The sequence below is a fragment of the Priestia sp. JV24 genome, from assembly GCF_025910025.1.
Taxonomy (GTDB): domain Bacteria; phylum Bacillota; class Bacilli; order Bacillales; family Bacillaceae_H; genus Priestia; species Priestia megaterium.
Genome location: NZ_JAPCIN010000010.1, coordinates 115,343 through 172,189, shown reverse-complemented (window position 1 = coordinate 172,189; position 56,847 = coordinate 115,343). Strand labels below are relative to the sequence as shown.

At 35.7% G+C, this 56,847-nt stretch carries 68 protein-coding genes and 1 tRNA gene (1 of these 69 running past the window's edge); 23 read left to right on the top strand and 46 right to left on the bottom strand.

Going from position 1 to position 56,847, the window contains the following annotated elements:
- The 11 genes from lrgA to OK414_RS03735 all read right to left on the bottom strand — a co-directional run.
- On the bottom strand, window positions 1-147 hold the 5' portion of the coding sequence (gene lrgA, locus OK414_RS03785) for an antiholin-like murein hydrolase modulator LrgA (protein ID WP_034654275.1). The gene continues 288 nt to the left of window position 1, outside the view; 147 of the gene's 435 nt are visible here — the first part of the coding sequence; the start codon lies at window positions 145-147; the stop codon falls past the left edge of the window.
- A gap of 162 nt (window positions 148-309) precedes the next feature.
- Entirely contained in the window at window positions 310-1,050 is a 741-nt protein-coding gene (locus OK414_RS03780; RefSeq protein WP_016763094.1) for a LytR/AlgR family response regulator transcription factor, read from the bottom strand.
- A gap of 1 nt (window position 1,051) precedes the next feature.
- On the bottom strand, window positions 1,052-2,803 hold the full coding sequence (locus tag OK414_RS03775) for a sensor histidine kinase (RefSeq protein ID WP_013081809.1): 1,752 nt from the start codon (window positions 2,801-2,803) through the stop codon (window positions 1,052-1,054).
- 120 nt (window positions 2,804-2,923) lie between these two features.
- Window positions 2,924-4,252 (bottom strand): 6-phospho-beta-glucosidase, encoded by a 1,329-nt coding sequence (locus OK414_RS03770; protein WP_263045708.1) that lies wholly within the window; start codon window positions 4,250-4,252, stop codon window positions 2,924-2,926.
- Window positions 4,249-4,578 (bottom strand): PTS lactose/cellobiose transporter subunit IIA, encoded by a 330-nt coding sequence (locus tag OK414_RS03765; RefSeq protein WP_013081807.1) that lies wholly within the window; start codon window positions 4,576-4,578, stop codon window positions 4,249-4,251. Before OK414_RS03765 ends, OK414_RS03770 begins: the two co-directional genes overlap by 4 nt.
- Window positions 4,579-4,591: 13 nt before the next feature.
- On the bottom strand, window positions 4,592-5,950 hold the full coding sequence (celB, locus tag OK414_RS03760) for a PTS cellobiose transporter subunit IIC (RefSeq protein ID WP_263045709.1): 1,359 nt from the start codon (window positions 5,948-5,950) through the stop codon (window positions 4,592-4,594).
- Between the two features lie 13 nt (window positions 5,951-5,963).
- Window positions 5,964-6,269, bottom strand: a complete 306-nt coding sequence (locus OK414_RS03755) for a PTS sugar transporter subunit IIB (RefSeq protein WP_034654288.1) — start codon at window positions 6,267-6,269, stop codon at window positions 5,964-5,966.
- A gap of 161 nt (window positions 6,270-6,430) precedes the next feature.
- Entirely contained in the window at window positions 6,431-8,380 is a 1,950-nt protein-coding gene (locus OK414_RS03750; protein WP_263045710.1) for a BglG family transcription antiterminator, read from the bottom strand.
- Between the two features lie 255 nt (window positions 8,381-8,635).
- On the bottom strand, window positions 8,636-9,214 hold the full coding sequence (locus OK414_RS03745; protein WP_034654291.1) for a TetR/AcrR family transcriptional regulator: 579 nt from the start codon (window positions 9,212-9,214) through the stop codon (window positions 8,636-8,638).
- Window positions 9,215-9,218: 4 nt separating this feature from the next.
- Window positions 9,219-9,941, bottom strand: a complete 723-nt coding sequence (locus OK414_RS03740) for an MBL fold metallo-hydrolase (RefSeq protein WP_263045711.1) — start codon at window positions 9,939-9,941, stop codon at window positions 9,219-9,221.
- 285 nt (window positions 9,942-10,226) lie between these two features.
- A complete protein-coding gene (locus OK414_RS03735; protein ID WP_013081802.1) occupies window positions 10,227-10,565 on the bottom strand; it encodes a general stress protein in 339 nt (112 codons plus the stop codon).
- A gap of 499 nt (window positions 10,566-11,064) precedes the next feature.
- On the opposite strand from OK414_RS03735, the gene OK414_RS03730 reads away from it, so the two are divergent.
- Window positions 11,065-12,399 carry an amino acid permease gene (locus OK414_RS03730; protein WP_051045938.1) on the top strand — a complete coding sequence of 445 codons (1,335 nt, stop codon included), beginning with the start codon at window positions 11,065-11,067 and terminating at the stop codon, window positions 12,397-12,399.
- A 160-nt stretch (window positions 12,400-12,559) separates the two neighbouring features.
- On the opposite strand, the gene OK414_RS03725 is transcribed toward OK414_RS03730, so the two are convergent.
- The 12 genes from OK414_RS03725 to OK414_RS03670 form a co-directional block, all read right to left on the bottom strand.
- Window positions 12,560-13,189 carry a copper homeostasis protein CutC gene (locus tag OK414_RS03725; protein WP_034654301.1) on the bottom strand — a complete coding sequence of 210 codons (630 nt, stop codon included), beginning with the start codon at window positions 13,187-13,189 and terminating at the stop codon, window positions 12,560-12,562.
- Window positions 13,190-13,253: 64 nt separating this feature from the next.
- Complete coding sequence (locus tag OK414_RS03720) at window positions 13,254-14,699, bottom strand: DEAD/DEAH box helicase (RefSeq protein WP_016763084.1); 1,446 nt, start codon at window positions 14,697-14,699, stop codon at window positions 13,254-13,256.
- Window positions 14,700-14,867: 168 nt separating this feature from the next.
- Window positions 14,868-14,939, bottom strand: a tRNA-Val gene (locus OK414_RS03715).
- 84 nt (window positions 14,940-15,023) lie between these two features.
- A complete protein-coding gene (locus OK414_RS03710; protein ID WP_263045712.1) occupies window positions 15,024-15,494 on the bottom strand; it encodes an NUMOD1 domain-containing DNA-binding protein in 471 nt (156 codons plus the stop codon).
- 301 nt (window positions 15,495-15,795) lie between these two features.
- Complete coding sequence (locus tag OK414_RS03705) at window positions 15,796-16,689, bottom strand: HNH endonuclease (RefSeq protein WP_263045713.1); 894 nt, start codon at window positions 16,687-16,689, stop codon at window positions 15,796-15,798.
- Window positions 16,690-16,691: 2 nt separating this feature from the next.
- A complete protein-coding gene (locus tag OK414_RS03700) occupies window positions 16,692-18,146 on the bottom strand; it encodes an AAA family ATPase (RefSeq protein WP_221814773.1) in 1,455 nt (484 codons plus the stop codon).
- 123 nt (window positions 18,147-18,269) lie between these two features.
- Window positions 18,270-19,034 (bottom strand): hypothetical protein, encoded by a 765-nt coding sequence (locus tag OK414_RS03695; protein ID WP_263045714.1) that lies wholly within the window; start codon window positions 19,032-19,034, stop codon window positions 18,270-18,272.
- A 205-nt stretch (window positions 19,035-19,239) separates the two neighbouring features.
- A complete protein-coding gene (locus OK414_RS03690; RefSeq protein WP_263045715.1) occupies window positions 19,240-19,740 on the bottom strand; it encodes a hypothetical protein in 501 nt (166 codons plus the stop codon).
- Between the two features lie 375 nt (window positions 19,741-20,115).
- A complete protein-coding gene (locus OK414_RS03685) occupies window positions 20,116-20,391 on the bottom strand; it encodes a hypothetical protein (RefSeq protein ID WP_221814776.1) in 276 nt (91 codons plus the stop codon).
- A gap of 5 nt (window positions 20,392-20,396) precedes the next feature.
- Window positions 20,397-21,656, bottom strand: a complete 1,260-nt coding sequence (locus OK414_RS03680) for a hypothetical protein (protein ID WP_263045716.1) — start codon at window positions 21,654-21,656, stop codon at window positions 20,397-20,399.
- A 93-nt stretch (window positions 21,657-21,749) separates the two neighbouring features.
- Window positions 21,750-21,935: a hypothetical protein gene (locus OK414_RS03675; RefSeq protein WP_263045717.1), complete on the bottom strand. Its 186-nt coding sequence runs from the start codon at window positions 21,933-21,935 to the stop codon at window positions 21,750-21,752.
- A gap of 31 nt (window positions 21,936-21,966) precedes the next feature.
- Complete coding sequence (locus OK414_RS03670) at window positions 21,967-22,116, bottom strand: hypothetical protein (protein WP_221814779.1); 150 nt, start codon at window positions 22,114-22,116, stop codon at window positions 21,967-21,969.
- A 257-nt stretch (window positions 22,117-22,373) separates the two neighbouring features.
- Between OK414_RS03670 and OK414_RS03665 the strand changes: the two genes are divergently transcribed.
- Both OK414_RS03665 and OK414_RS03660 read left to right on the top strand, forming a co-directional pair.
- Window positions 22,374-22,619 (top strand): hypothetical protein, encoded by a 246-nt coding sequence (locus OK414_RS03665; RefSeq protein WP_221814780.1) that lies wholly within the window; start codon window positions 22,374-22,376, stop codon window positions 22,617-22,619.
- Window positions 22,620-23,062: 443 nt separating this feature from the next.
- A complete protein-coding gene (locus OK414_RS03660; protein ID WP_252298921.1) occupies window positions 23,063-23,296 on the top strand; it encodes a helix-turn-helix transcriptional regulator in 234 nt (77 codons plus the stop codon).
- A 292-nt stretch (window positions 23,297-23,588) separates the two neighbouring features.
- Here the strand turns inward: OK414_RS03660 and OK414_RS03655 are convergent, their stop codons facing one another.
- Complete coding sequence (locus tag OK414_RS03655) at window positions 23,589-24,455, bottom strand: HNH endonuclease (protein ID WP_263045718.1); 867 nt, start codon at window positions 24,453-24,455, stop codon at window positions 23,589-23,591.
- Between the two features lie 231 nt (window positions 24,456-24,686).
- Here OK414_RS03655 and OK414_RS03650 point away from each other — a divergent pair, with 231 nt between their 5' ends.
- A complete protein-coding gene (locus tag OK414_RS03650; protein WP_263045719.1) occupies window positions 24,687-25,352 on the top strand; it encodes a hypothetical protein in 666 nt (221 codons plus the stop codon).
- Window positions 25,353-25,493: 141 nt separating this feature from the next.
- Here OK414_RS03650 and OK414_RS03645 read toward each other — a convergent pair whose 3' ends face one another.
- Window positions 25,494-26,507: a putative phage abortive infection protein gene (locus tag OK414_RS03645; RefSeq protein WP_263045720.1), complete on the bottom strand. Its 1,014-nt coding sequence runs from the start codon at window positions 26,505-26,507 to the stop codon at window positions 25,494-25,496.
- A 161-nt stretch (window positions 26,508-26,668) separates the two neighbouring features.
- Between OK414_RS03645 and OK414_RS03640 the strand changes: the two genes are divergently transcribed.
- Window positions 26,669-26,983, top strand: a complete 315-nt coding sequence (locus OK414_RS03640; RefSeq protein WP_263045721.1) for a hypothetical protein — start codon at window positions 26,669-26,671, stop codon at window positions 26,981-26,983.
- Window positions 26,984-27,076: 93 nt separating this feature from the next.
- On the opposite strand, the gene OK414_RS03635 is transcribed toward OK414_RS03640, so the two are convergent.
- Both OK414_RS03635 and OK414_RS03630 read right to left on the bottom strand, forming a co-directional pair.
- Window positions 27,077-28,261 carry a helix-turn-helix domain-containing protein gene (locus OK414_RS03635; RefSeq protein WP_252298720.1) on the bottom strand — a complete coding sequence of 395 codons (1,185 nt, stop codon included), beginning with the start codon at window positions 28,259-28,261 and terminating at the stop codon, window positions 27,077-27,079.
- Window positions 28,262-28,293: 32 nt separating this feature from the next.
- Window positions 28,294-29,091, bottom strand: coding sequence for a hypothetical protein (locus OK414_RS03630; RefSeq protein ID WP_263045722.1), 798 nt, complete (start codon window positions 29,089-29,091; stop codon window positions 28,294-28,296).
- 291 nt (window positions 29,092-29,382) lie between these two features.
- On the opposite strand from OK414_RS03630, the gene OK414_RS03625 reads away from it, so the two are divergent.
- Both OK414_RS03625 and OK414_RS03620 read left to right on the top strand, forming a co-directional pair.
- On the top strand, window positions 29,383-29,688 hold the full coding sequence (locus OK414_RS03625; RefSeq protein ID WP_264363519.1) for a YjcQ family protein: 306 nt from the start codon (window positions 29,383-29,385) through the stop codon (window positions 29,686-29,688).
- 17 nt (window positions 29,689-29,705) lie between these two features.
- A complete protein-coding gene (locus OK414_RS03620) occupies window positions 29,706-29,855 on the top strand; it encodes a hypothetical protein (RefSeq protein ID WP_264363518.1) in 150 nt (49 codons plus the stop codon).
- Between the two features lie 38 nt (window positions 29,856-29,893).
- On the opposite strand, the gene OK414_RS03615 is transcribed toward OK414_RS03620, so the two are convergent.
- The 3 genes from OK414_RS03615 to OK414_RS03605 form a co-directional block, all read right to left on the bottom strand.
- Window positions 29,894-30,103: a hypothetical protein gene (locus tag OK414_RS03615; RefSeq protein ID WP_263045723.1), complete on the bottom strand. Its 210-nt coding sequence runs from the start codon at window positions 30,101-30,103 to the stop codon at window positions 29,894-29,896.
- A gap of 126 nt (window positions 30,104-30,229) precedes the next feature.
- A complete protein-coding gene (locus OK414_RS03610) occupies window positions 30,230-30,943 on the bottom strand; it encodes a hypothetical protein (RefSeq protein WP_263045724.1) in 714 nt (237 codons plus the stop codon).
- 170 nt (window positions 30,944-31,113) lie between these two features.
- On the bottom strand, window positions 31,114-32,199 hold the full coding sequence (locus tag OK414_RS03605) for a tyrosine-type recombinase/integrase (RefSeq protein WP_263045725.1): 1,086 nt from the start codon (window positions 32,197-32,199) through the stop codon (window positions 31,114-31,116).
- Between the two features lie 314 nt (window positions 32,200-32,513).
- Here OK414_RS03605 and OK414_RS03600 point away from each other — a divergent pair, with 314 nt between their 5' ends.
- A complete protein-coding gene (locus tag OK414_RS03600) occupies window positions 32,514-33,125 on the top strand; it encodes a DsbA family protein (protein WP_095380139.1) in 612 nt (203 codons plus the stop codon).
- A 20-nt stretch (window positions 33,126-33,145) separates the two neighbouring features.
- Entirely contained in the window at window positions 33,146-33,901 is a 756-nt protein-coding gene (locus OK414_RS03595; protein ID WP_034654307.1) for an arylamine N-acetyltransferase family protein, read from the top strand.
- Between the two features lie 27 nt (window positions 33,902-33,928).
- Here the strand turns inward: OK414_RS03595 and OK414_RS03590 are convergent, their stop codons facing one another.
- A complete protein-coding gene (locus OK414_RS03590) occupies window positions 33,929-34,378 on the bottom strand; it encodes an Lrp/AsnC family transcriptional regulator (protein WP_013081796.1) in 450 nt (149 codons plus the stop codon).
- A gap of 173 nt (window positions 34,379-34,551) precedes the next feature.
- On the opposite strand from OK414_RS03590, the gene OK414_RS03585 reads away from it, so the two are divergent.
- The gene (locus OK414_RS03585) at window positions 34,552-35,172 is read left to right on the top strand and encodes a YitT family protein (protein WP_034654312.1); all 621 of its coding nucleotides are present in this window, start codon (window positions 34,552-34,554) and stop codon (window positions 35,170-35,172) included.
- Window positions 35,173-35,210: 38 nt separating this feature from the next.
- Here the strand turns inward: OK414_RS03585 and OK414_RS03580 are convergent, their stop codons facing one another.
- The 5 genes from OK414_RS03580 to gnd all read right to left on the bottom strand — a co-directional run bounded on the left by OK414_RS03580 (window position 35,211) and on the right by gnd (window position 41,847).
- On the bottom strand, window positions 35,211-35,822 hold the full coding sequence (locus OK414_RS03580) for a DUF1349 domain-containing protein (protein ID WP_034654315.1): 612 nt from the start codon (window positions 35,820-35,822) through the stop codon (window positions 35,211-35,213).
- A gap of 154 nt (window positions 35,823-35,976) precedes the next feature.
- Complete coding sequence (locus OK414_RS03575; RefSeq protein WP_034654318.1) at window positions 35,977-37,305, bottom strand: gluconate:H+ symporter; 1,329 nt, start codon at window positions 37,303-37,305, stop codon at window positions 35,977-35,979.
- A gap of 270 nt (window positions 37,306-37,575) precedes the next feature.
- Window positions 37,576-39,102 (bottom strand): NCS1 family nucleobase:cation symporter-1, encoded by a 1,527-nt coding sequence (locus tag OK414_RS03570; RefSeq protein WP_263045726.1) that lies wholly within the window; start codon window positions 39,100-39,102, stop codon window positions 37,576-37,578.
- A gap of 278 nt (window positions 39,103-39,380) precedes the next feature.
- The gene (gene gntK, locus OK414_RS03565; protein WP_095380142.1) at window positions 39,381-40,922 is read right to left on the bottom strand and encodes a gluconokinase; all 1,542 of its coding nucleotides are present in this window, start codon (window positions 40,920-40,922) and stop codon (window positions 39,381-39,383) included.
- Window positions 40,923-40,947: 25 nt separating this feature from the next.
- A complete protein-coding gene (gene gnd, locus OK414_RS03560; protein WP_034654325.1) occupies window positions 40,948-41,847 on the bottom strand; it encodes a phosphogluconate dehydrogenase (NAD(+)-dependent, decarboxylating) in 900 nt (299 codons plus the stop codon).
- Window positions 41,848-41,997: 150 nt separating this feature from the next.
- On the opposite strand from gnd, the gene OK414_RS03555 reads away from it, so the two are divergent.
- Together OK414_RS03555 and OK414_RS03550 are read left to right on the top strand one after the other, a co-directional pair.
- Window positions 41,998-42,843: a MurR/RpiR family transcriptional regulator gene (locus tag OK414_RS03555; protein ID WP_013055460.1), complete on the top strand. Its 846-nt coding sequence runs from the start codon at window positions 41,998-42,000 to the stop codon at window positions 42,841-42,843.
- A 169-nt stretch (window positions 42,844-43,012) separates the two neighbouring features.
- Window positions 43,013-43,492: a GNAT family N-acetyltransferase gene (locus OK414_RS03550; protein ID WP_013081789.1), complete on the top strand. Its 480-nt coding sequence runs from the start codon at window positions 43,013-43,015 to the stop codon at window positions 43,490-43,492.
- A gap of 124 nt (window positions 43,493-43,616) precedes the next feature.
- Here OK414_RS03550 and OK414_RS03545 read toward each other — a convergent pair whose 3' ends face one another.
- Window positions 43,617-44,153, bottom strand: a complete 537-nt coding sequence (locus OK414_RS03545) for a phosphatidylglycerophosphatase A (RefSeq protein WP_013055458.1) — start codon at window positions 44,151-44,153, stop codon at window positions 43,617-43,619.
- 173 nt (window positions 44,154-44,326) lie between these two features.
- Between OK414_RS03545 and OK414_RS03540 the strand changes: the two genes are divergently transcribed.
- The 6 genes from OK414_RS03540 to OK414_RS03515 all read left to right on the top strand — a co-directional run bounded on the left by OK414_RS03540 (window position 44,327) and on the right by OK414_RS03515 (window position 47,707).
- The gene (locus OK414_RS03540) at window positions 44,327-44,713 is read left to right on the top strand and encodes a hypothetical protein (RefSeq protein WP_034654331.1); all 387 of its coding nucleotides are present in this window, start codon (window positions 44,327-44,329) and stop codon (window positions 44,711-44,713) included.
- A 129-nt stretch (window positions 44,714-44,842) separates the two neighbouring features.
- A complete protein-coding gene (locus OK414_RS03535; RefSeq protein ID WP_080743197.1) occupies window positions 44,843-45,055 on the top strand; it encodes a hypothetical protein in 213 nt (70 codons plus the stop codon).
- Between the two features lie 124 nt (window positions 45,056-45,179).
- On the top strand, window positions 45,180-45,905 hold the full coding sequence (locus tag OK414_RS03530; protein ID WP_013055456.1) for an alpha/beta hydrolase: 726 nt from the start codon (window positions 45,180-45,182) through the stop codon (window positions 45,903-45,905).
- Between the two features lie 82 nt (window positions 45,906-45,987).
- Entirely contained in the window at window positions 45,988-46,500 is a 513-nt protein-coding gene (locus OK414_RS03525) for a YjcG family protein (protein ID WP_013081786.1), read from the top strand.
- A 5-nt stretch (window positions 46,501-46,505) separates the two neighbouring features.
- Window positions 46,506-46,940 carry a GNAT family N-acetyltransferase gene (locus OK414_RS03520; RefSeq protein WP_034654337.1) on the top strand — a complete coding sequence of 145 codons (435 nt, stop codon included), beginning with the start codon at window positions 46,506-46,508 and terminating at the stop codon, window positions 46,938-46,940.
- An 89-nt stretch (window positions 46,941-47,029) separates the two neighbouring features.
- Complete coding sequence (locus OK414_RS03515) at window positions 47,030-47,707, top strand: DUF421 domain-containing protein (protein WP_034654339.1); 678 nt, start codon at window positions 47,030-47,032, stop codon at window positions 47,705-47,707.
- A gap of 76 nt (window positions 47,708-47,783) precedes the next feature.
- Here the strand turns inward: OK414_RS03515 and OK414_RS03510 are convergent, their stop codons facing one another.
- Window positions 47,784-48,035, bottom strand: a complete 252-nt coding sequence (locus OK414_RS03510; protein WP_034654342.1) for a hypothetical protein — start codon at window positions 48,033-48,035, stop codon at window positions 47,784-47,786.
- Between the two features lie 378 nt (window positions 48,036-48,413).
- Here OK414_RS03510 and OK414_RS03505 point away from each other — a divergent pair, with 378 nt between their 5' ends.
- The 3 genes from OK414_RS03505 to OK414_RS03495 all read left to right on the top strand — a co-directional run bounded on the left by OK414_RS03505 (window position 48,414) and on the right by OK414_RS03495 (window position 51,929).
- Window positions 48,414-50,732: an ATP-dependent helicase gene (locus OK414_RS03505; protein WP_034654345.1), complete on the top strand. Its 2,319-nt coding sequence runs from the start codon at window positions 48,414-48,416 to the stop codon at window positions 50,730-50,732.
- 118 nt (window positions 50,733-50,850) lie between these two features.
- Window positions 50,851-51,015 carry a hypothetical protein gene (locus OK414_RS03500; RefSeq protein ID WP_155276313.1) on the top strand — a complete coding sequence of 55 codons (165 nt, stop codon included), beginning with the start codon at window positions 50,851-50,853 and terminating at the stop codon, window positions 51,013-51,015.
- Between the two features lie 125 nt (window positions 51,016-51,140).
- Complete coding sequence (locus OK414_RS03495) at window positions 51,141-51,929, top strand: M48 family metallopeptidase (protein ID WP_252342951.1); 789 nt, start codon at window positions 51,141-51,143, stop codon at window positions 51,927-51,929.
- A 47-nt stretch (window positions 51,930-51,976) separates the two neighbouring features.
- On the opposite strand, the gene OK414_RS03490 is transcribed toward OK414_RS03495, so the two are convergent.
- The 5 genes from OK414_RS03490 to OK414_RS03470 form a co-directional block, all read right to left on the bottom strand.
- Window positions 51,977-52,234, bottom strand: coding sequence for a stage VI sporulation protein F (locus OK414_RS03490; RefSeq protein WP_013055449.1), 258 nt, complete (start codon window positions 52,232-52,234; stop codon window positions 51,977-51,979).
- A gap of 133 nt (window positions 52,235-52,367) precedes the next feature.
- The gene (locus OK414_RS03485; protein WP_013055448.1) at window positions 52,368-52,490 is read right to left on the bottom strand and encodes a YjcZ family sporulation protein; all 123 of its coding nucleotides are present in this window, start codon (window positions 52,488-52,490) and stop codon (window positions 52,368-52,370) included.
- Window positions 52,491-52,577: 87 nt separating this feature from the next.
- Complete coding sequence (locus tag OK414_RS03480) at window positions 52,578-52,757, bottom strand: hypothetical protein (protein WP_034654348.1); 180 nt, start codon at window positions 52,755-52,757, stop codon at window positions 52,578-52,580.
- A gap of 61 nt (window positions 52,758-52,818) precedes the next feature.
- Entirely contained in the window at window positions 52,819-52,983 is a 165-nt protein-coding gene (locus OK414_RS03475) for a hypothetical protein (RefSeq protein ID WP_263045727.1), read from the bottom strand.
- 68 nt (window positions 52,984-53,051) lie between these two features.
- Window positions 53,052-53,438 (bottom strand): hypothetical protein, encoded by a 387-nt coding sequence (locus tag OK414_RS03470; RefSeq protein ID WP_263045728.1) that lies wholly within the window; start codon window positions 53,436-53,438, stop codon window positions 53,052-53,054.
- Window positions 53,439-53,699: 261 nt separating this feature from the next.
- Here OK414_RS03470 and OK414_RS03465 point away from each other — a divergent pair, with 261 nt between their 5' ends.
- Together OK414_RS03465 and OK414_RS03460 are read left to right on the top strand one after the other, a co-directional pair.
- Complete coding sequence (locus tag OK414_RS03465) at window positions 53,700-54,437, top strand: hypothetical protein (RefSeq protein WP_263045729.1); 738 nt, start codon at window positions 53,700-53,702, stop codon at window positions 54,435-54,437.
- Between the two features lie 140 nt (window positions 54,438-54,577).
- Window positions 54,578-55,411 (top strand): hypothetical protein, encoded by an 834-nt coding sequence (locus OK414_RS03460; RefSeq protein WP_263045730.1) that lies wholly within the window; start codon window positions 54,578-54,580, stop codon window positions 55,409-55,411.
- A gap of 47 nt (window positions 55,412-55,458) precedes the next feature.
- On the opposite strand, the gene OK414_RS03455 is transcribed toward OK414_RS03460, so the two are convergent.
- The 3 genes from OK414_RS03455 to OK414_RS03445 form a co-directional block, all read right to left on the bottom strand.
- Entirely contained in the window at window positions 55,459-55,794 is a 336-nt protein-coding gene (locus OK414_RS03455) for a DUF1360 domain-containing protein (protein WP_035334808.1), read from the bottom strand.
- 77 nt (window positions 55,795-55,871) lie between these two features.
- Window positions 55,872-56,384 carry a CotO family spore coat protein gene (locus tag OK414_RS03450; RefSeq protein WP_034654355.1) on the bottom strand — a complete coding sequence of 171 codons (513 nt, stop codon included), beginning with the start codon at window positions 56,382-56,384 and terminating at the stop codon, window positions 55,872-55,874.
- A 217-nt stretch (window positions 56,385-56,601) separates the two neighbouring features.
- Window positions 56,602-56,733, bottom strand: a complete 132-nt coding sequence (locus OK414_RS03445; protein WP_264363525.1) for a hypothetical protein — start codon at window positions 56,731-56,733, stop codon at window positions 56,602-56,604.
- Between the last annotated feature and the right edge of the window lie 114 nt (window positions 56,734-56,847).

Below are 56,847 nucleotides of genomic sequence, written 5' to 3'. Positions count from 1 at the left end.
GCAGAGTGCAAGAAATAGCAGCACAAGTCCAATGACTGAAGCAGGCATTGGAAAAGGCAAATGCTCTGCAATAAAATCTGAAATCAACATAATTACGGAAAAAATAAATGCTTGTGTTAAGAAGCCATACACTTTTTTAGCACTCATTTCTTTCACCTCTCTCTGTTTGTTGACTTCATTATATAAAATGAAAATCGAAAAGAAAGCGTTTTCAAATTAAAGAGTCAAATATTTGTGCTCACTTACAAAAATCGAGCCTTGAAATGCAAAAAAAAGCTTGCCAAAATGCATACGCAAGCTGTTTTTTCTTTAAATTCCTAAACGTTTCTTCAATTCTTTAGCATATGTACGGCTGACAGGAACTCGCTCATCGTTTTTCATTACTAAATTATACGTAGAATTAAACCAAGGCTGTACTTCGGAAATATGATCTACGTTGACGATATACCCCCTGTGGACACGACTAAACGACTGAGAAGGGAGCTTTTTTTCTAGCATAGCCAGCGTATCAGCAGTATGGTAGGATTCTGTTATAGTCTGGATGGTGACTTCTCCTTCTATTAATCCTACAAACAAGATGTCCTTTATATTCACCAACACAATCGAATCGTCTACAGAAATCGCTAACTTTCCAGTTTGAGAAGAAGACTCTCCTATCGATTCTTCTTCTTTCACAGCGGGATGAGGAACACGCATTTTTTTATATTTATGAATGGCCTGCACCACTCTTTCTTCATCAAAAGGCTTCAAAATGTAATCAATTGCATCTACTTCAAAGGCTTGTAAAGCGTACTGATCGTACGCGGTTGCAAATATAATAGCTGGCGGATTTTTCATTTTTTTAAGCCTTTTAGCAATATCAAAACCGCTGTCATCTGACAATTGTATATCTAAAAATAATAAATCCGGCTTTTCATCCATCATTTTATCCAACGCCTCTTCGATACTTTCAGCTTCTTCAATGAAGTCTACTTCTTTCGTTCGATGTAATAAATATTTTAATTCATCTCGCGCTAACATTTCATCATCTACTATTAGTACTCGCAGCATATTACATACCCTCGCTTTTTAATTCAATTGGTATAACAAACGAAACCGCTGTTCCTTCTGTTACGTCAAACTCCAGCGTTGTTTCTTTTCCAAACAATCCGTGCAATCGTTGTTTAATATTGTAAAGAGCCGTCCCCGTTCCTTTTTCTGAAAAAACGGGCTGATTGCCAAGCATTTGCAATCGTTTTGTGTCTATACCTTGTCCATTGTCTTTTACCTTTACGTATACATATTTATCTTTTGTCTCAATATAAACTTCTACTCGACAGTGCTTTTGTTTACGCGGAAACGCGTGCCGAATGGCATTTTCCACAAGCACTTGAAGAATAAATGGCGGAAGCAAGACATCATCTAGCCCTTCTTCAATATACATGTCAATTTCGTATTTATTAGGGAACCTGGCTTGTTCAAGCGATAAGTACGCGTGAACATGATCAAGCTCTTTTGATAACGGAATCAACAGCTGCCTTGCACCTTGCAAATTGGAACGAAAATAAATGCTTAGCTGTAAAAGCAGCTTTCTGGCTTTTTCTACATCCTGTCTGCACAGCGCCGATATCGTATTAATAGCATTAAATAAAAAATGAGGATTCACCTGAGCCTGTAAAGCTTTAATCTCCGCATCTTTTAGCAATTTACTTCGAAGCTCTGCTTCGCCGAGCTCTAGCTGAGTTGAAAAAAGTTTAGCTAATCCTTCTGCCAGCTCTTCCTCCACTCGGCTTAACCCGCTCGCATCTTTAAAGTACATTTTTAGTGTTCCAATGGTAGTACCGTGAGAAGTAAGCGGCATCACAATAGCGGCATGAAGCGGGCAGTCTTTATGCTGACAATCAATTTGTTCTCTCGATTTTGCTTTCATAATTTTTCCTGTCTTCAGCACTTCGTGAGACAGCCCGGTAATTAAACTATGCGAAGGAACGTGATGATCAATTCCTTCCCCTACATGAGCTAAAATTTTGTGCGTATCAGTTAGCGAAACAGCATCCGTACCTGTGAAGCGATGAATAATATTTGCAACATTTTCACATGATTCACTAGTAAGACCCTGACGAAAATGTGGAAGAGTTTGATCCGCGATTAATAATACTTTGTGTGTCTGGAGCGCTCTCATTTGTTCCTCTTGCCGTAAAATGGACTGAATAATAGATAAGAAAATATAGCTTCCCGTGCCATTTACAATAATCATTGGAATAGCAATAATACTCACTAGCGTCCATGCCGAATCAAACGGTTTAGCAAATAATAAAATAATCAGCATCTGAAGCGTTTCCATCGCTATGCCTACAAGTGCAGCAAAGCGCGGTGTAATCGTTCGATGTTTTTTCCGGTAGGCATAGCCGATATATCCAGTTAACACCCCTGCTAAAACGGATGAAACTGCACAGCTAAACGCCGTACTCCCTCCTAACATAAAGCGATGAACGCCAGCAAGTATTCCTACTCCTAAACCAACAAATGGACCGCCAAGCAGACCGCCCATTTCCACACCCATAATTCGTGTATTTGCAATCGAGCTTGATGGATCTACTTTTAATAATAAGTCTTCATTTCGAATAATTGTTCCTTGAATTTCAATTCCCGTGTAGTTACTAATAATGCTAAAAAGAGAAAAAATAAAAATAAGTACAGCTTTTCCTTTATATCCTTGCTGTTTGCGGAGAAATTGCCGAAAAACTTTTGTATGTGCCAGCAAAAAACCTAAGATGACAATAACTCCGACTCGTTCTACCATCATAATTAATAAATGAATCATTTCTAGCCACCCTTTGCTGTCTGTTTCTATTTTATATTGTTACATTGATGGTGGCAGAAATCTAGCTTTACAAATAGAAAAAAACTGTGCGAATACGTACTGTATTCGCACAGCTTGATTTTAAGCTTGAACCGTTTTAAAAAATTGAGGCAAGTAATCTTTATGAGCTTCTAGCATCTCATCGACAATTTGCTTAGCTAGTTTATCAGAAGCCACAAGAGGATTAATGGTTAATGCTAAAATAGCTTTATCATAATCTCCTGTCACTGCTGCTTCAGCTGCAATACGCTCAAATGACTTAATTGTTTGGACAAGACCTCGCACAGGTACAGGAAGGTCGCCGACTGAAATTGGCTTCGGTCCATCTTTTGTAATGATACAGCTTACTTCTACGGCAGAATCAGCAGGAATGCTTGCTATGGCACCATTATTGATAGTATTTACGGGCTGAATATCACCTTTATCCGTGTAAATGGATGTAATCAATCGAACGGCTGCATCACTATAATAGGCTCCGCCGCGCTGTTCTAATTGAGGCGGTTTAATGTCTAGATTAGGATCTTTATACAGTTCGAACAGCTCTTTTTCCAACTGTTTTACGACTTCTGCTCTCGTTTCACCTTTTTCATAATTAACGAGCTCTTTTTCTACCATTTCACGCGTTTTATAATAGTACATGTGATATGGACACGTTAACGCATTTAGGGCTTTTGTAAATTCTGGCTCCCATCCAAGTCCCGCTACATTTTTCACAAAGCTGCTGTTAGTTGGATCACTCAATAAATCAATAACTTGATTTTTAACGCTTACACCATCTACATATACATCCAATCCATAGACCATGTGATTTAAGCCAGCAAAATCAATTCGAATGCGAGAGTGATCTACATCAAGCAGCTTAGCAATCCCCATTTCCATTCCGATTGGTACATTACAAAGTCCTACAATCTTTTTAATGTTACTATAGCGGAGCACAGCTTCTGTTACCATACCTGCAGGATTTGTGAAGTTAATCAGCCAAGCTTCTGGACATAACTCTTCAATGTCACGGCAGATATCTAAAATAACGGGAATCGTGCGAAGTCCTTTAAATAATCCGCCCGGTCCATTTGTTTCTTGACCAAGCACCCCGTATTTAAGCGGTATTCTTTCATCTTTCGCTCGTGCATCTAACAAACCAACTCGGAATTGAGTCGTTACGAAATCCGCATCTTTTAGTGCTTCTCTTCGATCTAACGTTAAATGAACATCAATTGGCAAACCTGATTTTTTCACCATTCGTTTTGCCAAATCACCAACAATCTCTAGCTTTTCTTTTCCTTCTTCAACGTCTACTAGCCACAGTTCTCGAACTGGAAGTTCATCGTATCGTTTAATAAATCCTTCTATTAGTTCAGGCGTATAGCTTGAACCTCCGCCAATCGTTACAATCTTAATACCTTTTTTCATAGTGTAATCCCCCCAGAAATTTTGATTGCTTCATATAAATCTACAAATTCAGTAGCCATTTCTTTTACCGTCATCGCATTCATTAAATGATCTTGAGCATGAATCATGAGCAGAGAAATTTCTGTGCTTTCCCCTCTAATTTCACCTTGAATTAACGACGTTTGGATATGATGAGCAGCATTTAATTCTTCTGCAGCTTGTGTAAGCTTTTCACGTGCTTCTGAAAAATTTCCGCTTTTGGCAGCTGCTATCGCTTCCATTGCTGAACTTCTGCCGTTTCCACCGTGTAAGATTAATTTAAAAATATATTCTTGAATGCTTTCCATCCTTTATCCCTCCTTACACAATATCTTTCTTTGTATCACTTGGTACCCCTTCAGCTGCAGGCTGTATACCATTTTCTTCAGTGAATTTTTGTTTATCCCACATTCTAAAGAAAGGATAATAAATGCAAACAGAAATTCCGATATTAATAGCTTGCATAACTGCACCCGATAATTTCCCTCCTGTTGCCAAATAGCCAGAAATAATCGGAGGCATAGTCCAAGGAACCGCAATACCTGCTGGTTTTGCTACCAGTCCTGTCGACATCGCAATATAGGTTGCTACTACCGTCACAAGAGGGGTAATAATAAACGGAATAAGCATCATTGGATTCATCACCATCGGAAGTCCAAAGATGATTGGCTCATTAATATTAAAAAGAGCTGGCCCTATTCCTAATTTACCAAGCTGCTTCATTTGTTGACTGCGCGCTTTTAAAATCATCGCAACGACTAAAGCTAACGTTGCTCCACTGCCTCCGATATTAATCCAAATATCAAAGAACTGCTGTGTAAAAATATTTGGTAATGCTTCATGATTAGCAAATGCAATTCGGTTTTCATCCATAGCTCCATACCAAATGGGAGCCATAATTCCACCGACAATATTCGCTCCATGAAGTCCACATGACCACATGAGCATAATAACAAGTTCGGCAACTAGCGTACCGCCTAAACTGCCGCCTAACACACCTAAAGGCTTTCCAAGCAATTCTCCAACGATATTATGCAGGCTTCCAAAATGCGTTTGTTCTACTAACAAACGTAAAATCCAAATAAATGCTATTACCGTAAAGCCAGGAATAAGAGCAGCAAACGATTTTCCAACAGCGGGAGGAACTCCATCAGGCATCTTGATGATAATGTCTTTTTGAATAAACCATCTGTAAATTTCCGTAGAGAGAATCGCGACAATCATTGCTACAAAGAGTCCTTTACTTCCCATCAAAGCGGTTGGAATTCCGCCGTCTACTAAAATAGCTTCTTTGGCTCCACTTGGGAGAAAGGACACTTTATACGGAGTAGCAAGTAAAAAAGCAGCAAGTGAAATAGCCCCTGCGGACAAAGCATCTACTCCGTATTTTTCAGCTAACCGATAGGCTATTCCGAAACAAGCAAGCAGCGCCATAATATCGAATGTAGCTCCAACTGGATAGGCCATTTTCGTTGCCCATTCTTTTCCGAAAATCCCTGCCATAAGATCGTTATAACCTGGTATCGGTAAATTCGACAGTATTAAAAATACTGAACCGATAATAATGAGCGGCATTGTCAGAACAATACCGTCTCGAAGTGCTTGTAAATGGCGTTGACCCGCCATTTTTCCAGCGATAGGCATTACTTTGGTTTCAAGCATACTATTAAATTTGCTCATGTAGTCCACACTCCTATTTTGAAACTAGTTGAACTGCAAATTTTAACACTTGTTCTCCATTACACGTTCCGTAGTGAACAGGATTTATAACGTCAACTGGCACTCCTTTTTCTTCACCTAGCTTCTTAAGCTGCGGCAATAGGTAGCGCACTTGAGGTCCTAATAAAAGTACATCCGCTTGATCAATATGGTTGCGAACAGAGTCACCAGGAACCGCCCAAATTTTATAATCCGTGCTTTGCTCCTGAGCGCTTTTTTCCATTTTTGTTACTAGTAAACTTGTAGACATTCCAGCTGCACAACATAATAGAATATTCATTTGTCATTCCCCCGTTTTTTATTTTGCTATCTGTTTTGTTGATAGTTTTATCTTAAAATAAAAGCGCTTACATTTATACACAACCTTTTTCCGTTACTAGCGGAAAAATTATGTTTGAACATTCAGATAAAAAAAGAAGCCCCTCTCTTAGACTTCTTTTTTTATCTAATATTTTTCATAAACACCTCTATAAATTCCTCATAATCCTTGCACTTTACTAAGCGCTGCACGACCTGCTTATCATCCACAACGCGGACTAACAAACTGTACATCTTTTGCAAATCGCCTTGATTATTCGCTTTTACACTTAAAAGGCAAATAAATTGTACGAGGTTTCCTTCCCACATAATCGGTTTTTTTAACGTACAAATGGCCCAAAACGTCGTATCCGTTTGAGGAACCATAGGATGAGGAATAGCAACGAGATTGCCAAAACTTGTTGGTGATGCAGCTTCTCTTTCAAAAACAGATTCTATAAATTGAGAAGGAACTAGTCCTAGATGAGTTAATTTCTCTCCTAAAAAATGAAGCACTTCTTCTCTCGTTTGAAATTCTTGCTGTAAATATACTAATTCTTTTTTGGTGTATTCTAAGGAAGGCTGCTGTTTGTTCTTCATTAAACAGTCAATTTTTTTAAAATCACTGTTTTCTAGAATCGTACTTACTTGTACTACAGGAACAGGAAGATGATCTGGAATTGGAATCGTACTAACAATAAAATCTAAAGAGTGCAGCGACATTTGGTGAAGCTTATAATACTGCGTTGTTCCTAAAATAGTCAGATTTAATCCAAAAGTAGCCTGCAGCTTATATGATAATAGCTTGGCACTCCCTACTCCCGATGCGCATACAATCAAACAGCGCTTAGGCTGGTTGATAATTTTCCGACGTTCAATGGCCCCTCCAATATGTAAAGCTAAATAGCCAATTTCCGTTTCATGCATGTCGATTTCAAGGCGATTTTTCAAAACCTTCCCAGCTATAATCCCAGCTTCAAAAGCCAGAGGGTAATGACTCTTAATTCCTTCAAGCATCGGGTTTCGCAGATTCATTCCATATTTATAGCGATTGATAGCCGGTTTCAAATGCAAGCTCATGCCAAGGATCAGCTCTGAATCTTCACTAATTCCTAAATGAAGCTCTTTCTCAATTGCTTCTAATATAGCTGCTGTTAATTCATAGATATGTGTGTCAATAAACTGCTTCACTTCTTTTTCTTCATGATTGCTATTGTTGAGCATTTTTGTACCTAACAAATGAATGGCGATATATGCCGTTTCTGACTTCGGAAAACGAATCTTGAATGCATTTTCAATCTCTCGCACAATTTCAGCTGCCACTTCATATTCTTTATGCTCCATAATCTCAAGCAGATCTTCTGAATACAAAGAGATAAAATTTTCTTCTTGTATTCGCTTACAAGCTATAGCTAAATGAATGATTAAATTATTTAATCCAATGTCTGAAACCATAATATTGTATCGTTTTATTTGATTCAAAATGTGGGCTTTAATCGTTAAGATTGATTCTTGGGGCAGAATAGATATTTTATTGTATACCATATCTATTTCTTTATCTTTTCGGTTGAATATGTACTCAGACATACAGAATCTCATTTTCATTTCGTCCCCTTTAGCTTTCAAGCCATAGTTAGGACGTTTTTCTAAAAGAATATCATACTTACACAGCTGTTTTTTGACGTCTCTTAAATCGTTTTGAATCGTTGATTTGCTAATATACAACTCGTCTGCTAAATCTTCAAGCTTCAAATATTCGTCTGCTAACAGCAATCTTTTGATTAAATAATGCACGCGGTCATCAGGAACCGTTGGAATAGAGGTTGCATCAAACAATTGATTAGCCGAAAGTTCTTTTAATAGCTGATGAAACTGTTTTTCATCTAAAACGCTAAGTTCGTATCCTGTTCCTCGAGCTGATTTAACCTTGGCACCGTACTGAGACAAAATGTCATCCAGCTGTTTTATATCAGTTCGAATAGTTCGCGAAGATACTTGATTTACTGTTGCTAAATATTCGCTCGTAACGGTTGATAATGTAGACTGTATGGACATTAGTTCTCGTAATATGACGATCATTCTTGAATTAAGCATATTTGTTTCTCTCCATTCTCAGAAGATTTTCCCCTTTATAAAATAAATTAAAAGGGCTAGTTATTTTAAACAAAAACAAAAAATACCTAAACAGCAACAAACAGAAACTACATTTTCTGTCCTTGCAGCTTAGGTTTTGCCTGCTCCATCAGTAACAACCCTAAAACAATAGGAATAAATATCTTTATTTGTAATCTATCATTCTTTCTCTTTTTTTTCAATTTCAATTAACGGGTTTAGTAGCATTAATAGAATTTATGTAGCCTGCTCGTACTGATGCAGCCCTAATACAAACGTACGAATTAAAAAAGCTAGTGTCTCATCGGTACTTAACGATATCCCAAATCCCCCTCGCTGCTCCAATGAAGAAAATCCATGTAAAATACTTCGAAGACCTCTAACAGCATGAAGAGCTGCATTTTCCGGAAGTTGATACGGTTTCAACACATTCAACACTAAAGACACAACGTTATCAGATGCTTTTTGTACTTCTTTATCTTGTATCTTTGGTGCTACCGTTGCCGTTGCTTCGTATATTCCCGGAGACTCCCTTACAAATGAAACATACGCTTTACTTAACTGATAAACAGCTTCTTCTGCAGAAGCACGTTCAACAGCATTTTTTAGAAGATGATATAGCTGCTGCAGTCCACTTAAAGCCAGTTCTTTGCGCAGCTCTTCTAACCCTTTTATATGGTTATATAAAGACGGTGGACGGACATTTAATTCTTTGGCTAATGAAGCAATTGTAACAGCATAAAATCCTTCACGATTGGCCAAATCTTCACCTGTTTGAATCACTTTTTTGAAATCTAGTCCCTGTCTTGGCGACATCTCTTCATCTCCTTTTTTCCATTTTTACTTTTGCTTGTTGTATTGCTTTTTCCATCAATTTTAGCGGCTGAGAAAGAATTCTTCCGTGTCCAACAGCAAGAAGTGACGGGTTTAATTCATATAGCTTTTCTGCACTTTTAAGCGCTAGCTCTTTGCTCCACGTTCCAAAGGCAGGAAACGGAAACAGCGGTTTTAACTGACCTGATACCGCAACTCCTCCTTGCACTTGGAAAGAATCTCCGGCAATTAATGCGTTCGTTCTCTGGTCTAAGAAAGACATAGAACCAGGTGTATGTCCCGGTGTAAAAACAGGAGCAAGTGAGCCAATGCAAGACCCTTCTTCAATGAACTGATCAATTTCAGTTGAAATCTTTCCTAGTTTTGGAACCCCTCCGCGAATCGGGTTTTGAGGTTCCTCCGAATCGATTGTTAAATCTCCTGAAAATAATCGATAATCTCTTTGCGACATATAAACGGAAACATTCGGCAAGCTTTTCTTCAAAGTATCAATTGCTCCGATATGGTCTTCATGAGTATGCGTAAAAACGATTCGCGTAATCGGTTTTCCAATTTGATCTGCAGCTTTCAAAATACCGGACGCGCTGTAAGGAAGAGCTGCATCAATTAATGTAAGGCTGTCTTTCTCTTCGACTAAATAACAGTTTACCGGAAAAAAGCGAGGCAAAAACGTCAGTTGATACAACATTTTTTCACGAACTATTTTCATTTCCTCATCCCCTACTATATAAAATAAAAACTAATGGTATTAGTTTTTATTTTAACTAATACCATTAGTTTTATCAATCATATATTGGAAAAAACAAAAAAAGTGTGAGACATAACGAAATCAATTAAATCTAAAGACGAACAAATGGGATAAAGAAGCTCGTATAGATCACTTGTTACACCGTCTCCACAAAAAAATCCGAACGCGTTTGATTCTCTATCAAGAATCAAACGCGTTCGGATCTCCCCTTTAACTAAACTACTTTTTTCATAGCCTCTATTAAAATTAAACGTCTTTTCTTTCTCCTGTAGCAGCCACTACAATCGCACTGCCTTTCTTTAACTCTTCTTCATATTTTTTTGTTTCATCTTTTGATAAGCCTAGTGAAGCCATTTTTGTTCGAAGCTCATCTTCTCTGGTTAAAAATAAACTCGCTGCTGAATGTAAAGGACCTTCTTCAGACAGACGAATAATATTTGTGTCCGTTACTTCTGTTAAATTTTTAGAATTTTCCTTGTCATACGTAAACACGTATACTTCATCTTTCTCAAAACCTTTGTCTGCAAATTGATTAACTGCTTCGTTAATATTTGCTCCTTTTTCTACTACTTCAACATGTTTCATTATTTATAACCTCCTGTTTCTATCGCACATCTTTCTTTTATACTTAGCAAAAGAATAAACTTCTTACTACTATATATACCCGTTTTCAGAAAGGAAAACCCGCATTTAGCGCTTCGGAGAGAGTTTAGAAATTCTTCCATAGTATCCTTTAATTAGACGCATACCTCTTTCGATTAACGTATCTAAAACGATTATTCAGCTGCTTTTCAGCTAACGTTCATAAGAAATTCATCTCCATTGCTTATCATAATAAAAGAAAAAGACGCTAATCAGATACTTTATACGCATAATGAATGTCTGTGTCAGAGTAAGCCGGATATGAATGCAACAATTCATATCCGGCTTTTTACATGAAAGAACTTCTAACAACATCCTGTCCTTCCGCCTTACAACATACTATAATTCTCCATATTAACTAAAAATCTAGGTTATATAGGAGGTTTTACAATTGAACAGCCAGCCAGAGTTAAAGAAAGAGTTAAAGATTAGGCACATCACCATGATTTCTCTTGGAGGAATTATCGGGGCAGGATTGTTTATCGGAAGCGGATCGCTCATTAACACCGCTGGCCCGGGATCTATTTTTTCGTACGCATTTGCTGGTTTGCTCGTTATTTTAGTCATGCGGATGCTTGGCGAAATGTCTACTGCAAATCCTTCCAGCGGTTCTTTTTCTACTTATGCAAAAGAAGCATTAGGCCCTTGGGCCGGCTACACGATTGGCTGGCTTTACTGGTTTTTCTGGGTTATCGTTATTGCTGTTGAAGCCATTGCAGGTGCAAACATTATTCAATACTGGTTCCCGTCTTTGCCCTCTTGGGGAGTAAGTCTTGCTCTTACTTTTTTATTAACAATGACCAATCTGTACTCTGTTAAATCTTTCGGAGAATTTGAATATTGGTTCTCTCTCATTAAAGTCGTCAGCATCGTTCTTTTTTTACTTTTAGGTATAGCTATTATTTGTGGATTTATTCCAGGCATTGATTCTCCCGGCACTTCTAACCTTTTGCATAAAGGCGGATTTTTACCAAATGGAATTAGCTCTGTATTTTTAGGAATTGCCCTCGTCATGTTCTCTTTTATGGGAACAGAAATTGTCGCAACCGCAGCAGGTGAATCATCTCAGCCTGAAAAAGCCATTACCATCGCGACCAATACCGTTATTTATCGCATTTTGTTTTTCTATTTAGGCTCTATTTTTATTTTAGTAACGGTTCTTCCGTGGAATTCGTCAAGCCTAATGAAAAGCCCATTTGTATCTATTCTTGAATTAGTGAATGTACCGGCCGCAGCTCAAATTATGAACTTTATTATTTTAACAGCCGTTCTTTCCTGTCTGAATTCTGGTCTGTATACGAGTTCTCGCATGCTGTTTTCCATGTCTCAAAACGGCGATGCGCCAAAAAGTTTTTCGAAATTAAATAAAAAAGGCGTGCCGGTTAGCGCGATATTAGCTTGTACAGTTATCTCGTACGTTAGCGTTATCTTTAACTACATTTCACCGGACAAAATCTTTTTGTTTTTAGTGAATGCATCAGGTGGCGTAGCGCTTCTTGTATATCTTGTTATTGCATTTTCACAGATTAAAATGCGAAAAAAATATGAAAAAGAAAATCCTGAAGCATTAAAAATTAAAATGTGGTTATTTCCTTACTTAACTTACGCTACAATCCTTGCCATCACTGGTATTTTTATAGCCATGGCATTTATTGATTCATTACGTTCTCAGTTCTTCTTAACTCTTTTAATTGCTGTACTCGTCGTAGGTTCTTTTTTCTTTCAGCGTACCAAAATGACGAGCGGCTTAGCAGCAAAAGAAAATACATCAAAATAAAAGAGGTTGAGACATAACTAAATGAATTCGATCTCAAGATGAACAAATGAGATAGATGAAACTATATTCACCATCAAAAAACGAACCACGAATCAAACATATTGATTAATGGTTCGTTTTTCACTTGGATTAAAATGCTTTTGTACCAGCCTCTTTTTATTTAACGAGATAAATCTCCTACAATTTTTGTTCCGTGTAATTCAGCTGCTTTTGTTTCTTTTATAACCGCCTCTGCGTTGCTTTCATGAATTCCTCCGCCGGGCAAAATAATAATACGGTCGTTAGCATATGTGATCAATTCTCGGATCATATGAAGATTTTGCAAAGCAGATCCTTTCCCTCCTTTGGTCAAAATACGGTCTGCTCCCAATTCACTAAGTATATCAATGGCTTTGTATTTATCTTTAATCTCATCAAATGCCATATGAAACGTAACGCTTAAAGGATGAGCTTCTGCTATTAACTCTTTAGTACGTCCGTAATCGATTTCAGCTTCTTCTGTTAAAATGCCAAATACTACTCCGTTTACTCCAAGGTCTTTACATGCTTTAACGTCTTTTTTCATAATTTGAAATTCTGCTTCGGAATATATAAAATCACCGCTTCTTGGGCGAATAATTACGTTGATATCTGTATCAAGATGTTCGCTTGCATATTCAATGGTGCCGTAACTTGGCGTAGCGCCTCCTTGACTGAGATTGTCACACAATTCAATGCGGTCTGCTCCTAGCTTTTCTGCTTTTTTTGCCTGCTCATACCCTTCTGCACACGCTTCTTTTATGTACTTCATACTCTCAACTCCTTTATTGGCTCTATAAATAAAGCCCATCTTTAAAAAGATGGACTTCCTTCTGCTATTTAATCGCTTTATGAACTTTTAATTTCTTTCCTTTAATCGTTTTGTTTTTCATTGCTTGTAACACTTTGGTACCTTTTCCATTCAGAATCTCTACATAAGAGACGTTTTCTTGGATCGTAATAATTCCAATATCGTCTGCGGTTACTCCGTCTAACTTTGCAATTGTTCCCACAAAATCAACCGCTCTAATTTTCTTTTTCTTTCCTCCGTTAAAATACAGCTTCATAATGTCTTTATTTAATGACTCGCTTTTATCTTTTTTAACTTCTGGACGCTCATTGATTTTTTCAGTAAAAGCGGATGCTGCCTGCTGTACTTCTTCTTTAGAAGGAGGAGTAGATGTTGAAATTGAAAAACCGATATATTCTTCAATTTCCGATAGCATTCTCTCTTCATAAGGCGTTACAAATGTGATAGCCTTCCCTTTTTTACCGGCACGTCCCGTTCTTCCTGTACGGTGAACGTAGCTTTCTTTTTCTAACGGAAGGTCATAGTTAATAACGTGTGTGATATTATCAATATCAATTCCTCTCGCAGCTACATCTGTTGCCACTAAATAGCGAAATTTACCTTTTTTGAAATCATTCATAACCTCAAAACGGTCTTCTTGCACCATTGCCCCGTGAATTTTATCACAAGGATACCCAAGATCATCTAAATCATCTAACAGCGTATTTACCTGCTCTTGCGTGCGGCAAAAAATGATGCAGCTGTCCGGGTTTTCTACTGTGGTTACGTCTTTCAGCAGTTCAAATTTACGTTCGTTTTCTACTGATATAACAGAATGGTCAATCGTACTTGTCGTTAATCCATTCGCTTTGATTTCAACATCAACCGGCTTTTTCATATACTTGCGAGAAAGCTCTTCAATATCTTCAGGAAGCGTAGCGGAGAAAAGCATCGTTACACGCTCACTAGGAAGATGTTGAATAATTGCTTCTACTTGGTCAATAAAACCCATATTTAGCATTTCATCTGCTTCATCAATAACCAAATAACGAATTTTCTCTAATGCAAGCGTTTCTTTTTCTATATGATCAAGCACTCGCCCAGGCGTACCTACAACAATATGTGTTTTTTGCTTTAATTCTACTTTTTGCTTGGCAAACGGTGATTTTCCGTAGACAGCTGCTGCTTTAATTCGCTTAAAACGGCCGATATTTGTAATATCTTCTTTTACCTGCGCGGCCAGCTCTCGTGTAGGTGTTAACACTAAGGCCTGAGGCTTATTTTCTTCCCAATTAACTAATTCACACAGTGGAATACCAAAGGAAGCCGTTTTTCCACTTCCTGTTTGAGACTTCACGACAACATCTCTTTCTTCTAGCGCGATGGGAAGCACCTTGCTTTGTACTTCCGTAGGATGATTGTATTGCAGGCTAGAAAGCGCCTTAGCTACCTTGTCACTAAGACCATATTGACTAAAACTTCTTTGATTCATTTTGTACCCTCATTTATTTTAAATTAGTGATTATCTTTATCATGACCTGATGCACTATGTTTCATTATACTTTAATTCTTCTATACGCGCTCAAGATTTAATGTAACATTGATTTGTCAAACAAAAGAGAAAAGCCGCTCTCTTATTAATAAGAAAACGGCTTTGGTATGAGCGATGAGGGATTCGAACCCCCGACCCCATCCCTGTCAAGGATGTATTCTCCCACTGAACTAATCGCTCGTGATTAAACTTTGATTTAACAACATTTCTGTTATATCTGTTGAGATTATTATACATGTTTGACAATCTCTCTGCAATCAATTTTTAATCATAATATTTAAAACAATATCCCGTGGAATGTTGCTTGCCAGTTTTCAAATAATGGTGGATGGTTGGACGTTTGATATTTAATATTTCACTTGCATATCTTATTGAATCATAAACTGTTTTCTCATTATCTTTTATTGCAATTATTTTTTTGCTTAAACTTGATTTTCTTATTTTTGCTTTTAATTCATCTGTCTTTCGTTCCCCATTGCACCAACACCAATTATAATCGTCCTGATACTGAGCCATTAATTTCATTTCATAATAATAAGCTTTTTTGCCAGTATTAAAATAAGCAATAAATTCTACATCATATTCACCATTATGTTTTGCTACTTCATCAATCCACTTCTTTGGTCGTTTAATTCGTTCATATGCTCGGTTGGGATTGCCACCTTGCCAATTGGAACCAATATAAAAAACTGTGTTTGTATTTTTGAGCTTATGTACATATACGTAATATTTCATATTCATCTCTCCACAAATGCTTTTACTACTGTTGTATTGTACTTTTTTGAAATGTAAATGGATTTACGAAAAAAAACAAAAAAATGACCACTTAGCCATTAAGGTTAAGTAGTCATTTATATAATAAAATTTCTATTTTATTAATATTCAATAATTCAATCTAAAAAGAAAATGAATACGTAACAAATGAAAACAATAGCTTTTATAGCCATTGCCAGTATCTTATTCTTTAATAAACCACACTTTCTACATATCAACTCTTTTTGGCATATACTAAGCTAACTGCTAAAAACTTATTATGCTAAGCATGCTGATGTTGAGAAGGCACTTGCGATAGCAGAAAATCAAATTGACCACTCATGATGTTATTAATAAACTGGTCATCCTCTAATATTGCATCGTACAAAGAGGTCATCCAATAATTATCTCCAAATTTATTATATTCCTTAGTTCTTAAGACTCTTAGCATATTCTTTATTGTTTCAAATGCTAAAGATTTGTAATCAGAGATTGTTTTAATTATACCCACTAATTCTCCACTTGCTTTTTCTTGATATCTATCTAATAATTTTAGCCTATTAAAATGACTGGTAATCCTCTCAAAGGTTGTATTATCTATGTCATTTTTCTCTAACCAAAACCTAGCCCTAGGTATTTTATTAGCTTCTAAATAATGTAATTCTGTATAAAGAAATTTCACTGTTGGAATAGCGTCATAATATAAATTAACAATTTTTCGTTTATTGTTTTCCAACCAACATTCTGATTTTAAAAGATTACACCTTTCACAACTTGGAATTAAATTCAGTGGCATGACACTAAATTCTGGAAACGAACTTTTAGGAATATAATGGTCAAATGTATTTTGTTCACCAATTAAACAGTATGGACATGTCCCCTTAATTACTTCTCTTTGTATTTCCTTAATATTTGCTTTAACTACGCCTAAAGCTACATTGTTTCCATAACATGAGAGCAAAACCTTCTTAACTAGAGTCCTTTGATAAAATAAATTCTTTTCAACTTGAGATAGTTCCCTCTTATGATTAGAATATTCACTATACCTTGCATTCACCCTATTTTGAATAATGTTCATTACGCGTTTGTGCTTTTGGTCTATTTTATTGTCAGCAATATCTTTATATATTTGAAAATAACTATCTCCTTCATACTCTTGCAAATTATAATCAATCATAGTCAACCCTGCCCTTTACTATATAGAGCACTTAAATATGCCATAGCATTTAAGCTAAGTTGCCCATCGAATTCATTCAGTACGTTGTCAAAATTTTTATGATTTGATAATTCTCTTAGCCAGTATTTATAATTACTTTCTTCGTCTGTAACACCAAATATTTTATCAGTAATTACTGATAAATTTTCCCCAAAGCTTTCTATATCTAACTTTCTTACAATCGGTGTATTTTCGATTCTTTCAAATACATTAATATAACGCGAAGGAGTTTCCTGAATTATTAAAGGTGAGTGTGTTGAAATAATAGCAAAGGAATTGAATTTTTCTAATAACTTATATAACATTCTGTAAAAGTTCGATATCGCATTAGGATGCAAATGTAATTCTGGTTCATCAATTAACAGTATTGAATCATTCTCAATGTTTGATATAACTTCAGTGATAATAGTGATTATTATATTTTGTCCTGAACTCATATTAGCATGGCTATTTCCAGAGCTTAATATTTCCAAAATACTTCTATGTTCTGGTTCAACAATCTCTTCTAATACCTCTTTCCAAAATTTCTCTTTTTCAGTTCCCTTTATCGCATTAAAAGAAATGGTGAATTTATCATATAAATCTTCTTTAGTGTAAATATTCCCTGTACTATCTCTTAACCCACAATATTTATAACTATACGTAGTTTCCCCTTCTTCTGGTCTATCAAATTCATCAAAAACACTATAAGAGACAGCAATAACTTGTCCGAAAGAAGGTCGTCTCGAAGGCTCGAACGTTCCTTGTTCCTCTACTTCATGCCCGCTTAAAGCATTAGCTATCCTAGCCATTATTTGTGTTTTCCCCGTACCATTTTTTCCAATAAGAACACTTATCCGATAAGGAAGGAAAATGTCCTCCCTAAAATCAAATTTTATTTCATGTTCCTTCGTTGCAAGCGGAAGTTTACTTTTGAAAGTAAATTTATAGAGCTTTACTATTTCTTCACCAAAAATTTCTTTTGCTTCGTGCAAGGCTTTCTCTGCAGAACTATATCTGACTAAAGAGTTTTGGAATCCTCTGTGATGTTTAAACTTTTTCCTTATCTTATCATTTATTGCAACATCATTAAGTGATTTTAATATTTCCTTTGAAACTTCTTCCCCTAATTCATATAATTTTTCATAATAACTTAAGTTCTGTCCTAAAGAACAAAAATCATCATTTAGCTCTGTAAATTTATCTTCTAAATAAAGTTTAGTATAGTAATACGGTGTGTCTTTTTCAAATTCTTCATCATATAAATCTCTTAAAATTTTTAATTCTCCTATTAGTTTTTGTTCATTTTCTGAAAGAAAATAAATCATAGTAAAGGCGGTCCTATAACTGTAATCATCCCATTCATCCATAGCTAAAACTACACAAGGATAAATACAATTATTAGGAGGGAATCCGTTCGTACTTTTATAAAATTGCATGTTTTTTGCTCCTTTATTTTCAATTTCGCATGGTGATTTTAATTAAAACTAGCAATAATTCAATTAAAATTTCTTTTATAGTAATTTTTTTAAAAAGCTACTTTATTATCATGTTTGTCACTTTTATTTTTTCTTAAAATTTTTATTCTTCTTATTAGCTAATACTTTCAATTGTTTGTTTATTTGTGCTGAAATTGTTTGATGATTAATTAAATATTCTTGATTAAATAAAGGAGAGCTATTACCAGTATAATGTTTCTGGGAATAATTTTTTATTTTAATATAAGTAGGTTTTATAATCCCATCCCATTTAAAGTTCACCTTTGGTGCATACCTTCCAATACTATTTAGATTTGGATTAAAATTAAATATTAGATACCTCTCTAAAAAATCTACTATTTCTTCTACCAACTTTCGCTCTTTTATTCCCTCTAAAGGAATTTTTTCGCTTTTTTTCAACTCAGGATAATGAGTAAAGGTTAACTCAACATGTGCCAAATAAATTCGTTTAAAAAACCCATCATATTCTGGACTAGTTAATTTTTGAGTAGCCAAATGCCCGTTAACAAATCTAGCACCATTTAGTCCCTTCTTTATTGTTTTCCCTATGTAAACAACTTTCTCTATATCGGTGGGGTCTGTTCCAACTTTGGAAAGGTTGGTATAAAAACCGCCTGTTCTTTTTCCTGTAACAGTAGTAATAATATAAAGTGGAAAAAACATATGATAGGGTGAACTCTTCTTTTTTCTATTGTTATAGGATTGAAAAGATTGTTTGTAGTTTTGTACTGGAATATGGTGAGCGGCAAAAGTGAAGTGACATTCTTCAAGAGTCAAATCATACGAAATTACTGTAAATTTGCTAGGGTTAAATTTAAATGACAGCATTATATCTTTTTCTCCTTTTTCTATAGAGCGATAATTCACTTAATACATAATAGTTCTTTTGAATCAATTTAGTTTAATATATTATAAGTTAAATAATACTATTTCCATGTATTTATTTCCATATGCAAATGATATAAGATAAATTTTACCGAAATTAGATTTAAAAATGTCACCGAATACTACAGCTTTAGCATATTGTACTGACTTATTCATCGTCATCATCCTCCAATAAAGCTAGTAGTGGGTTGACAGTTGGCATGTTTTCTGCTTCAGCATTAGCTAGTTTACGTTCCTCGATAGCTAGCTTAGCTACATCATTAGCCAACTTCAAGCGTTGGTTTAGTGGTATACATAATAGGTTCATATGAGTGGTAATAGAACGTTCGTAAGCATGTATCCTACGTTCAAGCTCAACCGCTCTATCGTCTAGCTCATCCATTTCTTCTAGTCGTTCGATTAAAACGTTCTGACGGTAAACTGAACGAGTTAGCGCTGTAAGGCTTGTACTGTCTGATTCAGTAAAGTTATCATTTAGCTTGACATAGCGGTCAAATAATGCTTTTTGAGCTTCTTTAAGCGTTCCTACTGGGTTTGGCGGTGTTTTTACTTGATTTAGTATCATTTCTTCAGCTTTCTGACGTTCTTTTCGTTCTTCTTTGCTTATTTTAGCGGTCATAGAATTGACAGATTTTGTGTTTCTACCCATTCTTAAGCTCCTTTCTGCTTTTTCGGTTTTTTCGGGAAAAATTTTTTTTGTACTGACCACCTTCCTGTCCATTCGGTTCCCTTAAAATTTTTTTCTTGGTGGGGTGGGGGACTTTTTATTTTTTCCTCATTTTTATTTCTCCGTAGCTATTTATATATTATATATATATGTTTCTCGAGTCATAATCAGCTATATATTTAACCATAATAAAAAGCACTCATTTATTGAGCGCTTATTTAATGTATATTATTATGTATATTATATTGGTATGCTATCGCATACCTATCTCATTCACTTCGTTCATTCGATTGTTGTGTTGTTGTTTATGATTGACCTATTTATACTTATTTGTTATAACAACTACCTGTATCATATTCATAATTTAAACCCGTTCCCTTCTTTTATAACTGTTATATCTTCAATGGGTTCACTTACAAATCGCATTGCTTCATTTATTGCTTTTTCTTCTTCTCTTTGCATATCAATAATGCTTTTCATTTGATGTTTAACTTCTTCATACATTGCTATCACAATGCTTTCTTCTGCACTACTTAATTGATGTTTATTACATATATCAAATACATCCCACAGTTCAGCTTCTGTCTCTGCTACTTCCGTTATTACCATTGCCATTTTGTCTGTTAATTCCATTTGAATCATGCTCCTATCTGTTTATTCATGAATGCACTTAACATTAAACTTGTACCGTCATTCACTGTTTTATTTGATTTAAATTTGAATGCTGCTAATTGCTTCTTGAAGTCGTCTTGTGTATCGCATGTATCAACCACATGATTATCCTCATTAACTTTTACAGCTGAATCATTGGCTTCATTAAAATCATTTGAATTTTCAGATGAGTTAATTTCTGTTATGCCTTTCATGAGCTGTTGTTCAAACTCAATACCATGCCATTTTTCATACATTTCTAAAGGTAGTGCACTTTCCTTTTCTTTGTACAATTGAACACGTTCATTGATTAACTTTTTGTATTCAAGCATTTGCTCTAGCTCACTCATACTTATTCCAACAGGACGATTTATATTTACAACTTCAATATGACTTACATTAATATCAAGCTCTGTAATACGCTGTTTTTCTTCTGTTATACCAAAAAGCTCCTTAAGCTCGTTAACCATTCCGAAGTTAATAATAGGTTCTTCAATTACAACACAATAATTAAGTCCGTAAGCTTTACCGACTTCCTGTAAAACTTTTTCCTGTAATAACTCTCTTTTTTTCTTGATGACTGCTTTATTAACTTTTGCTTTAACCATTGGGATAATTACACGCTGATGTTTTTCGTTATAAAGAAGCTTGTAAGCTTTATCGATAGCATTTTGACTATCTTTGCTCAATCGCTTCCTGTGACTGCCAACATTCTTTTCTGCATAATCAAAGTAAATTCGATTCACATGTTTCCTGTAATATGTTGGGTAAATTTCGCCAGTTTCTTCATCATAATCAGGAATGACATTTTCATCATATACCCATACTGGCGTTTCCAAAGGCGGAAGAATGATTTTGTTATCACGCATAAACTTAAAATAATTGGTGACAGTCGTTTTTGATTTAATATTTTTAATACCAGCTTGTCTCCCCAGTTTTGCTAACTCTTCATGAGTAGGAACCACTTTCTTTTCAAGCAATGATTTTAGAATTAGCTTTAATAATTGAATGTCCCTCTTGCCAATATCGCAGTTTAATATTTTTAGGAATGTTTCGTCTTCAAACTGTTTTAATGATTTTTTTTTAGGTGTAAGAACAAAGATTTGATTTCTTTTTCCTAAGATTTCAACATGGTATTTTTCTTCAAGGTCACTCACGTACTTTGCTTTATTGCGTCTAAACGTTTTTCCGTCTATACCGTTTAGCTCATGTTCGCATAATTGCGCTACTGTATATTCTTTTTTCATATTGGATAACTTCCTTTGTCTAATTTATTTCGTAGCGCTGGGTGAAGTTGTCGACTAATATATATACTTACTAGCGGACAAGTTGACTCAGCGCTACGCTCCTAATTTCTTTGCTTTGGTGATTAATGGAATATCGTTGTTTAACGCTTCCGTATTTGTAAACACGTACACGTTATAATCTGGATTTTTTTTATTAGCTATGACTTTATGTAAATCATGACCTCGTTTTAATAATTCCACTGCTAACCATTTCGTAAAGATATCTTTGTATTTATTCATTTTGGATAATCTCCTTTGACTGTCGTTTTGCTTATTTATATAAACTTTCTAAAGCTAGCTTTCTTAAAGCTGCTGAATATGTAAGTTCGTTGTTTTCTGCATATTGCATGATGTCTTTGTCTTCTTTTTCAGTGAGACGTGTCGAACGTTTCATTACTAAATTATGTCTTTTTTGTTTCAAGTTTTTAACTTCCCTTCTTTTCAAAAATCGTCGGTTAAGATATATATATACAAATTAAAATTGATGAAATAGATTTGCGGACATTTTTTTAATGAGTATTCACAGTTATTGTATTGTCTTTTTTGCCCATGTCAGGTTAGCATCCATATCTTTTTTGAAATTATTTTTCTTCATTAGACAATAGATAAAAAAATTTCTGGGCGGCAAATTTTTTCTATTATACAATTAAATAAATGTATAAAAGTGGGGGTAATAACGTGAGAAGAATTCTGATAGAAAGTGCTGTAGAAATGCTATTGGATAACTATAATTCAGCAGAATTTAGAGAAGTATTTTTTATGAGAGCTTTAGATTACTTGATTTACGATAAAGAAGTTGACTTGCTCGCAGATATTCCATTGTTGGCAGAAGTAATATATGAAAAAAATGCTCACTTCTTAATCGAACCACTAAGAATATATAACCGATTGGCCAGTGAAGAAATTGAGAGATTACTGGCATAAAGCAATATCTAATGAGCTACATAATAGGAGGAAGAAAAATGAAAAAAACACATGAATTTGAAATGACCATAAACGGAGAAACAATCAAATGGCAGGAAAAATCACATGCACAAATCTTCCGCAACTTCTGGACATACTTCATGGAAAAGGACCTTCAAAAAACGATTCATACAATCAAACTTGCTGGAATCCGTACTTCGGACAAGGAGTACTTTGTTGCTAAAAACGGAGGTAAAAAGAAAAATATTCACGTTAAAGACGATTTGTGGGTTTACACTCATATGAATCCTGAAGCGATGGAAAGGGTTTATAAAAAATTTATTAATGGCTGGGAAAAAAATCACGAAACTATGGAGATTAAAACTTCTAATGATGAGTCTAATCAAGAATTTGAATTAGAAGTACCAACAAAAAATGATGAGATTGTTTCTGGTGATTCCCTTCTGTTAAAAAATAAAGAAAAAAGACAATTTATTCAAGACGAAGTATTAACTACACCAGAAGCTATTGAGCTTCTAGAAATTTCAAGGGCAAGATTAAGCAAAATGATTAAAGACGGTAAGATTACTCCAGCTAAAAAATTAGGGTGTGTAAGCTTATTTTGGAAAGGTGATGTAATTGATAAGAAAAAAGAACTCGTTAAGCTACGAAAACAGTACCGTCCTTTTGAAAATTAAAAGCGCTTTAAGTTAATTTTTCAAGTTACTTAAACAAAGAAGGACATTAAATAATTGTCTGTTTAATGTCCTTCCTTAGCTAATAGCACTTATTGATTTTTCAATTTATGTTCTCCTAATTCCAAGTACCTTGCATGAAATAAATGATTTATTTCATTAGAATATAAATATTTGTTTTGTCTCTTAAGGAACGTACCTCTTGCCAAATTAATTTTTCTGTTTTGATTTGTTCATTACGCTTCCTTATTTCTTCTAATCTCAAAAAACTTTCTCTCCGAAGATAACTTTTAAACTATATATTTATATTTACCAATGCTTTTTCTTTAATTTTCTTCAAGTCTTCTTCTAACTCGAGCTGATGAATTTTCCTATGGCAGTTAGGGCATACAGCAACGACATTATCTATAGTATCTGTACCACCTTGAGATAAATAATGAATATGATGCACTTCTAAAAACGGATTTCCTTTTTTATCTATAAAAGGAGCTTTTTTATCACATAACTGGCAAATACCTTTTGACATTCTTTTTGCAAATTCTTTAATATACACACTTCTAGGAAAAACTGATACTTTTCCTACCTTACGACTGTCTACTTCATTTGTTTGTCCATTTAAGATATTCTGTTTTAATTGTTCTAAAGGCAAATTTTCAAAGTACTTAACTTTCATTTCACAAAACTCTTCATACATTTCAGGAAAGAGCTTAGCTTGGTCATGTTCTATTCCCTCCTTCCATGTTTTTTGGTTGTTTTTTACTCTCCATATCGAATCATATCTACTAGCCCATATTTCTCCAAGTTCTGTATCGTATTGTTTCGCCTCAGCAATAATATTCATAGCTTCTTCTTGAGATTTACATAGCAATATTTGATGTATAAATAAACTATTATAGTTTCGTTTAGTTTTTGATAAGATATGTTTTTTTAACTCAACACATTCTTCATATTCTTCGAGAAAATGTATCAATGAATGAGCTAAAAACTTAAATGGTAATCTATTTTTATATTCACCGAAACTATTGTAAAACTCTTTAACTTGTTGATAATCTTCAAGAAAATATAACATCATTTTAAGTTCATTTAATTCAGGTCTTCTATTTTCTCTTTTCATTAAATCTAAATATAAGAGTATTTCAGATAAATCCATTTTAATATTCAATAGTAAAAATCCCCTTTTTTAACTATTATATCAATACAAATTCTTATTTTGTCAGATTTATTTCTAGTGGTTTGCCAGTTTTACATCAACTTAAGTTTTATCAATTCATAATGCATAAACTATTTTTTCCACTACAAAAATATCAATAATTGCCTTACATGAAAATTCAACGCAATACAATAGTTATGTAAGACAACAACGACAAATAAAATCACTGGAGGTCATTGTATAATGACACAACTTTTAGAAATGAATAATGTAATCGAAGAAGTAGAATTACAGGAGAAACTATATTCAGTTCGCAAAAACTGGAACGTATTAAATCCATATTTACATGATAAAAATGTTCAAGCAGTTCTCAATCAAGCTATGAGTGAATTTTGCGAAGGAAACCCAAACGGAAGAATGTGGGAATCAGGCGATGCACCATGGGAGTATACAACTAGCGATTATTGGTGCAATCATATTGGCGATGCTACTCAGAACAATGAAAAATTCCAAAAAGAAGAAAATGAGCTGTTCGAAAAACTTTACGACTCATATTATGATACTAATGATGAGGATGACTTATGGTTTGAAATGTGGAATACAAAAGAACACTGTGAATTGATTAATAAATATTACGATATTTATTCTCCCAAAAAAGGCACAATTGAATGGTATCAATTCGTTCATGGGTGTCATTGGATTAATAGATTTACAGCTGCCTTAATATCGAAAGCGTTGAACGTAGAAGTTGACGTTTGGAAGACCGATACACATACAATAGCTACATTTATAAAGGATGATGTTATATATTATGCAGATATTTTAAATGAATGGGAGAGTCTGCAGAAGCTATATGATTTCATGGGGGAAGAGATTGATTTCTATTCTGTGTTCGATGAAATTGAATAATGTAAGAATACCCAAAAAGCCAATGACTTTTATAAGTCACTGGCTGGCTTTCTTTATTTATTATTTATGTATCACCTACTTTTAACACCTATAAAATTTTTTTATTACCTGATACAGCATACTTCAATGAAATCTTAAAACTTACTTTCTAACCTCAATTAATTTTTTAAAAGCTTTAAATTTGTCCATACTGTCCTTAAGTTTAAAATTCTCTGATGATTTTTCATCATCATCAGTTTCTTCCATATCTAAGACATCATACTCTAATATTAAATCTTTAAATTTATGATTTTCTTTATATAATGAATTTATAAGTATTAGTTCAAATTCAGCATTAGACCATTGAGCACGCAACATACCAAAATAATATCTTTTATCACCTATTATTGGTTCCCGTCCAGTCTTATTTTTTATTCTTTCTTGTTCAGTTTTATCATCAGCTACATTATTTACTATAAATTTCACTATCCTATAGTTGTTTCTCACATAATGCCCAATACTATTTCCATGTTTATTATGAAAGTCTTCATAAACTTCATTTAACATTTCTTGACTAATAGTGTCAAAATTATCAAATACTTTATTTAAATAATTTTTGTCTAGTTTTCCTACTCTCTGCCAATCCTTGATGTACGAGGAATCTGACTTCTCACTAAAAAAGTGCATTTGAGCTAATTTTTGCTTACAAATGTCTCTTAATTCAGTGATTGCTTCTCGACCATTATAAGTTTTTTGTGATTCAGTTATCATAATATGATTAACAATTTGATGATTAAGTGACAACATATTAAAAAAGGCGTTGTCTATCTGTTGAACCTTAGCTGTATTATTTCCCGTTTCAAATTCTTTTCTTGTCTGCGCGAGTTCCTTCCGCTGTAACTCTAACTCTTTTTTTTGCATTACTATAGCTGCAATTACAAACATTATGGACGCTAAAGTAAATAACCCTACCGTAGTACCTCCAAAGAAGTCTCCTACTACTCCTAGTTCGTCAAACTGTTTATAAGTAATCTTCCATCCTAATTGATGGAGTATAATAAAAGGTGTAGCAATTGCCACAATAATTACAACAATGCCTATTAAAATCCACCAATTTTCTTTCTTCCCAAAGAAGTTTACCTCTTCCTCCCCAGGATTTTTATTCTTTTTAAACAAAATTATACCTCCTCTTCGCAATAATCCAATTTTATCTTAGAAAATATAAATTTGGCAATATATTAGTAAATTTGATTGAAGTATTCAATTGGTTTAAAATACCTATATAATCAATAAGCTATTCTTTTTTGAAATATTAAATTGAAAGGATGGGGATTTTAATGCGTGATATTATATGTTCAAAGTGCAACACAGAGTATTTTTTACAGCATTTTAAAATGCCACTCAAAGATAAGGGCGATACTTTATATTGCAAATGTGGAAATGAATTGTATAGTTACGATAAAGGCACTGATGATTATAATTTGATAGAAGTCGGCGAATACAGAAGAAGAATGCAGGCATTGGAAGAAGAGCGCTCCAAATATCCGTTTTGCGATTGTGGTTTACGGATGGTTCCAAGGTCAGGTCCTTATGGTAAGTTTTATGGTTGTTCTAAATACCCAAGAGGTTGTAAAAAGGTAATCAAACGATAATTAACCAGCAACATATTTTTCATTTTATAAATTAATTAAATAAAAAAACACCGTACTTGCTTGTACGGTGTTTTAAGTGACTTCATAAAGCTTTTATTTTGCCTTTAAATTTAAATCAGATACTGTGAACTCTTTAGATAAATCATTTTGATACTTCTTAAAGAATTCCTCTTCTATTCCCAGCAAATTAGACAAAAATTCTATATCAACCATAAGCGTGTCTAAAAGAGTTCGTAATGATAGGTAGTTTTTATCAAACAATAGTTGCAAGATACTTCTTACTTTTCCAGGTCTCATAACTTTCAACTTATCATCAAGTGGTTCAACTACTTTATACCCGAGTTGATTCAACTTTATGTTGAAATATCTATACTGTTGATAGTCTAACAAGCCTAGAGATTGAGCTCGATAAGCAAGCGCTTGGAAAGAAACAAGCCATTTCTTTTTTAAATCCATATAAGAATCAGGATTTGATTTTCTTGGAAGAGTATTAAAGTCTTTAATAAACTCTTCCTCAGGAAGTAAAAAAGCCCCGGCAAACCAGTCTGCTTCTTGCTCATACTGTCTATGCGATTTATTATCTAAAGAAGAAAACTCAACTTTATAGTGTAATAATAAATGCCCTAGTTCATGAGCTAAGTCGAAATTTCTTCTAACTGCAGAGCGTTTTAAATTTCCCAACATTATAAAAGGTCTGTCGTCCTCAGACCATAAACTATAAGCGTCTATCTTTTCCCCTATAGCTTTTTCAAAGATAAATACTCCTTTTTTTTCAAGAATAAATAACAAATTTAAGTTGCTTTTGTTATCTAATCCTAAAAATTCTCTTGCTATCTTAGCAGCTTTATAAATTTTCACCTTAGATTCGTCATTTGAATTAATCATATATTCAATGACCTTTTCTCTCAAAATAACGATTTCATTCTTTGGATAATGCAGTTTCTTTTCTATAACGTTCAAAAATGCACTGATATATTCAATATTTTTAGCTTCACTTTGAGTTTTTTGAGCACTATTTATAATTTGAGCTCGATAAGCGATATGGCCTTGCTGTATATTCGATTTTCCATTTTTATTAAGGAAATCTTCAGAGTAAAAATATTTACTTTTTACTTTGAAAATCTTTTTTAATTCGTTAACAACTTCCAATTTTGGAGACATATAACCATTCTCATATTGCCAAACAGATTGCTCAGTAATTTCGAGCCTGTCAGCAAGTTGTTTCCTTGTATAACCATGGAGAATTCGAATGTTGGTCAAATTTGTACCAACAAACATGGATATCTACCTCCTAAACTATATTTCTACTTCTAACTCTTATCATCATCGTCTGATTTTTCTTTATCCAGCTCTTCTTCATGAAATATATCAAAATCATAAGCTGCAGGTGATTCATGGTCATAGTCTAGAGCGTCTTCTTCTAAAGCTGTCATATCTATATTATTAAAATCAACTGGACTATGTGCAATAAGTTCAGTCAAATCATCCACTGGATAAGCTTTATTATCAACTGGATTAGGCATCCAAACTTGTATTGAAGAAATCATAAATGCTTCATCAATTTCATAAGTAACCATATAAAACTTATCGAAGGCTTGCTGTAATCTAGTTACTTCTGTGTCTTCCAGGGACTTCATCACATTGTCATCAAAGATAGACATAATTTCAGGCATTTCTGTTTCTTTCGGGAATAATGAAAGCTCTTCTGGGAAGTCAATGTTTCTATTTATACGTGAAAGCTTTTTTAAATAATTTTCTTCATCGGTATTACGTCTTTTATCTCCCTTAATGCCTTTGCCGCCTGGAAAATTATCAGCATTAAAATACTTAGCATTTTTAATTATAAACATGCTTTTTTCTTGAGGAGAAGAAAACTGCAGGTAACCCCATGTATAACCAGCTTTAGCTTTGTTATAACTAATACCAATGCTTTCACATTCGCTAGCAATTTGGTCGTCTATATGATTACCTTTTACCCATGCGTAAGCATCACTTATTCTCATGGTATTGCGCTTATCATTTCTCTCATGAATGTAGTTCTTATATCCATGTAAGATACCATCAACGATTTTTTTATTGACTTCGGCAGAAAAACTATACTCTTTCACTAAATCCCCTCTTTTCTATTTTTATCACCTTTTACTAATTATATACTAATTAAAATAATTTTAAAGAAAAAATGATAAAACAAAGAAATTTTTAAAGTTTAAAAGTATTTTTTTCACTTAATTTAATTCTTATAACTAATCCAATTTAGCTAACTTTTTGAAAGACTTTAGAAAATTGAATATTAACATTCAATAAATAGTTCAAACGTCTCGTTATTTATAAGTAATTGGAAGGAATATGTAGGAAATTGTTGAAGTTATAAAGTCGGCGAGGAAGGTGGTGATATCCATATGAATAGAAAAGCATTCATCCTTGAAATTTTAAAACAGATACGGGACAAACAATCAATTACTTTAAAAGAATTGGGTGTTGACTTACAATTTTTAGCTGAAGTATCTGAACTGATACTTGATGAAGGTTTAGCAAAGAACATTCATGTTACTCGTGGAGGGCAAGGAAACAAAGCGCTTCATGTTTCTCTTTCTTCTGCTACAGTCACAATGAAAGGTTTAGATTACATTGAAGCAAATGCTCTTCAACCTTCAAAAAACGATTTAGAACCAAAATACAAATTTATGCAGTACCTTGGCCTGTAGATAAAACAGATACTGAAGTGGAAGAAAATCCACCTGCAATGCCACAAGTCGATAAATTTCTTGAAGATTCAAAACATGAAATTCTTGGGGTTGAAACTGCCAAAGTACGTCATTTTACGCAATATTGGTATGCGGTAACGATTCAATATCAAAATAAAATTTCATAACATTATCACAAGCACCGACTTTAACGGGTTGGTGTTTTTTATTGTTCGCTCAATTCTTTATGTGGGTGTTTCTCATAATATTTTGCTCGGTCTTTACGCACTTGTTCGAACTGTTTAATCCGTTGTTCTTCTTCTGCATTTTTCGGGAAAGCTTGGGCGAATAGCGCGTAAAAAATCATGCCGAATAGTAACAATGCCCCTAACCCGAATAACACGGTTTGCGTCAATTTGTTGTTCAATAGTTGCATGTTCTTCCCCTCCCTACGTCTAATGATTGCATGATTGTACACCTGTTGCATAATTGATACGGTGACGATTTATACAACGTCATGCAACCTTTTGATGCCACATATACAACTTTTGAATATTAATATTCAATTCATCAATATCTCGTAGAAATCATTTAGACCGTGATGTTCAAATACTTTTGTGCCACGTTTCAAATTCATGTGATTAACCACGTTAGTAAGTGCCTTATGTAAATACGTCTTAAAGTTACGGATTCCCTGCTTATTCTTCATTTCTGCCAAAACTCTGTTAAATAAATCTTTGTATACGCCTTGTTTTTTGAAATTTTTATAAGCATCATTTATTATTTTTTCTTGTTGAACCTCTTCTTTGTTAACATTTTTATTTAATTGTTTTTGTTTATCGTTTTTTATTTCTTGAAAAGAAATAATATTAAGGTCTTCACCTGCATATTCAGGTGGGTGTTCATCAACTTCAATTTGTTGTAGTTCTTCGCATTGCTGTTCGATTATGTAAATGTTAGCTGATTGACTGTTATTTTTTCTTTTCGCTTCATTGATTGATAACAGGTTTAACTTTTCCATTAATTGAAAAAAACGTCTAACCGATGATAATGAAATCTTCATTTTAAATCTTTGTTCAAACATATTTTGAAATGTGCTGTAAGCAATTGAAAATACACCGTTCCCCTTTTTTGCTAAGTCGCTGATTAAATACACACAACGAATTTGTAAATCGCTGTACTCCCACACTTCTTTTACTTTGCTGATGAATTTATCAGCTTCATATTTCAATTTAGAATACTTAGATAATTCTTCTGCTTTCGCATTCAATAACATACTTGGGCTCCTTTACTTAAAAGAGCTTGTCATGCTAAAATAGTCATGATAAGTCCTTTATGGATTTGTTGTCGAACCGTTTAACTTCTCTCCGTCCAAAGTTTGAAGTTAGGCGGTTTTGTTTTGTAAACTTTTCAATACTAACACATATTAAATGTGCTCTAAAGCCTTTAATTTCTCCTATTGTTCCTTTTTCGGGCTGTTACATTTTCATTTCCGAAAAAGCCATGGTTAGCATGTTTCTCCTGTACGGTGCTATCTGCTAAATGCACATAAATTTGAATCGTGCGATAATCTGCATGTCCAAGTATCTTTCGCAATGATTCAATATCACCTGATGAGCGCAAAAATTCGGTGGCTACAGAATGACGGATTAAATGTAAATAAAAGCGTTTCTTAATTCCTGCTTCGCTTGCCCATTTCTTCAAATCACGTAACAAGTTACTTTTGCTCAACAAACGACCACTTAATGACAAGAAAATAAGATTGTCAGTTTCATCCTCAAAAGCTTCATTTTCCTTCAGTAGTTGAATCAGTAATCGATATGTTTTATTGCTCAAAGGAACAATACGGCTTTTACGAGATTTTGCGTTTTCTGACTTAATTAATATTGTTCTATTCGTATGGTCAATATCGTCTGGTGATAATAGCAATATTTCTGATACGCGACACATCGAATCAATAATTAAATGAAGTAAAACATAATCTCGAAAGTGTTTAAAGGATTTATTGGAACAAGATTTAGCCACTTTCAACAAATTGTTTAATTCCCTTCGTGAAAGAATATCTATGTCAGGTGTATTTTGCTTAAAACCCTCAAATGAATTAAACGGATTCTTTTGAAGTAATCCTTCTCTTTCACACCATTTGATAAATGTTTTTAATCCTCGTATTCTTGTAGCTATCGAAGCGTCTGCCAAACCAACTGTTTTCGCATGGTTAGGAACATTACTGTTATTTTCAAATTTTACATATTCGTGTTTTAACCAATACACATAATCGCTAATAAATTCGGTAGAAATATGTCCTAAATAAAATTTTGCCTCACTTCGTGTTTCATGAAAGCTTTCTATGCTTTTAAATAAAGCTACAAATTTATTTAAAGACGCGGGTCTGAGGTTCTGTTTCTGTTTTGCTAAAAGGAAGCTCTCAAATGTGGGTTTAACCAAATCGTAAGTAATAGTTTTCTCGTCCTTACGTTTGTGTGGTTGTCGCTTTTTCACTTTTGGCTTTTCTTCAAAATAATCAAAAGACAACAAAAAACACCCCTTTTATTCTGATTCCAGAATTAACAGGAGTGTTGTATTCAAAGTTTGATTATAACTAAACAAGAATTTTGCTTAGTTTTATGATACTGCCAGTGTTGGTACATCAATACATAGCCAAAATTTTAAAATTATGACCTGTCAAGGATGTATTCTCCCACTGAACTAATCGCTCGTGATATGTATTGACTATATTATAGAAAGAGTTATCCAATTTTGTCAACTATTTTTCCACAGTTCCCAAGTTGGAAGGATCGTCTTTACTTTTGATAAAATAAAAACATGCCATAAAGGAGCGTGACGGGATGAAAGCGCATATTGAATTTTATTTTGATTTTGTCTGTCCACTATGTTTTCTAGCCACTAAGCCTTTGAGAGAAGTCATGAAAGAACAAAAAGCTGAGATTGAATGGAAGCCTTTTGAACTTTGGCCTGAGCCAGCCCAGCAGATGGAGCAAATAGAAGATTTTTTAGAGAGACCTTGGAATCAATCGATAGCTCCCTTAGCACAACAGCTGCACGTGGAAATAAATATGCCGGAGAGTCCTCCAGTCCCGCGCACTCATTTAGCACATGAAGGCTTTCATTTTGCTAAAAAACATGGTCAAGAAAGTGCCTATGTAGATGCTGTTTTTAAAGCTTATTGGGAAGATGAAAAAGATATTAGCCAGACTGAAGTCTTAGCAGAAATCGCTGATTCCTTGCATTTAGATCAAGAAATATTTATACGTATCTTAAAAGACCGGACGTTCGAACAAGTTCATAAAGATAGCTTAGTTCATGCGTATGAAAATGCTCATGTAACGAAAGTACCAACTTTAAAAATTGGCAGCCGTGTATTTCAAGGATTCGCTTCCAAAGAGACAATCGAAAAAGAGCTGTTACATGAACGTTCTGCTAAAGACAGAGAGAAATGATTTACTAAGAGGTGCATTTGATGAATATTAATTATTATTTTAGCCGGTTTTTAGCTAAGAAACCGGATAGCCCAACGTATCAAAGCTTAGCTGCTTTACAGAACAAACACATGCTTCATGTTCCTTTTGAGAACTTAGATGTTCTGTCTAAAACCCCTATTATAATTGATTTGGAACGAATTTTTCAAAAAGTAATTGTAAATTTACGCGGAGGATTTTGCTACGAATTAAACGGTCTATTTGGCTGGCTGTTAAAAGAAAGCGGATATGAAGTCTCTTACGTTTCAGCTACCGTCAAAAAACCCGACGGCACGTGGACCATTGAAGGAAGTCACGCTACAAACCTTGTGACGATTGAAAATCAGTCTTACATCGTAGACGTTGGATTTGGAGATTCTGTGCGCAAGCCAATGCCTTTAAATGGCGAAGTAGTAAGAGATGTAAGCGGCTCTTATCGTATGACAAACGTTGCTGAGCATATGTATGATTTACAGCGATGGGAAGATGATGTATGGAAAACGCTGTACCGTGTGTCTACGCTTCCTAAGAAACTGACTGACTTTACTCCCATGTGTGAGTTCAATCAAACGTCAGCCGATTCTCCGTTTGTACACAAACGTCTTGTTACGATCGCAACCCCTACAGGGCGCATTACCCTCTCTGGTGAAACGCTAACTGTAACAGATGGCGAAAAAAAGACGAAAAGGAACGTTTCAGAAGAAGAAACACCTGATATTTTACAAAATCATTTTTATATTATTAAAGGATTTTATTAATATGTTCTTATACAAAAAACCGGCCTCTTATGGGGCCGGTTTTTGTACAGGAGTAATCATCCTGTTTTCTACAGGCGACTTTAAAATAATCGACGTATTCACGTTTCCATAAGGAATCAGTTCATCAACCAGCATTCGAAGCCCTTCCATTCCACACACCGCTGCTTTGATAAAATAAGAAACCGGCCCCGTTACACGATGACATTCAAGTACATCTTCATTTTGCTCAATAAAGTCTTCAAATTCCTCTGGTTTTCTTTTTAATTCGCTTACTTGAATAAATAGCTGTGTATCTCTTCCTAAAGCTTTCGGAGACACCGTAGCGCTGAAACGCTGGATCACTCCTCGTTCCTGCAGACGCTGCAGTCTTTCTGATACGCTTGGACGGCTAAGAGCCAGATTTTTTGATAAATCACTAATCGTCATACGCCCATCTTTTTGCAAAATAGATAATAATTGTACATCGATTTGATCCATACAAACCTTTCCTTTCAAAATGAATATAATAAATAAAATCTTCATTCAAGTTGATAACAGAACAAGTATTATTTCCTTCACTTATGCATGTGTTTTCTTTATTTAATATCCTATCATTAAAGTAGATGATTGAAAATGAAAATTCAGAAAAAAACAAACAAAGGAGTTTATTTATGCGAAAAGTTTTATGGATTATTCTTGGATGTACAATTGCAAGTATTGGTGTCCTTATCTTGCGACACTCTCACGTAGTGACGGGAGGAACAGCTGGTCTATCTCTCAGCTTGTCATATGCTCTTCCTTTATCATTTGCGGTGATCTTTTTTCTCATTAATATTCCTTTTTATCTCTTTTCCTTCTTTCAAATGGGATGGAAATTTACCGCCACAACTATAGGATCAGTGTCTTTACTATCACTTCTCACTTCACTCGATCACTTGCTTCCTTCCTTTACACTTCCCAGCCTTATGGGTGCTGTTACTGGCGGACTAATTGCAGGCCTTGGGTTATCCATTTTATTTATGAACGGAGCTTCTCTCGGCGGTGCTAATATTCTAGCGCTATTCGCACAGCGAAAATTCGGCTGGGATCCTGGAAAAGTGAATTTTTCATTTGATTTCCTTGTCGTGCTGTCGAGCATGTATTCAATTGGATTTTCAAAAGGAATTTTCTCTGTCATGTCTATTGCAATTACAGGGTTTGTTATCAGCTACTTTAAACAAAAAATTGCTTTACACAATCAACCCACACCCGCTTCTGTTACACAGCCTTTAGATAATGCGATTTCCAAATAAAAAACACGATTTAGCTGTGACTAAATCGTGTTTTTTATTTAAATTTTTTCTACTTTTATAAAATCAAATTGGGCTTCATATCCTTCTCCTTGAGGACTACAAGCGTAAATGCCAACTTGAACAGGTTCTTTGGATGAGTTCAATAAGTAAGCGAGTCGAAGCTGAGTCCACGAATCTCCATCACTTGAATAACAAACGGTGTAATCATCGTTTTTTCGCTGAATTTTAAAATAAAGCGCTGATTTGTTTTGAGTAAAATTTTGACTGGACCAATCTGAGAAGCCCTGGTTGGTTACCACTGCTCCTAATTGGTTAGGACCATCGGGATTGTATTCAACTGACGTTTTGATCCACGTATCTTTTGATACACGAATCATGAGACCTGCTTGATCGTAGCGATTAACTGGATATGTATGCACCTTTGTCATGATTTCAAAGTCGCCTTCTACTTCACGGTAAAGAAAGTGTCCATTGTCCGCTTCAAAACCATAATGAGTACGCTGCCAAAAATCTGTTTTAGCATCTGTTTTAATCACTAATCGATTCGTTTCCGTATCAATTTGAAATTGAGCTGGTGGACAATACCAAGAAACGTCTGAATCTAATTTTCCTTCTGAAAAGTTTGTGAAAAATACTAGTTGATTACTCACTCTCTGTCATTCCCTTCTTAGAAGCTATTGTTCTTCTATTTCTATTCTGCCATAATTTAACGAATAAATAAAATATTTTGATTATTATTCTTGTAAATTCTTTTTTTCATAAAAAAAATAAGACTCTTTTACATAGAGTAAAAGAGTCTTATTTTTAGATTAGTGCATTTAGAATAAGTGCTCCTGCAAAAGCAATAAAGGATAGAAGCGTTTCCAAAACGGTCCATGTTTTGAATGTTTCTTTCACTGTTAATCCTAAATACTCCTTCACCATCCAGAAGCCAGCATCATTAACGTGAGAGAACATTAGTGAACCCGCACCAGTAACGATAACAAGAAGTTCTAAGTTAACACCGGACATGTGCTCAATGATTGGTGAGACAATACCCGCCGCTGTTGTTAATGCAACTGTTGCTGAACCTGTAGCGATACGGATTAACCCAGCAATTAAAAATGCAAGTACAAGCGGCGACAGTGACAGATGTTCAGACATTTGACCAATTGTTGTCCCTACTCCGCTATCGATTAATACTTGTTTGAAGCCGCCCCCTGCACCAATAATTAAGACAATAGATCCTACAGGAAGCAAACATTCTTCCGTTAGTTTTTTAATCACATCTTTTGTCATACCTTGACGTTTTCCAAGCAGGTAAAACGCTGCAAAACAAGCAATTAAAAGTGCAATTAATGGGCTTCCTATTAATTCTACAAACTTCACTACGCCGTTTGGCAATCCGTTAATAACAGGTGCTATAGCTGCTAAGACCATTAATAGAACGGGCAGTAAAATGACAAAAAATGAAACGCCTGTACCAGGAAGATCTTTTGATGTTGTCGTAATACGAATTAGATCAGGTTCTCCTTCTGGAACCACTCGTTTGTGAACCCACTTTGCAAAAACTGGTCCAGCGATAACTGCAGCTGGAATTGAAATGATTAATGCATATAAAAGTACTTTCCCCGTATTTGCTCCGTAAATACTAATAGCTGCCATCGCTCCTGGATGAGGAGGAACGAGACCATGAACAATTGATAATCCTGCAATAACTGGCAGAGCAATCAATAATATATTTTGTTTTGTTGTTTTATGAATAGAAATAACTAAAGGCAGTAAGATTAAAATTCCTACTTCGAAGAAAACAGGAATACCAATAATGAAACCTGCTACTAGCATCGCCCATGGCAGTCTTTTCACACCGAATATTCTTACGAAATAATCCGCTACCTGCATGCCGGCACCTGAATCGGCCATCAGCTTACCTAAAATTGTTCCCAGCGCTAAAATTCCTACTAAGTGGCCTAAAACACCGCCCACTCCCGTTTCGTAAGCGCCAACAATTTTATCCATTGATAATCCAGAAGCAATTGCTAAAAACAAACTCGCAACCGTTAAACTAATAAACGCATGCCATTTAAAAACTGAAACACCTACAATAACAATAACAATTGCGGCAACTGTAATAGCTAATAAGTATGCATCCATCTTGCTTTCCACCTTCCCTTTAAGTAAACGCTTTCTTCATGTGACAAAAAAGCTCTACACCCTGTGAATTTTTTAAAAAATAAGTTCCAAATATCGAAATCGTTTACATTAATTATTTCAGAAAACGATTTCATTTTTTTATTACTTAAATTATATGAAAAAAAAATTCTTAAATCAATAAAAAAACTCAAAAAAATTTTATCAATTTTCTTCCATACAGTTTTAACACATAAAAAAATCCAATCATGTTAATGATTGGATTATTCTTGTTTATTTGGTGATGGTTGGATCAGCCGTTTGACTGTCGATAATCGTTTTTCCGCTTGTTTTTAACGTTATTTCTTCATATTCCCCCGGCGCTAATATACTTTTATCTCCTCTCATGAGATACGTGTAAGCGATGATAGAAATGAATAGACCAAATGTCCAGGCATTATCCCATAAAAAGCGCAGTCCAGGAATCAGTAAGCCTAAAACGGGTATGGCCACGCCAATTACTAATGCATAAATACCGTTTTTATTAAAACCTGTTGAATAACTGTAGCGACCGTTTACCTCATATAAATCCTTTAATGCCATCTGTCTCCTTCTTACAAGCCAGTAGTCAGCAATGGCGATGCCGTCTATAGGGCCAAGCAGCGCTCCGTATGTTCCAAGCCAGCCGAAAATATAGTTCCCGAAATTAGACATGATGTACCATGGCTGAAGTAAAATAGCAAAAATACCGGTCACTAGCGCCCCCATCGCAAACGTGATTTTCTTTGGATTCAGATTCTCAATTGCACGAGCTGGTGCGACGATATTTGCTCCCACATTAATCGTTAAAGAAGAAAGCACGATAACGATTGTTCCTAAGAAAATGATAAAAGGAGGGAATTTAGCTACCAAGGCCACTGGATCCCAAATAGCTTCTCCAAATATAACGATTGTTGCTGAGGTAACAGCAATTCCAATAAATGAAAAAATACTCATCGTCAATGGCAAAGAGAAGGTTTGCGCAACCATTTGAGATTTTTGACTTCTAGCATATCGACAAAAATCAGGAATGTTCAAAGCGAGCGTCGCCCAAAATGCAATGACTCCGGTTAAAGCAGGGAAAAATACAGCTAGAAATTCTCTGGTTGATGTAAATTTAGAAGGCGTAGATAAAATCGGGCCCCACCCTCCGGAGTTTGTATAAGCCCAGATAAAAAGAATAATAGCTGAAATACCAATAACCGGAGCAGCAATCGCTCCTAATACTTTAATCGCTTGCGGTCCTTTATATGCCACTCCTACATTTAAAAGCCAAAAAAGAGCAAATACAATGGCTGTATGACCAGCTAAGCTGTTCCAAGATGAAAACGAAGCGCTTAGCAGTGTATCAATTGCTTCCGTTCCAATCCACGTATTAATTCCAAACCACCCAGCAGCCACGATGGCCCTAGCCAGTGCTGGGATATGTGCTCCTTTATCTCCAAACCACAGGCGGGCAAATACTGGATAAGGAATACCAAACTTGGTTCCAGCGTGAGAATTAAGCAAAATAGGAATAAGAACAATAACATTTCCTAAAAAGATTGTACCAATTGCTTGCCACCAGTTCATTCCAAGCGTCATCATTCCACTCGCCATTGTGTAAGCTGGAATACACAGACACATCCCAATCCAAAGCGTGGCAAAGTTAACTCCTTTCCAAGAATGCTCTTTCATCGTAGTCGGACGTAAATCCTCATTCCAAAGGTCACTGCCGCTCAGCTGATTGTGCGTCTCATCTGTGAGCGTTACAATTCCATCTTGCTCAATTTGTGTTTTCATCCATAAAACCCCTTTTCATAAAATAAGTTCATTTCAAAAAACAAATTTTATTTGAATTTTCTGAAATATAGAGGCGTTTGTGACGATTCCTTCTAGTATGTGATAAATACTAACGTTATTCCTTATTATATTTAATGAGAAACGGGGATACACTGGACAAATTGTAACATTATTTGAGGGAACTTTTATATATTGTGTAGTGTCAACTCTTTTAGTTGTTAGATAACCTAACACGCAAAAAATCATCGCTTGAAAACTTCAAGCGATGATTTTTGAACTTAATGTACATATTTTTTTTGAAAAGCCGTAATGCTTTCGTATTCTTCTTTAAATAAGCGAGCCAAACGAATATAGATAGCCGTTAACTCTTTATATACTTCACTGTTTTCTTTGATTGGATAATGATGATTAGTCGCTCCAACCATATCAGAAACAACGTTTAATGAGTCAACTTCGCCAAGGCTATATAAGCCAAGGATAACTGCTCCTAGACATGAACTTTCAAAACTTTCCGGCACGGATACTTCTTGGTTAAAAATATCTGCCATCATTTGACGCCAAAGTGCGGAACGTGCAAATCCGCCCGTTGCCTGAATTTTTGTAGGCTCTCCAATTAACTCTTCAAGTGCCAATAATACCGTATACAAGTTAAAGATAACGCCTTCTAATACAGCACGAATCATATGTTCTTTTTTATGATGCAAACCTAGGCCAAAGAATGAACCTTTAGCATTTGCATCCCAAAGCGGCGCACGCTCTCCTGAAAGGTATGGGTGAAACAATAAGCCGTCCGCTCCCGGTTTCACTAAAGCTGCAATATCCGTTAATACTTCATACGGATCTTTTCCAAGGCGTTTAGCTGTTTCTACTTCCGACGCTCCAAACTGATCGCGAGCCCATCTGAAAATCATACCGCCGTTATTCACAGGGCCGCCAATTACCCAGTGGTCTTCTGTCAACGCATAACAGAAAATACGACCTTTGGGATCGACTACTGGCTTGTCAGTCACTGCTCGAATAGCTCCGCTTGTCCCGATTGTCACAGCCACAACGCCTGGTTCAATTGCATTTACGCCTAAATTTGATAATACGCCGTCACTTGCACCTACAATAAAGGGCGTATTTGGAAGTAAATGCATGTCAACTGCAAGCGCTGGGTTTAACCCTTTTAACTGATGCATTGTTGAAACAGGAGTGGATAACTGATCAGTTGTAACACCTGCTACTTTAAGTGCTTCTTCATCCCACGCAAGGTTTTTTAGATTAAACAAACCCGTTGCTGATGCAATCGAATAGTCGATAATATATTCGTTAAACAACTTAAAGAATACATATTCTTTAATCGAAATAAACTTATGTGTTCCCTTCACTAATTCAGGCTGTTCATTAGAAAGCCATGTTAGCTTGGAAAGCGGCGACATTGGATGAATAGGCGTACCCGTACGTAAATAAATCTCATGGCCATTGTATTCATTTTTAATTTTTTCCGTCCATTCTGCACTTCTATTATCCGCCCACGTGATACATTTTGTCAGCGGTTTTCCCTGCTGATCAACGGCAATAACACTGTGCATAGCTGAGCTGAATGAAACGCATAAAATATCATCAGGTTTTACATCGCTCGTTTTTACAACCGTTTGAATTGTACGTACAACTGCTTGAAAAATTTCTTCAGGATCTTGCTCAGCCATCGCGGGCGTCGGCGAGTATAATGGATACTCAATCCCATGATTTGCAATGACTGTACCGTCTACTGAAAACAATACAGACTTTGTGCTCGTTGTTCCGATATCTACACCTATTGCATATTTTTTGCTCATGCTGCTGTCCCCCTATTTTACTACTTTACTTATTTACAACACCGTGGCCGCCGAATTCGTTTCGAAGTGCTGCTACAACTTTTCCTGTAAATGTATCTTCCTCTAATGAACGATAGCGCATCATTAGCGATAAAGCAATAACAGGAGTTGCCGTTTGAAGATCAAGAGCAGTCTCTACGGTCCATTTCCCTTCTCCAGAAGACTGCATGACTCCTTTAATACTGTCTAATTTAGGATCTTTTGAAAACGCATTTTCCGTTAGTTCCATCAACCAAGAACGAACAACAGATCCGTTATTCCAAACGCGTGCTACGGCTTCATAGTCGAAATCAAACTGACTTTTTTCCAGAACTTCAAATCCTTCAGCAATGGATTGCATCATTCCATATTCTACACCATTGTGAACCATTTTTAAAAAGTGACCGCTTCCGCTTTTACCTGCGTACATAAATCCATTTTCTACGCAAATATCATTAAAAACCGGTTCAATTGTACGGAATACTTCCGCATCTCCGCCAATCATTGTACACGCTCCGTTTCTTGCGCCTTCCATTCCGCCGCTTGTCCCTACATCAAAGAAGTAAATACCTTTTTCCTGAAGATCCTGAGCACGTCGAACAGATTCTTTATAATTAGAGTTTCCTCCATCTATTATAATATCTCCTTCTGACAGAAGTTCTTTTAGTTCTGTAATAACATTTTCCGTTACTTCTCCAGCCGGAACCATAATCCATACAACTTTAGGTGAATGAGGAAGTTCATTAACTAACTCTTCAACAGTAAAGGCGCCAGTTGCTCCTTCATTTGCAAGTTTTTCTACCGCTTCTTTATTTACATCATAAGCTACTACTTCATGATGGTTGTCCATTAAATTTAATGATAAATTATATCCCATTTTTCCTAAACCGATTAATCCAATTTTCATTTTACAAACTCCCTTTGAAAAAAAATTTCACATTACCTCCATTATACGAATTATTTTTCATTTTGCAATCGTTTACAAGAAAATTTTTTTCACTCATATTTTTGTGCTATACTCTTTTTACTACTAAATTCGTGGAAAGGAACATCAGTTATGACGCAAAATTGCTTAGGAAAAATTCGTTCTCACTATGCTAGATTCAGTGAAAAAGAGAAAAAAATAGCAAATTATATTTTAGAACAGCCGGAACAAATTATTCACAGTACCATTAACGAAGTGGCAGACGATTTAAATGTAGCTGATGCAACAGTCTTTCGCTTTTGTAAACGAATTGGCTTCAAGGGCTATCAAGCGATGAAAATAGCGCTGGCTGCTGAAATTATGACACCTATTCAGCAGATTCACGAGGAAATTGCTGAAACGGATAATGAAAAAACGATTGCTGAAAAAATCTTTCGCTCCAATGTGCGAACTCTTGAAAATACATTACAAATACTAGAAAGCAACGCTATTGAAAAAGCCGTCAAACTTCTTATGAAGGCGGATAAAGTTCAGTTTTATGGCACGGGCGGCTCTTCCGTAGTGGCTATGGATGCTTTTCATAAATTTGTTCGAACAGGAATTAAAACGTTTGCATTTATTGATTCCCACTTCCAGCTTATGTCCGCTTCTCAATTAACAAAACAGGATGTAGCGGTAGTGATTTCTCATTCTGGAACAAATAAAGACACGATGAACATTTTAAATACAGCAAAAGCGAACGGTGCCAAAACGATCGGTATTACGGGTTTTCCAAAATCTCCATTAAGCCAAAATGTCGATGTTTCTCTTTATACGAGTTCAGAAGAAACAGAATATCGATCTGAAGCTCTTGCCTCAAGAATTGGACAGCTAAGCCTCATTGATGCTTTGTACGTTAATGTAATGATTGCGAATAAAGATGCCTCTAAACACTCGCTTGAAAAAGTACGCGATGCCATTGCTGAAACTAGAATTTAACGTTTCGCTCTTATATATTCTTCAACTATAACATCAAACAGAGCATAGAATATATGCTCTGTTTAGTGCAGTTCTTCCCTTAAAATTTTCAAGTTTTAATTCTCATTTAACATTTTTTAAGCTGCTACATATGATAAAGCACAACTTTTAAAAAGTAGGTGAAGTGTGTATGGAGATTATCTATCGCACTGCAAAACTCGATGATTATACAGAAGTAAATAAAATATTAGGGGAATCACTAGAACTCCACGCAAATGCGCTTCCTTCTATGTTTGATAATCAGATGGCTGTTTTATCTCCGGAACAATATCAAGCTACTCTTTATTATGCAACTATTGATATTCTTGTAGCTCAATATCGAAATCAAATTATTGGGGCGTCTGTTGTTGAATTAAAATATAACCCTCCCACTACATTAGCTCCTCTTTCCTACACAGCGTACATCCAATATTTTGGCGTTAAGAAAGGCTTTCAAAATTATGGCGTAGGAAAAAGTCTTTTTTCTGCTACGAAACAGTGGGCTGTACAAAAAGGAGCAAGTGACCTCCAGCTTACCGTATGGGCATTTAACGAGAAAGCACGTGCTTTTTATGAAAGTCTTGGGCTGAAAAACTTAAGCTACCTTATGACTACTTCACTACAGCCATAAATCGTTCCATTAACGGAGACTAGACACGCAGGTGATACGTGCCTAGTCTCCGTTATTTAAATAAAAGACTAAATCATTCGGCGTGTTAATTTACGCAGCTTATATACATACTAAAAGAAATTTATTACGTAGCCGGATTGCCTTCTTGCAGCTGTTCTTGTTCATCACGCTGACGGTGAGCTAAACGACTTGCCGCACTAGAAGCCACGCTCGCTACTAAATCATCTAAAAAGGTATTAACTCCTTTTTCTTTTTTACAGTCCAGCTTTTCAATAATGCCTACTTTTACTTTATCTAAATAGCCAAAGGTCGTAACAGCGATACTGCCATAGGTTAAAACGGCACCTAAAGCAATCGTTTCGTCAACACCAAACAACCCTTCGTCTTGTTCTACAATACTTTGAAGAGGTTCTGATAATTTATTTTGCTCTGCTAACTTATCGAGTTCGATTCCAACTAGAAGCGCATGCTGAATTTCTCTCTTTTGCAGTACTCTCTCTACGCTCTCAGCGCATTCCTGAATGGTTAGAGCTGGGTGATAAGGAAGCTGTAAATCATACACAATTTCAGCAATATCTAAAACTGTTACGCCACGCTCTTCTAGCAAATCAAATGTTGCCTTTGCTACTTCTTTGCTCGTTGGGATTTTTTTCGCTGTCATGTCTCTCTCTCCTTTTCAAGTTGTTGTCTCTCTTTATATTAAATTCGATGAGAGGCGCTAAAAACCTTTTTTGTTTCATCCGCCTGAATTCATAAACTCGTCACATATCTCTTTAGGCGCTCATTACATTTACTTGCTATAATAAAATTATCTAATCAGGAGGTTTGTCTACTGTGGAAGAAAAACAAAGTAAATTTAGCAGAGGCTTATTATTATTTTTCATTGGCGCAACAGCCCTTTTCTTTATCGTCTTAATCGTTCTGTTTCTCATGTCTACTTTTGGAAAAAGCGAAAAAGAAGCCGTAGCTCTTCTAGCAGGGAATCACTACGCTATCGTTAAGGAAGAGAATTCATATACTCTTTATGATCAAAAAGAAAACAAGCCTATTTTAGAAGATGTAAACGGCTATTTCGGTGCTCGCAATATCCGAAGTTATGTAAAAAATGATACACAATTGGTTTCGATTGATGAAAAAGAAGAAGAATATACGAAGAAGCCGCTAGAAAAAGCCACTCAAGCAGAAAAAAATATGTTTAAAAAGATGAAGAAATTAGATTAACGAAAAGAGGCTTGGAAAAAAGTAGTGTAGCCGAAGTAAAAAACGAATCATTAATCAAACTGTTTGATTAATGATTCGTTTTTTTGTTAAAGTAGACGCAGATTTTATCTCTTTCGTTCCTTCTAGCAGTTGATTGGAGAGCAAGGCGAAGACTCCTGTGGAAACAGCGGAACAGGTGAGACCCCGCAGGAGCGCAAGCGACGAGGAGGCTCACGGGCCGCCCGCGGAAAGCGGAGTCTTGCACGGAAATCAACTGCGGTCGAGCAAGCTGGCCAGATTCTATATCCAGATTATTCGTGTTTGGATGAAATTCATTTCGTTATGTCCCAGCCTCTTTTTTAGCAACGCATGCCTCTTTCTCGTCATTCGCTAAAAAATTCGTTACAATAAAATAAAGAACGGTTATTAGAAAATGTGTTACAATAAAGGTAACGCTTTCATTCAAATGCATAGGAGTCGATTATTCATGTCAGAAAGTAAGCGGAAGTTAGAAGAAATTTCTTTTTATAGTGACGCACTGCAAGAAGATGTCACGTTACTAGTCTATTTGCCGTCAAACTATTCTACGCTCTATAAGTATTCCTTACTTATTGCCCAAGACGGAAAAGATTATGTTATGTACGGACGGACACCTCGTTTAATTGATGATTTAATGAACGAGTCGGAAATCGATCGTACTATTTTTGTTGGAATTCCATATAAAAGCGTGGAAGACAGACGCGATAAGTATCATCCAGAAGGAAATCAAGTAGATGCTTACATTCGCTTTTTAGCACATGAACTTGTGCCATTTTTGGATAAAACATATCCTACATATCAAATGGGAAAATCACGTGTTCTAATTGGTGATTCGCTTGCTGCTACAGTTTCACTGCTGACGGCCATTGCGTATCCTCACACGTTCGGGAAAGTAATTATGCATTCTCCTTTCGTGAACGATGCTGTATTACAAACGGTCAACTCATTTGCTTCTCCTTCACTTCTGGATTTGTATCATGTTATTGGAACTGAAGAAACGGCTGTCAAAACAACACAAGATGGTATATTGAATTTTATTGAACCTAACCGCCTGTTGCACGAACAAATGAAGCAGCGTGGATATTCTGTTTTCTACGAAGAATTTAATGGAAATCATACGTGGAAATACTGGCAAAAAGATGTAAAGCGGTCGCTTCAATATATGTTGAAGTAGAAAGATATCATATTTTTTGAAAATTTGTTATAATAAGCTCGCTTTATACATATTTTATGATCTTACTTTGGAGGGATTTTTTATGAAATTTGGCGTTGTACTTTTTCCATCTAAAAAATTGCAAGATGTAGCGAATTCTTATCGAAAGCGCTATGATTCTCACTATTCATTAATTCCGCCTCATCTTACATTAAAAGAAGTCTTTGAAGCTACAGAAGACCAAATTGATGAAATTGCGGCTAACTTGCGTAAAATTGCCGAAGAAACAAATCCATTTACATTAAATGTAACGAAAGTAAGCTCATTTTCACCAGCTAATAACGTTATTTACTTAAAAGTGGAACAAAAGCAAGAACTGACGTCACTTTACAATAAACTTCATGAAGGCAATCTCGAACAGCCAACTGAATATTCATTTATTCCCCATATTACAATTGGTCAACGCCTTTCAGATGATGAGCACTTAGATGTGTATAGCCAGTTGAAGCTTGTAGATGTCGCTCATGAAGAAACAGTGGATCGCTTTCACTTAATGTACCAGCTTGAAAATGAAACATGGACTGTGTTTGAAACATTTCGTCTTGGAAAGGGATAAGATACGTGAACATCAAAGTACTAACGAACAAACAAGATCACTCTGATGCTTACTTCGTACGTCAAAAAGTATTTGTAGAAGAACAGCAGGTTGATGTGGAGCAAGAAATCGATGAATACGATTCCGAAGCCCTGCATTTAGTTGTATACAAAGGAACTGCACCAATTGGGGCAGGACGCTTCCGTATTGTAGAGGACTATGGAAAAGCAGAACGAATCTGCGTTCTTTCTTCTTATCGAAAAGACGGTGTAGGAAAGCTTTTGATGGATAAGTTAGAAGAGCTCGCAGCAGAGCATGAGATTGAAAAGATTAAGCTGCATGCTCAAACGCATGCGGAAGGATTTTATAAAAAGCTAGGCTACGTAACGGTTTCAGGTGAATTTATGGATGCTGGAATTCCACATGTAGAGATGGTAAAGAAACTAAGTAAAAAACACTAGGAATTGAACCTGGTGTTTTTGCTTTTTTAAAGGATAAGAACCTTTGCTTTGCTTATACTAATACCTAATCATGTGAATTAGGTGAAAATATGGATGAACTTATCGGAATTGCATTAGAACTCTTTATCGGATTTATCTGCCTGTTTATTTTAACTAAATTTTTAGGCAGAGCGACGATCACTCAGCTTACCACTTTTGATTTTATCTCTGCTCTTGTATTAGGAGAGTTAGTAGGAAATGCGCTATATGACTCAGAAGTAGGAATAGGCAAAATTTTATTTGCTGTTATCTTTTGGGGAGCGCTTATTTATGTCACCGAAGTTATTACTCAAAAAAATATTCGCCTGCGTTTGTTTTTAGAAGGACGGCCCTCTATTATTATTCGAAAAGGGAAAATTTCGTACAAAGAACTTAGCAAAAATCGATTGGATATCGATCAGCTTCTTCATATGCTTCGTTCAAAAGACATATTTTCCATTCGGGAAGTTGAATATGCGATTTTAGAAACAGATGGATCACTAAGCGTATTGCCAAAATCTGATTATGCTAAGCCGACAAGAAGCGATCTACAGCTGCCTCCTTCTGAACCCGTTTTATCTATCGCCTTCGTCAGTGATGGACGTTTGCTTTTGAAAAACTTGCTTCAGTCAGGCTTTGATGAAGACTGGTTAAAGACACAGTTGAAAAAACAGGGATTTACCGATTATAAACAGGTGCTTTATGCTGAATGGCAGCAGGGCAGTACTCTTTTTATTGAATCTTACTAAGATGTTTTTTACTTGTTCATTACTTTGTTAAAAAATCGTGAGCGCATTCATTCTGCTGCGTTCACGATTTTTTGTATTAGACACGTGTATTAATCACTAGGCCCTTATTTGTTAGCTTGCTGTATACACGCTCTGCTGCTTGAAGCTTTTTTCGCTTTTGTACTGAACTTGGCGTCAATTCCAGTAAGTGAGAACGCGAATCAAACTCTTCGTCAAAGCTTTTTTTCTCAATAGACCAAATACGATTTGAAAAAGAAGCATTATTTTTTTGAAGGCGATTTGCATATTGAATAGATTGATAAGGCGTGACGGGCAGTATATATCCCATATGAACCCTCCTCTTTTTCAAGATACCTTCTACTCCCAGACCTCAGTATTTTTCTCAAGAAGTATCGACATTGAAACAGCTTACTTAAATCCTCTACTTTAGACTTGTTCAAAACAGATGGCACCTTGTATCTATACCGCCTTTTTTGAACATATGTGATGTCTTATTCAATATATACCCTTTTTTACATCCTATCCCTCCAAAAATATCCGTGCTCTTTTTAAAAAAAGGTGATTTTGATATGATAGACTTTGACTATAAAACAAAAACTGTGCGTATACACACATCTATATCGATGTAGAACGAGAGCGGCTTCTTGCTTTAACTCCCTCTTATTTACTATTGATTATTCATGTTTTAAAAAGGAGGCCATGTTTTTTGCAACGTGCACTTTATCAAAATCAGATACTTAATCTTGCTATAACGGCTAGAGACCGATTTCAATATTTATATGAAGCTAGTCTCCGAGGAGAAATAACGTGTGCTCACTGCGGAGAACCAGTTAAATTATATCTGGGGATTGAGCATTCTCCTTACTTTTATCATGCTCAAGTTCCCCATGAAAGAGAAGAGTGTTCAGACATACTATCAGAAACAATAGCTGTGCAACAAATAAAAGAAACTCCGGCTGAATACAGAGAAACCAATGGATTTCGTATTCCTAAAGGACGAGCTATTGGTGAGAAAAGTTCAACTGTAAAAGAGAAAGCGACATGGAGGTCTTCCGCACCTTTTTCAAGTGTTCCTGCTTTTCGCTTAAAACCAGCTGTTCCTAAACACTCTGACTCTCCTTATTTAAATGAATTTAAAGAGAGCGGTATTGAATTAGATTCGAACCAATGGAAAGCTGTTACACATTCAGAAGGACCGCTCCTTATTCTAGCCGGTGCAGGCAGCGGAAAAACGCGTGTATTAACAGCTCGCACCGCATATATGATACAAGAAAAACAAATTGATCCAAAATCCATTATGCTGGTGACTTTCACGGCTAAATCAGCTAAAGAAATGAAAGAACGATTGGCTACATACCCAAAGATGTCCGGCTTACATCTTCGTCAAATGCTAGTTGGAACTTTTCACAGCATTTTCTTACGTATGATTGTTCATCATAATCCTCAAGCGTGGCAAATGGACCGCCTTCTAAAATGGGATTGGCAAAAAGAACAGATTGTGAAAGAAGCAGCAAGAGAGCTCCACGTGGATGAAAAAGATTTTCCCTTTGATCAGGCCCTTCAGCAAATCGGCTATTGGAAAAACACGCTTGTTGGCGTGAAAGATGTTCGCCCAAAGGACAAATGGGAACAAGATGTGCACTTTTTATATCGTCGTTATGAAGAAGTCAAAAAGCAAAAACAGCTATTCGATTTTGATGACATGCTGTATGGATGTTATGAAATGCTAAAACAAAATCCCGATTTACTAACTCGTTATCAAAAAAGGTTTCGCTATTTTTTAATTGACGAATTTCAAGATATCAATAAAGTTCAATATAAAATTATGAAAATGCTAAGTGAAGGCTCTAAAAACTTGTGTGTCGTAGGAGATGATGATCAATCAATTTACGCTTTCCGCGGAAGCGACCCTTCGTTCATTTTAAACTTTGAAAAAGATTTTGCTAATACAACTGTTATTACGTTAAACCAAAATTATCGTTCAGCTCATGCCATCGTTTCTTCCGCGAATAAAGTCATTGCACGAAATACAGCGCGCCGACAAAAAGAAATGGCTGCCCAGTTTGATAATGAGTTGCGACCTACCTTCTTCTTTCCATATGACGAGGAAGAAGAAGCAACAATGATTGTAACGGATATGAAAGAAAAGATTAAGCAAGGAGCTTCTCCAACTGACTTCGCGGTCTTGTACCGAACTCACGCTTCTTCACGCGCCATCTTTGAACGTTTATCGCAGTCAAACCTGCCATTTTCAATCGAACAAGATGCAGATTCGTTTTATAAAAGACGAATGGTTCGAAGTTTACTTTCATTTCTACGTTTGAGCGTGAATCCAAATGACGCAAGTTCGCTGCAAGATTTAGTAAACGCACTCTTTTTAAAGAAAACAGCAGTCAACGACTTAAAAGCAGCAAGTATTCTTCATGATGGTACATTTATTGATGCGCTTGAATATCTTCAAGATTTAAAACCATTTCAGCAAAAAAAGCTCAAGAAAGTAATTCCTTTATTCAAGTCGCTAAAATCAATGTCTCCTTCTTTGGCACTTGAGACGATTTCTAAAGATATGGGATTCGACGATTTTGTCAAAAAACGCGGAAATGAAGGAAATATGATGGAAAAAGGTTCGGATGACGTGCGGGATTTAAAAGTTGTAGCACGTAAATTTAAAACCGTACCTGAACTGTTAGAGCATGTGGATCATATGATTGCCATGAACACAGAGATGAAAGCTTTAAGCAAGCAATTTAATGAAAGTATTCAGCTAACCACAATTCATCGAGCAAAGGGTCTTGAATATAAGCATGTATACGTACTGAGCAGCGTAGATGGCGGATTGCCTCATGATTATGCACTCGAAGCTTATCGAGGCGGAGATGATGTGCCGCTTCAAGAAGAACGCCGCCTTTTATATGTAGCCATGACGCGTGCACAGAATTCACTTTACTTATCTGTTCCGCAAACTAGAAGAGGTAAAACCGCTTATCCTTCAAGATTCCTGAAGTCGTTTATAAAAAAAGTGTAAAGGAAAAACAGGCTGGGACAAAAGTAGTTTCATTAAATTGCAACACGAACTATCTATCATAAACGGATAAATAGTTCGTGTTTTTTATAATCATGGTGAACGCAGGTGCTTCTAGCTGTTGGTTGGAGGACAAGGCGAAGACTCCTGCGGGCTCATCGGCCGCCCGCGGAAAGCGAAGTCTTGCACGGCAAGCAACAGCGGTCGAGCAAGCAATCCAGATTGCTTGTCTTTAAATTTGATTCCTGTAGTTATGTTTCAACCTCTTTTTCTTACTTCATGCTAGCGTCCATAACTAATATTCTCATCATCTATTATTAACCAAATATTCCACTAAGAGGTAGATATTCATAAGTGGATGCGTTACACTACGTTATGTACTGTACTACTATATTTTAGGGGGCTCCATTATTGAACGCAAAGCTTATTCATGAAAATGAAAAGATTTTTTTCATTCTGTGTATGGTTATTAGCTTATTAACCTATTTCTTTTTAATTATTTCACTCGTTGGTATTATTTATCTTGTAATCGGTTTTTTAATTACATTTATACTCCACGGTTTCTCTATTGCTCAAATTCGCAATAATGGAGTTAGATTGACAGAGAAGCAGTTCCCGCACACTTATCATCAGGCAAAACATTTATCTTCAGAGCTGGATTTAGAGCTGCCCGATATTTATATTGTTCAATCAGGCGGCTTGTTAAACGCGTTTGCTACACGTTTTTTTGGACGTCACTTTGTCGTTTTATACTCCGACATTGTTGAAATGATTGAAGATAATCAAGAAAAAGAACTTTCTTTTATTATTGCCCACGAATTAGTTCATATCAAACGTAAGCATACACTCTACCACTCACTTATTCTACCTGCTCTTTGGGTTCCTTTTTTAGGAAAAGCTTACTCTAGGGCCTGTGAATATACGTGTGATCGCATAGCTTCCGTTGCGATTGGTGATGCAAAAGCTGCAACTCAAGCACTCACTATACTTGCGGTTGGCCATTGTCTAAATAAAAAAGTAAATCAGAAGGAATTTGTTCATACGCACTCACAGGAAAAAGGTTTTTTTATGTGGTTGACTCAAGCTACTTCAACTCATCCCCCTCTCGCTCATCGTATTAAAGAAATTAATTACTTAGCACAGCATCCGGAACTGTTTGATCTTGATTCTAACGCATTTCAAACAAATGAAATTGCATAAATAGAAAAAAGCCCTGACACGTCAGGGCTTTATATAAAAGCATTAAATTATTTTTTCTCATTTAGCATTTTAGCGATGGTCGCAAAATCAATGGATTGATTATTGTTTGCAATCGCCTTAACAATTTGTTCTTCTTTTTGTTTTGAAATTGGCTTATTCGCAATTTGTGCTACTCGCTTCACAATATTACGCACCGTTTGCTCATCTTTAAAATTAGCATTTTGTACAGAATTCGCAAGTTCAAAAATATCCTTCATATTAACGCCTGTTTTCTTTTCTATATTTTTAAACATATTATTATCCATTTTGCATGACCTCCTTTATTTATACTTCATCGTATGCACCATGTGCCTAGATGGTGCCCTTTACATTTAATAAAAAAATAAAGTGCGAGTGAAACTTCACCCGCACTTTTCGGTGCCTTATTCATAGAAGGGATTAATTGTAAAAACAAACACAACCAACAATAATTAATAGAATGAATAATACAACGATTAACGCAAAACCACCGCCGTAGCCACCACCGTAACCACAACCACCGTAGCCAAATCCGCAGCCCATAATATTACACCCCCTCTGTTTTACTCTCTATACTGTATGTTCACTCAAATGATTTTGTATGGGCTTTTCAACTGTGTACATTAAATTTCATTGTCCAAACGGATCTTCAGCATCTTGCTCATCAAGTCTTTTTACATTTTGCTGCAGTTTCCTCTCTTGCTGTTCCATCTGCTTTTCTTCTTTTTCTACTTCTTTCATTCTCTTTCGATGTTCTCCCATCATATGCTGTTCAAAAAAACGTTCAAATTCATTGAAAAAATCCGGCATCTCTACACCTCTCTACACTCTATGTAAAAAAGCATTGTCCGAGTGACAATGCTTCTATTGCTTATCGCTTTGGTAACTTTGAACCACAGCCGCAACCACCTTGTTTTGGAGAAGGGTACTGGACTGGCTTAGGAATAGACTGCCCTTTCTTTACCGATTGTTTTGTCATTGGTTGTGGATGATAAGGCAGGGGCTGAGGGTATTGATTATAATTATAATACATCATGTTTTCCCTCCTTTTCACAGCATCCTATCTATAACATTATATTCAGGACTAAAGAAAGACGTTCTATCTTATTTGTCCATTTTGCGCTGCAGGGACAAAAATAAATCCGTGCTGTTTTTTGGTTTCCTTACTCTTGGCCTTTCTCCTCCCTTTTGTTCTGTCACTTCACGCAGCCGATTTTGCAGTTCTTGAATGGTGCCTTGAGCTTGATGATTGTACTGTACAATGGACTGTTCGGTTTTTGATTTTTGTTCATTAACACATGCTTTAAGCCAATCTATTTTTTCCTCTAGTTTCCTTTTTTCTTCTTCATGCTTTTGCTGTAATTCCACTAACTCTTCCTTAATATCTTCATATTCAAATTCTTGATGCTTGAATTTTTGATATTCTTCTTTATAAAAAGCCAACTCCGACTTCAATGAAGCAATATATTTTTTCGTTTTTTCCTCACTCATGCCCTTCACTCCTCCATTATAAATAACCCACAGCTTCTAAAAAATCAGTTAAAGATGAATAACACTTTTTATTAACATGAATATGCTGTAATTGAGTTTATTATTTCCTTCATTTTTTATGCTCGCTCCAACTAGAATTTATTCCGATAAATTCCGCTTTTACTAAGGAACATAAAAGCAGGTCATTCATACACTATAGTAGTCCGATACCTAGTAATAAAAAGCGTAAAGGAAGGACAATTACAATTAGGAGGTTTAAAAATGGCAGAACTTTTTGAATCATTATGTATCCGCGTGCCTAAAGTGTACGACTGGGTTAGACGTCAAGTTGTTTTACCACAAATCTTTACGAATGACACTTCATTATTTAAAGAAGAAGCACTTAAAGATTTGGGCCATGACGTAGAAGTGGAAATTGTTTTAACAGATAGTGAAGGTCACCCTGTAGATCCTTCAGATGAAGACGCACTTGATAACGTGATTGAGCTTGTGCCACACGGTGGTCGCAGACCTAAAAAAATTGTGTTACCAGATGGAGAAGTTGTTGTTCTTCATGAAGTAAAATTATCAATTAGCGGCTTTTACCGAGTTAAGTTAATTGAATTGAGTGGACATCACAAACACGATGAGGTTGAATCTAGCGTTATTCCTTGGAAAATACATCAGACATTCTATTTATGCGCTCCGGAAGGAACAGAACCTGTTGTACACCTTGAATCTTTTGAAGGAACTGATGGTTCTCTCAGATTATCAGATTGTCACTTACAGCAACTAAGTTTTGATCTTGTATTGTGCCTAAGTGTCCAAATTGAAAAAGATGTAAAAGTTGAAGTAGAGGGAAGCTTCTGCTATCCTCGCCCTGAAATCATTTCCACAAGCAGCTGCTCACCTATTGAATATCCACCTCAATGTGATGCTATTTTTCCTGGAAAGCCACATCACGATGATTTTGATGGAGACGACGTAGACTCAGACTTCGACCTTCACGACTTTGATTAACGAGATAAAAAGCCAGAGGAGAATATTTCTCCTCTTTTTTCATCGTTTACAAGCTTTGTGCATACATATAAATAAAACTGCTGTGGGCAGCTCAGGTTTACAAACTTAATTCATAGCTCAGCAGGAAAGGAGACTACTAGATGAGTCGTAACTCCCCTTCCCCTAAAGATGATTTAACTCAATTAAAACAAAAGCTCATTCACTATAAATCGGAAATTCGGCACGTACAAAACCAATTAAAAAGCTATGAACGAGCTTTAGAGCGAGAAAAAGAAAATACATCGTTTTGGAAGAAAAAGCATGCTGAGACGCTTTCTACATCTGAAAGAGAAGTAGAAATTGAAGGATTAGAAAAAGAGCTGGATTTACTGAGAAATGAGCTTTCTGAACAAAAAATTATTGCAGAAGCATTTCGGGAAAAAGCCTCGAGAAAACAGCCCGTTATTGAAGAAAAGATTGTGGAAAAAGTAATCGAAAAAATTGTGGAAAAACCTGTGGAAAGGTTCGAAAAGAGTGATATCCTCTGTTTCTTTCAACATTCTATACTACTGCCGGAACAAGGTGAAAGCGAGCTGATGATATTCGGCAACGTAATTATTCAAAATCAAACGAGCAGTACTTTACGCTCTCCGGTGCTTTGCTTAAAAATGAAACCCACTGCTTCGGCTATATTAAGCGGGAAGATCATTGATGAAAAAGACATTGAAGTTTCCAGTATCCCCTCTTCTTCTTTAGAATGGCGCTATGCTCATCCAAAATGGAACGAAAAAATTCAAAATGACGGTGAATATTGGATCAAACCTATTAAGCAAAATGTATTAAAGCCAAAAGACAAATTACTATTTGACTCTTTTCAAGTAGTCATTCCGCTGTCCTCCGATACGACTTCATTTATTCTAGAAGGCTTTTTTTATAGCGAAGAGTGGCAAGAAGGCATCCCTTTTTTTAATAAAGTAGTGCTAAATTTCCCTTAATTATTAAAAGACATATTGATGTTCAATATGTCTTTTAACTCGTCCATTTATTTCATAAATGATTCTATAATTCCTGCACATCCTGCAATAGCTAAGATTGTAATGATAGGAATAGCAATATGCGGGAACGCTACATAACTAAAATAAATCCCTACCGCACACCATATGCCCGTACACCAATAACAGCTGAGCAGCTCTCCAATCCACTTTTGCAGTCCTTTCCCTTTTATCTCTAGATAAGTTACCGTATTTCCTTGTTCATCTTGATCTTCTACAATTTTATGAAACGGTTTACGAATAAACGCTGTGATTTTATCAAAAACAATTAGACGAGTAAGTCGAAATGTTGCAAAGACAAATAATGTTAGATAAATCCATGTCATTTTCATTCCTCCGTGCATTCACAAACTTATGAAAATAAAAGCTAACGTGCTTCTTCACTGTTAGCTTTTAGAGTTACTTAAATTTTAATGATAGATATGGTCTGAATATCATGAAATGTCAATACTGTTTTCTCTTTATTAGGAGGAACGCTCACGTATAAACTTCCTTCTTTTAATTCTAAAATTGTTCCTATATATTTTTGGTTTTGACACGTAATTTCACAAATTGGCTGAGACATATGAGGCGGGAAACTGCATAGAAAATCAACTTTTTCTTTAATCGTCATAGACTGAAACATTTTATTTGGCTTTTTAGTCTCTGATTGCGGTATATCCACGGGAACAATTGAACGCTCTTCCTCTTTTTCTTGCTTAATCTCTTCCACTTTTTCTACGTCAGGCTCTTTGACTTCTTGAATGGAAGAAAAGCTGGGCTCTTCTTTTAACACGTGCTCTTTCTCTATTCCTTTATTGTCTTGCTGTTTTGAACTAAAATAATATTGCATAGAACGCTGATTTTGCGTAGCGTTTGGCTGGACAATGTACATTAGCGGCTCGTTTTCTTCTGACTTAGATTTTGAGTTAGTCATGAAGCATACCTCCAATTGCTTGTTATCGTTCTTTTAAAAATGTATGCTTGAACACGGAAAAACTTGTTTATTTTTTTGCGGTAGCCTTTTTAACACCAAAAGCAGCGCTGTACTTTTATTTCCAGCATTTGAGAAAACACAATAAAAGAGGTTGAGACATAACGAAATTAATTCAATCTAAAGACGCACAAATGGGACACATGAGCTGAACCGCTTATTACACCGCAGTTGACTTCCATGCAAGACTTCGCTTTCCGCGGGCGGCCGATGAGCCTCCTCGTCGCTTGCGCTCCTGCGGGGTCTCCCCTGTTCCGATTTTCCCGCAGGAGTCTTCGTCTTGCCCTCCCATCAACTGCTAGAGAGAGCTAAACAGATGAAACTAATTTTCAAGACAACAAAAAAACGAACCACTAATCAAATATTTTGATTAATGGTTCGTTTTTCACTTCAGCTAAAATAATTT

Bases quoted from the DNA above. Each gene is read 5' to 3' on its own strand.
- OK414_RS03555 (WP_013055460.1), top strand. From the start codon at position 41,998: ATGACGCAAAATTGCTTAGGAAAAATTCGTTCTCACTATGCTAGATTC.
- OK414_RS03705 (WP_263045713.1), bottom strand. From the start codon at position 16,689: ATGATTGATTATAATTTGCAAGAGTATGAAGGAGATAGTTATTTTCAA.
- OK414_RS03600 (WP_095380139.1), top strand. From the start codon at position 32,514: ATGAAAGCGCATATTGAATTTTATTTTGATTTTGTCTGTCCACTATGT.
- OK414_RS03460 (WP_263045730.1), top strand. From the start codon at position 54,578: ATGAGTCGTAACTCCCCTTCCCCTAAAGATGATTTAACTCAATTAAAA.
- OK414_RS03755 (WP_034654288.1), bottom strand. From the start codon at position 6,269: ATGAATATTCTATTATGTTGTGCAGCTGGAATGTCTACAAGTTTACTA.
- OK414_RS03450 (WP_034654355.1), bottom strand. From the start codon at position 56,384: ATGACTAACTCAAAATCTAAGTCAGAAGAAAACGAGCCGCTAATGTAC.
- OK414_RS03615 (WP_263045723.1), bottom strand. From the start codon at position 30,103: ATGCAACTATTGAACAACAAATTGACGCAAACCGTGTTATTCGGGTTA.
- OK414_RS03730 (WP_051045938.1), top strand. From the start codon at position 11,065: ATGATTTCTCTTGGAGGAATTATCGGGGCAGGATTGTTTATCGGAAGC.
- OK414_RS03525 (WP_013081786.1), top strand. From the start codon at position 45,988: ATGAAATTTGGCGTTGTACTTTTTCCATCTAAAAAATTGCAAGATGTA.
- OK414_RS03515 (WP_034654339.1), top strand. From the start codon at position 47,030: ATGGATGAACTTATCGGAATTGCATTAGAACTCTTTATCGGATTTATC.
- OK414_RS03675 (WP_263045717.1), bottom strand. From the start codon at position 21,935: ATGAATAAATACAAAGATATCTTTACGAAATGGTTAGCAGTGGAATTA.
- OK414_RS03780 (WP_016763094.1), bottom strand. From the start codon at position 1,050: ATGCTGCGAGTACTAATAGTAGATGATGAAATGTTAGCGCGAGATGAA.
- OK414_RS03610 (WP_263045724.1), bottom strand. From the start codon at position 30,943: ATGTTATTGAATGCGAAAGCAGAAGAATTATCTAAGTATTCTAAATTG.
- OK414_RS03590 (WP_013081796.1), bottom strand. From the start codon at position 34,378: ATGGATCAAATCGATGTACAATTATTATCTATTTTGCAAAAAGATGGG.
- OK414_RS03480 (WP_034654348.1), bottom strand. From the start codon at position 52,757: ATGCCGGATTTTTTCAATGAATTTGAACGTTTTTTTGAACAGCATATG.
- OK414_RS03650 (WP_263045719.1), top strand. From the start codon at position 24,687: ATGACACAACTTTTAGAAATGAATAATGTAATCGAAGAAGTAGAATTA.
- OK414_RS03680 (WP_263045716.1), bottom strand. From the start codon at position 21,656: ATGAAAAAAGAATATACAGTAGCGCAATTATGCGAACATGAGCTAAAC.
- OK414_RS03585 (WP_034654312.1), top strand. From the start codon at position 34,552: ATGCGAAAAGTTTTATGGATTATTCTTGGATGTACAATTGCAAGTATT.
- OK414_RS03575 (WP_034654318.1), bottom strand. From the start codon at position 37,305: ATGGATGCATACTTATTAGCTATTACAGTTGCCGCAATTGTTATTGTT.
- OK414_RS03685 (WP_221814776.1), bottom strand. From the start codon at position 20,391: ATGGAATTAACAGACAAAATGGCAATGGTAATAACGGAAGTAGCAGAG.
- OK414_RS03640 (WP_263045721.1), top strand. From the start codon at position 26,669: ATGCGTGATATTATATGTTCAAAGTGCAACACAGAGTATTTTTTACAG.
- gntK (WP_095380142.1), bottom strand. From the start codon at position 40,922: ATGAGCAAAAAATATGCAATAGGTGTAGATATCGGAACAACGAGCACA.
- OK414_RS03625 (WP_264363519.1), top strand. From the start codon at position 29,383: ATGAATAGAAAAGCATTCATCCTTGAAATTTTAAAACAGATACGGGAC.
- OK414_RS03545 (WP_013055458.1), bottom strand. From the start codon at position 44,153: ATGACAGCGAAAAAAATCCCAACGAGCAAAGAAGTAGCAAAGGCAACA.
- OK414_RS03775 (WP_013081809.1), bottom strand. From the start codon at position 2,803: ATGATTCATTTATTAATTATGATGGTAGAACGAGTCGGAGTTATTGTC.
- OK414_RS03710 (WP_263045712.1), bottom strand. From the start codon at position 15,494: ATGAAATATTACGTATATGTACATAAGCTCAAAAATACAAACACAGTT.
- OK414_RS03635 (WP_252298720.1), bottom strand. From the start codon at position 28,261: ATGTTTGTTGGTACAAATTTGACCAACATTCGAATTCTCCATGGTTAT.
- OK414_RS03470 (WP_263045728.1), bottom strand. From the start codon at position 53,438: ATGAGTGAGGAAAAAACGAAAAAATATATTGCTTCATTGAAGTCGGAG.
- OK414_RS03690 (WP_263045715.1), bottom strand. From the start codon at position 19,740: ATGGGTAGAAACACAAAATCTGTCAATTCTATGACCGCTAAAATAAGC.
- OK414_RS03700 (WP_221814773.1), bottom strand. From the start codon at position 18,146: ATGCAATTTTATAAAAGTACGAACGGATTCCCTCCTAATAATTGTATT.
- OK414_RS03725 (WP_034654301.1), bottom strand. From the start codon at position 13,189: ATGAAGTACATAAAAGAAGCGTGTGCAGAAGGGTATGAGCAGGCAAAA.
- OK414_RS03445 (WP_264363525.1), bottom strand. From the start codon at position 56,733: ATGGGAGGGCAAGACGAAGACTCCTGCGGGAAAATCGGAACAGGGGAG.
- OK414_RS03740 (WP_263045711.1), bottom strand. From the start codon at position 9,941: ATGAAAATAGTTCGTGAAAAAATGTTGTATCAACTGACGTTTTTGCCT.
- OK414_RS03750 (WP_263045710.1), bottom strand. From the start codon at position 8,380: ATGCTTAATTCAAGAATGATCGTCATATTACGAGAACTAATGTCCATA.
- OK414_RS03720 (WP_016763084.1), bottom strand. From the start codon at position 14,699: ATGAATCAAAGAAGTTTTAGTCAATATGGTCTTAGTGACAAGGTAGCT.
- gnd (WP_034654325.1), bottom strand. From the start codon at position 41,847: ATGAAAATTGGATTAATCGGTTTAGGAAAAATGGGATATAATTTATCA.
- OK414_RS03570 (WP_263045726.1), bottom strand. From the start codon at position 39,102: ATGAAAACACAAATTGAGCAAGATGGAATTGTAACGCTCACAGATGAG.
- OK414_RS03550 (WP_013081789.1), top strand. From the start codon at position 43,013: ATGGAGATTATCTATCGCACTGCAAAACTCGATGATTATACAGAAGTA.
- OK414_RS03455 (WP_035334808.1), bottom strand. From the start codon at position 55,794: ATGACATGGATTTATCTAACATTATTTGTCTTTGCAACATTTCGACTT.
- OK414_RS03465 (WP_263045729.1), top strand. From the start codon at position 53,700: ATGGCAGAACTTTTTGAATCATTATGTATCCGCGTGCCTAAAGTGTAC.
- OK414_RS03475 (WP_263045727.1), bottom strand. From the start codon at position 52,983: ATGATGTATTATAATTATAATCAATACCCTCAGCCCCTGCCTTATCAT.
- OK414_RS03510 (WP_034654342.1), bottom strand. From the start codon at position 48,035: ATGGGATATATACTGCCCGTCACGCCTTATCAATCTATTCAATATGCA.
- OK414_RS03770 (WP_263045708.1), bottom strand. From the start codon at position 4,252: ATGAAAAAAGGTATTAAGATTGTAACGATTGGCGGAGGTTCAAGCTAT.
- celB (WP_263045709.1), bottom strand. From the start codon at position 5,950: ATGAGCAAATTTAATAGTATGCTTGAAACCAAAGTAATGCCTATCGCT.
- OK414_RS03765 (WP_013081807.1), bottom strand. From the start codon at position 4,578: ATGGAAAGCATTCAAGAATATATTTTTAAATTAATCTTACACGGTGGA.
- OK414_RS03735 (WP_013081802.1), bottom strand. From the start codon at position 10,565: ATGAAACATGTTGAAGTAGTAGAAAAAGGAGCAAATATTAACGAAGCA.
- OK414_RS03595 (WP_034654307.1), top strand. From the start codon at position 33,146: ATGAATATTAATTATTATTTTAGCCGGTTTTTAGCTAAGAAACCGGAT.
- OK414_RS03530 (WP_013055456.1), top strand. From the start codon at position 45,180: ATGTCAGAAAGTAAGCGGAAGTTAGAAGAAATTTCTTTTTATAGTGAC.
- OK414_RS03490 (WP_013055449.1), bottom strand. From the start codon at position 52,234: ATGGATAATAATATGTTTAAAAATATAGAAAAGAAAACAGGCGTTAAT.
- OK414_RS03695 (WP_263045714.1), bottom strand. From the start codon at position 19,034: ATGCTGTCATTTAAATTTAACCCTAGCAAATTTACAGTAATTTCGTAT.
- OK414_RS03745 (WP_034654291.1), bottom strand. From the start codon at position 9,214: ATGTCGCCAAGACAGGGACTAGATTTCAAAAAAGTGATTCAAACAGGT.
- OK414_RS03485 (WP_013055448.1), bottom strand. From the start codon at position 52,490: ATGGGCTGCGGATTTGGCTACGGTGGTTGTGGTTACGGTGGTGGCTAC.